The sequence below is a fragment of the Afipia massiliensis genome (assembly GCF_014203115.1).
Taxonomy (GTDB): Bacteria; Pseudomonadota; Alphaproteobacteria; order Rhizobiales; family Xanthobacteraceae; genus Afipia; species Afipia massiliensis.
Genome location: NZ_JACHIJ010000004.1, coordinates 565212 through 620045, shown reverse-complemented (window position 1 = coordinate 620045; position 54834 = coordinate 565212). Strand labels below are relative to the sequence as shown.

Genomic DNA, 54834 nt, shown 5'->3' with positions numbered 1-54834 from the left:
GATGTCATCTATGGCGGCGCTGGTCAGGATACGCTGACGGGAGGACCGGAAACGGTCAAGATGTATGGCGGTGACGGCAACGACCTGCTCCGTGGGGGCACCGGCAATGATTATCTGTTCGGCGAGAACAGCAACGACGTGATGACCGGCGGTGCGGGCAATGACTATCTGCACGGCGGCAACGGCAGCGACACGTTCGTGTTCGCAGCGAACTTCGGCAAAGACATCGTCGGCCAGTTCCACGACGGCTTCGGCACCGAGGACGTCATTCAGTTCGACAAATCGGTATTTGCCGATTTCGCAGCCGTGCAATCACATATGAGTCAGGTTGGCACCAGCGTTGTCATCACGCGCGATGAGCATAGCTCTGTTGAAATCCAGAAGGCGACGCTGACCAACTTTGGTCCGGACGATTTCTGGTTTGTCTAGGAGCGTTCGCCGCGCGCTCCCGCTGGCCGCGCGAGCGGATTCGTTATCCGCTTCGTTCGAGATCGGAGTCTCGATCAGGCCGCGAGGTCACGCGCCTTCCGGCGCCCCTGCGAAGCCTCCTCAAACGGCGCAACAGGCGCGAGCGGCGCTTCCGGCGTTTCGAAGATTCCCTCTGGAAAGGGATCAGCTTCGTCCGTCACCTCCGGGGACGGCTTTGTCGTGTCGGCCCAGTGCAGCGCCGTGTAATCGAAACCGCGGACGATGGTCGGCTTGACGATCTCGAAGTAGGGCGAGATGTCGAAGTCGCGCGGCATGTAGAGCGAAGAATCGCGGATGTGCAGGATTTCGCGGCGCGCCTGGCGGCTCGCGGCCTGCGTGATTTTTGGCAGGATTGGATAGCGCACCGCGCCGAAGGCCTGCGCGATCAGCGCCGAGCAGATGATCTTGGTCGGATCTCCCGACCCCAGCGAGATCATGCGCCGCCGCCAGCGCTGCGGGACCGGCAGCGGAATGAGGTAGCGCATCAGGTCGAGAATATTCTTGGTGTCGTAGCCGAAGCCGATGCGGTTGATCGCATAACGGCACACCGTGGTGCGGTCCTCATAGGACAGTCCGACCGGGCGGCACAAACGGGTGTGATAGGGATAGTATTTCGAGAGCGGCGCGGAGGTGACGCCTTCGCCGATATTGGCTTCGATCAGCACATGCGGTTCGCCGTCGGGCTCGGTCGCGCCGTCGATCGGGCCGACATAAAGCGCGGCATGAGACCACGTCGATTGCGTGAGATACTTGATGATGCCGGAGACGCGGTTGTTGCCTTCGACCAGCAGCACGTCGCCGGGCTCGACCAGTCCGCGCAGCCGCTCCGGATCGCTCGGCGTAAAGGGTTCATAGCCCGGAACCTCCTTCTGAAGGTATCCGGCGATGATCTTGCCGACGGTATCGAGCACGAAGCCCATGGTCCTCTCCCCAGGTCGCGGCACGTTCTGGCCGCTTTTGTCTTCCCTTATTGTTGTCGGAAGCGATTTCAATTTAGTTCATGCACAGAGCGGCGGAATAATCAAACATTCACCATGACCGTTGCCGCAAGGCCTCTGATGCGGCAAGTTCGCGTGAAGTTCCCATTTTTGGTCGAATTTCGGAAACCATGACATGACAATTACCCGGCGCGATGTTCTGGCCGGCTCGGCGGCATTGGCGCTGTTGCCGATCGTGTCGCGCGCATGGGCGGCTCCCGTTCCGCGCGATGCCGAGGTGGTGGTGATCGGCGCAGGCGCGGCCGGTATTGCCGCTGCGCGCCGCATTGCCGCCGCCGGCCGCAAGGTGGTGGTGATCGAGGCGGCTTCCGCGGTTGGCGGGCGCTGCGTGACCGACGCGACCGCGTTCGATGTGCCGTTCGACCGCGGTGCGCGCTGGCTCTACAACACCGAGACCAGTCCGATCGCGAAACTGGCGCGCGGTGTCGGTATGGACCTGCTTCCTGCGCCGCGTGGTCAGCGCATCCGGATCGGCCGCCGCAACGCGCGCGCAGGCGAAGCTGAGGATTTTCTCGCCACGCTGGTGCGCGCCAACCGCGCGATGGGCGATGCCGTGCGCGGCAAGGCCGATATGCCGGCCGCAGCAGGATTGCCGAAGGATCTGGGTGTGTGGGCGGGCACGACGGATTTCCTGCTTGGTGCGATGGCGACGGGAAAAGATCTGAAGGATCTCTCCGCGCTCGATCTCGTGACGATGGCGCAGCGCGACGGGCCGTCGGCCTGCCGTCAAGGTCTGGGCGCGCTGATCGCGAAGTTGGGCGAAGGACTCCCCGTTGTGCTGTCGACGCCGGTGACGCGCATCGTCTGGAGCGGGCGCGACGCGCAGGTCGAAACGACGGGCGGCACCATCACCGCGAAGGCCGTCATCATGACCGCGTCCACCAACGCGCTGCTGTCGGGCAAGATCAAGTTTGCACCGGACCTTCCGAAGCGTCAGCAGGATGCGGCGTCGAAGCTCACGCTCGGCAGCTACGATCACATCGCGCTGGAACTGCCGGGCAATCCGCTTGGTCTGTCGCGCGACGATATCGTGATCGAACAAAGCACCGACCGCAGCACCGGCTTCCTGCTCGCCAATCTCGGCGGCTCGTCGCTGTGCCAGGTCGATGTCGCCGGTTCGTTCGGCGCGGAATTGTCCGCGCGCGGCGAGGCCGCCATGGTGGCGTTCGCCACCGACTGGTTGACCAAACTGTTCGGCGCGGACGTGAGGAACATTGTGAAGCGCACCACTGCGACGCGCTGGAACGATATGCCTTATGTGTTCGGCGCGATGTCGGCGGCGTCGCCCGGTGGCCAACCGGCGCGCAAGGTTCTGATGGAGCCGCTGGGCAGTCTGTTTTTTGCAGGCGACGCCGCGCATGAAACCCAGTGGGGCACTGTCGGCGGTGCATGGGAATCCGGTGAGCGCGCTGCGGAGGCAGCCTTGCGCAAGATCGGCGCGCTGAAGGATGCGCCGGTCGCCGAGAAATCCGGCAAGAAGCCGAAGCGCACGCAGTCGCGCGCTGAACCGGCGTCTCCCGGCGGGCGCGGCCTGAACTGGCCGCGCAACTGAAACTTGCCCGCGCGACAGCGACGATCAGTGTATGACGGGCTGCCGTCTGGAAACGGTTTTGCCGCCGTGCCACATTCACCGCATGAAACGTCTTCGCATCGGCCGCGCTTCGCTCGACATGGTCGGGTCCGGCGACAGTGACAGGTATTTCGACGCGCTCGTCGACGACATCCATGATGATCTTGACCGGGTCTGCGCGGCGCTGCTGACGGATCCGGCGGGCGTTGTGCTTGACGTTGGCGCCAATATCGGCACCACGTCCGCCGTGTTCAGCCAGCATGTGCCGAACGGACAGGTCTATGCGTTTGAGCCCGGGCCGAGCGTGTTCGCGGCGCTCAAGGCCAATGTCGCGCTGAACGGACTTAACAATGTAAGCCCGCTCAATCTCGCGGTCGCGGCGAAGCCGGGCACGGTCAGATTTTTCGAAGACGCCGCCTACGGTCACATCACAACTGATGGCCGTGGTTGCGATGTCCCGGCGGCTTCGATCGATGACTTCGTGGCGTCGAGAGCACTCAAGCGCGTCGATCTCATCAAAATCGATGTCGAAGGGTTCGAGAGCGGTGTTCTGGAGGGAGCGGCTCAGACAATCGAAAGGTTTGCTCCGATCATCCACATGGAGTTCAACCTGTGGTGTCTCGTGGCGTATTCGAGAATCGATCCGATCGAATTCGCCGAGTCACTGGTCCGGAAATTCCGCTTCGTGTTCGCGATTGATCCCTTCTCGCCCGACCGGGCGCGAAGAATTAACGCCGGTCAGGCCGCGCGCTTTGTGCACGACCGCATGGTCGCTCGCGGCTGTATCGATGATCTCGTGATGACAAACAATGAGCGGGTCGCCGAGGTTCTCGAAGGTCTCGTCATTGTTCCGTCGGCGGACGAGATTGTTCCAGCTGAACATCATATCGGCTGGCGGCAGATCGCAACCTATGTCGGCCGGCGTCTCTCGCTTCACGCCCAGACCTTGCTTGGGAGCCGAAACGCGCCCTGATCGTCTGTTTGCGACCGGGTGTTCCGTGCGCAATTCAATCGTCATTGCGAGGAGCGTAAGCGGCGAAGCAATCCAATCTCTGGCTTTCTGGATTGCTTCGCGGTGTCTCATCGGGGCGGCGCTTTGCGCCGACCCGTTGGCTCGCAATGACGAACAGTCGATGCCAGCCTATCCCCGCAGCGCGCCGCCGGTCTTCTTGGTGACGTCCGCGACGATCTTCGAAGCCACCGCGTCGATCTCCTGATCGGTCAGGGTCTTTTCGCGCGGCTGCAGCGTGACTGCGATGGCGATGGACTTCTTGGCCTCGTCGATGCCCTTGCCTTCATAGACGTCGAACACGGTGACATTGGTGATCAGCTTTTTGTCGGCAGCTTGCGCGGTGCGGACGATGTCGCCGGCCTTGACGCTGCGATCGACGATGAAGGCGAAGTCACGCGACACCGGCTGGAACGGCGACAGCTCCAAGAGCGGCTTGGCGCGGGTCGGCTTGGCCTTGGCGTCGGGAATCCGCTCAAGGATGACTTCGAACGCCACCAGCGGGCCGTCGGCCTTCAGAGATTCCAACGCGCGCGGATGCAACTCGCCGAAATAACCCAGCACGTTCTGCGGTCCGATCTGGATCGCGCCGGAGCGGCCGGGATGCAGCCATGCCGGGAAGTTCTTCGATTCGCTGCTGGAGACGACCTGCAGCCCCTGCATCGGTGCGCCGGCTGCGGCCAGCACAGCGAGTGCATCGGCCTTGGCGTCGAGCGTATCGACAGTCGCCGAGCCGGACCAGTAACGGCCGGTGCCCTTTGCGGAGGCCAGCGCGCGGCGCACGCCGCTCGCCGCCATGAACTGGTCTTCGGGGCGGTCGCCCTTGAAGATCTGTCCGACCTCGAACAGCGCCACGTCAGCGAAACCACGATCCGCATTGGCCTGTGCCGCGGCCACGAGTCCCGCGATCAGGGAAGGCCGCATGTCGGAGAGATCCGATGCAATCGGATTGGCCAGCGTCAATTCGGGTTGGCCGCCGCCGAACAGGTCAGCCTGCGTTTTGGAAACGAACGACCATGTCACCGCCTCTAGCATGCCGCGCGCCGCTAGCGCACGCTTGGCGCGGCGGGTGCGCAACTGAAGCTGGGTCAGCACCGGCTTGCGCGGCGCGTCGCCGCGCTCGAACGGCGTCAGCGGCACGCTGTCGACACCGACAATGCGCACGATCTCTTCGACGATGTCGGCCTTGCCGTGCACGTCGCTGCGCCATGACGGCACCGCGACCTTCACGACCGGGCCTGCGCCCGCGACCATGAAGCCGAGATGGGCGAGAATCCGCTTGATCTCAGGCAGCGGCACATCGATGCCGGCCAGCCGCTTCACTTCCGTGATCGGAAACTCGATGATGCGGTCGTCGCCATGCGCCCGGCCGGCAACCACGATCTCCGACGGGGAACCGCCGCAGAGATCCATTACCAGCCTGGTCGCCATCTCAAGGCCCGGCACCATGAAGGCCGGATCGACGCCGCGCTCGAAGCGATAGCGCGCGTCGGAATTGATGCCGAGCTTGCGGCCCGTCTGGGCGATGTTGATCTCGTTCCACAGCGCCGATTCGATCAGCACGTCGGTGGTGTTCTCGTCGCAGCCCGAGGCTTCGCCGCCCATGATGCCCGCGATGGATTCCACGCCGCGCTCATCGGCGATCACGCAAATCGTGTCGTCGAGTGCGTAGGTCTTGCCGTCGAGCGCGACGACGGTCTCGTTGCGGGCGCGGCGCACGGTGAGGTTGCCCGTCACCTTTTTGGCGTCGAACACATGCAGCGGACGCGCGCGGTCGAAGGTCATGAAGTTGGTGATGTCCACCAGCGCATTGATCGGGCGCAGACCGATGGATGTCAGGCGCTGCTGCAGCCATTCCGGCGAGGGGCCGTTCTTGACGCCGCGCACAAGGCGCAGCGCGAAGCCTGGACAGAGCTTCTCGTCTTCGATGGTCACCTGTACAGGACAAGGGAATTCGCCCTTGATCTGCTTCGGCGCAGGGTCCTTGAACTTGCCCATGTCGGCGGCGGCGAGATCGCGCGCGATGCCATGCACGCCGGTGCAGTCCTGACGGTTCGGCGTCAGATTGATTTCGATCACCGCGTCGCCGAGGTTCGCCCACTGCGCATAAGGCGCACCGAGCGGCGCATCCGCCGGCAACTCCATGATGCCGTCGTGGTCCTCGGAGAGTTGCAACTCGGCCGCCGAGCACAGCATGCCGCGGCTTTCGACGCCGCGAATGGTGCCGATGCCGAGCGTGATGTCCTTGCCCGGAATGTAGGTGCCGGGCGGCGAGAATACGCTGACAAGACCAGCACGCGCATTCGGCGCGCCGCAGACCACCTGCACCGGCGCGCCGCCGTCGCCGGTATCTACCATGCACACCCGCAGACGATCCGCGTTGGGATGCTGCTCGGCGGAAATGACGCGCGCAATCGTGAAGGGCGCCAGCGCCTTCGCCTTGTCGTCGAGGTGTTCGACCTCGAGCCCGATCATGGTGAGCTTGTCGGCGATCTTCTCGAGCGGCTCGTCGGTGTCGAGATGCTCTTTCAGCCAGGAGAAAGTGAATTTCATGATGCGTCTCCGCCCTCAATTTCTTCTCCTCCCCCGCTTGCGGGGGAGGGTAGGGAGGGGGCTTTTGCCTGTAATGCGGAAATAATGGTTTCGAGCACGCCCGCTTTGTTGGTCAGGACATCATGATTGCTGAAGCGCAAAACGTCGTATCCTTCGGCCACCAAATAACGATCTCGCCGTGCGTCGCTCTCGACGCCTTCCGGCTCATAGTGCTGCCCGCCGTCGATCTCAATAATGAGCTTTGCAGCGTCACAGACAAAGTCGACGATGAAGGGCCCGATAGGCTTTTGCCGTCGAAAGCTTGCACCATTCAGCCGATGAGCGCGTAACTCATTCCACATCACACGCTCAGCGTCGGTCAGCGTACGACGCAGACGGCGAGCACTCTCACGCGCTGCGCTCGTTGTTTTCCAGACAGGCCGCTTCGGTTCATCAACCATTGCCCCCTCCCCAGCCCTCCCCCGCAAGCGGGAGAGGGGGTTGTCCGTGATCATTGCCAGCATCACGTGCTCAACCCTCCCGCCAGCGTCGGGACATCGAGCGGCTTGAAGCCGTAGTGATTGATCCAGCGTGTATCGCTCTCGAACATCTGGCGCAGATCGTTGATGCCGTACTTCAACATCGCGATGCGATCGATGCCCATGCCCCAGGCGAAGCCCTGATAGACGTCTGGATCAATGCCGCAGGCACGCAGCACGTTCGGATGCACCATGCCGCAGCCGAGAATCTCCAGCCAATCCTCGCCTTCGCCGAACCGGATCTCGCCCTTGTCGCGGCGGCACTGGATATCGACCTCCAGCGACGGCTCGGTGAACGGGAAGAACGACGGACGGAATTTCATGTTGACGTTATCGACCTCGAAGAACGCCTTGCAGAATTCCGCGAGAATCCATTTCAGGTGGCCGAGATGCGAACCCTTGTCGATCACGAGGCCTTCGACCTGATGGAATTGCGGCGTGTGGGTCGCGTCACTGTCGATGCGATAGGTGCGGCCCGGGCAGATCACGCGGATCGGCGGCTTCTGCGACAACATGGTGCGGACCTGCACCGGCGAGGTATGGGTGCGCAGCAGCGGGCGCGATCCGTCTTCCTTGGCGTTGAAGAAGAACGTGTCGTGCATTTCCCGCGCCGGATGGCCTTCGGGGAAGTTCAGCTTGGTGAAATTGTAGTCGTCAGTCTCGATGTCCGGACCTTCGGCGATGGAGAAGCCCATGTCGGCGAAGATCGCGGTGAGTTCGTCCATCACCTGGGTGAGCGGATGAATGCGGCCCTGCTCGGACGGCGTCTCGCGCGTCGGCAGCGTGACGTCGATGGTCTCGGAGGCGAGCCGCGCATCGAGCGCAGCGTTCTTGAGGATGTCACGGCGCGCGGTCAGCGCTTCGGTGACCGTGTCCTTGGCGAGATTGATCTTCGCGCCTTCGGTCTTGCGCTCGTCCGGGGACATCTTGCCGAGCGTTGCGAGCAGCGCGGAAATCGAGCCTTTCTTGCCGAGCGCGCCAACGCGCACGGTTTCCAGCGCAGCTTCATCGGAAGCCGCTTCTATCGCGCCCAGAATTTCGGTTTCGAGTTTGGCGAGGTCGGACATTGGAAAAAGCCCCATCGGAACGGTTTCATCAAAACCGTCCGGCGGGGATCAATCAGCCCAGCCGAACGGAGCGGGGCGCTTACGCCCCGGTCGCATCGGCCTCGTCCAAGAAGGGCAAGCTTAGGCCGCGAGCGCGGCTTTGGCCTTTTCAGCAATCGCCTGGAACGCCGCCGGTTCGTGGATCGCGAGATCCGACAGCACCTTGCGGTCCACAACGACGCCCGACTTGGCGAGGCCGTTGATAAACACGCTGTAAGTCATGCCGAACGGACGCACAGCGGCGTTGAGGCGCTGGATCCAGAGCGCGCGGAAGGTGCGCTTCTTCAGCTTGCGGGCGCGGAAGGCGTACTGGCCTGCCTTGTCCACGGCTGCCTTGGCGGCGCGGATGGTGTTCTTGCGGCGGCCGGAAAAACCCTTGGCGGCCTTGTAGACTTTCTTGTGCTTGGCGTGAGAGGTCACACCGCGTTTAACGCGAGACATGACGGAACTCCTTCAACTGAAAAAGTGAGAGACAGACGGCCGCGCGAACGCAGCCAGATGTGAGCTGGGCCGCGCGAACGCGGCCTGAGGATCAGGCGTTGGGCAGGAAGTACTGCTTGATGTTGTCGCCGTCCGTCTTGAACAGCACTCGCGTGCCGCGCAGCTGACGAATCTGCTTCTTTGTCCGCTTGATCATGCCGTGGCGTTTGCCTGCATGGGCGGACATCACCTTTCCGGTGCCGGTCACTTTGAAGCGCTTTTTAGCGCCCGACTTGGTCTTCAGCTTGGGCATTTGGCTCTCCTGTTGCCGCAAAACAAACGCGCCCCGAGAGGCGCTGTTGCGGCTGAAATGCTCGTTAGAGCGTTGATAATGCTCGATTTAATCCCGTATGGAGAAAATCAGCACTGGCGTCGCCACGGCAGCCCTTGATCAGCCGGGCGACGAAGGTTGCGCTTATGGCAGACGATCCACAGATTGGCAACGATTAACAGCGTTTTATGTGGTGTCGGCACCTGCCCGGAGGCCGGCATTTCCGCCCGTCCGGGCCCTAGATCCTTGGAGGCACTCCGCCATGAAGGCCAGAGGGTTTGCCGTCCTTGCCCTGATGTCGCTGCTTCCCGGATTTGCAGCGGTTGAGCCCGTCCGCGCCGCCTCCTTCGACGGCCCCTGGACGGTGGTGATCGTCACCCAGTCCGGCAATTGTGACGCCGCCTACAGCTTTCCGCTGCGGGTCAGCGGCGGGCGGGTCGTATCGACCGGCGGAGCCACCTTTAACGGGCGGATCAGCGGCGGAGGCGGCGTCAGTGTGGCGATTTCCAGCGGGGGTTCGTCCGGCCGGGCCAGCGGACGGCTGTCAGGGACGTCCGGCTCCGGGCGCTGGAGCGGCACCCTGAACGGCGCCCGGTGTAGCGGGCGCTGGGAAGCGCACCGGTAATATATTATTGGAATAACTAAAGATTTTCGAAAGATGCGGCTGTAATTGCTGCGTTGCGCTGGAACTCCGGCCACAATCTGACTATATCCCTCTCAGCCTCCACACCCAACGCGAGGGATACAGATGGCCGTGCGCGCCAAGACGATCGCTTTGTCCGTGAATCCAGCCGCCCGGCTGTTTGCCCTGGCTGCATTCGCCGCAGCCGCCCTGACGGCGGCTATCGTGCTGGCCGGTTCGGCCAAAGCCGGTTCCTCGTTCGATGGTGCCTGGAAGGTCACCATCATCACCCAGTCCGGCAATTGCGATCCGGCCTACAGCTATCCCGTGAAGGTCGTCGGCGGCCGCGTCAGCTATTCGGGTGACGGCAGCTTCGATATTTCCGGTCACGTCGGCGATGCCGGCGCGGTCAGCGTCGCCATTGCGCGCGGCGATCAGAAGGCCAGCGCCAGCGGCAAGCTCTCGGCCAATTCCGGCTCCGGCCAGTGGAGCGGCAAGTCGTCGAGCATGTCTTGCTCCGGGCGCTGGGAAGCGACGCGCGCGTAACTCTTCAGCGAAGTTCACCGCATGAAAAAGCGCCGCAGATCGCGGCGCTTTTTTTATTTGGGCTACTCAACTCGCAAGCGCTCCCCGCAATGACGATCCAGTTCTGATCACGCGCCTTTGTGCTTCGATTGCCGCGACAGGATCGCGGCCAGCATCAATCCGCCGATCACGCTGATATGCTCGACCACGAAAAAGAACTCGAGTTGCGCGATGTGGCCCTTCTGATTCCAGAAGTCGTGGGCGATCGGAATCGTCAGCAGCGTAAATACAGCGAGCGCGCCCGTGGCCACCCAGACGTGACGGTTGGCGATGATCAGCAGCGCGCCAGTGAGTTGGGTGACGAGCACCAGTGCATTGACGAACGCCGGCGGGCTAAGGCCGAAATGCGCCATCTCGGCAGCGCCGCCCGAAAAATCGATCAGCTTGGACAGGCCGCTGGCCCAGAACGGAAATGTCAGAACGATACGCGCGAACAGCGCGAAATAAGACCAGTCGAGAATGCGGGCGATCCATGAGGGCATCGAATTTTCCTGAAACCGGATGAAGACAAGCCGAGAAACAAGCCAATGAAAAACGGCCCGTCAGTTATCCTGACGGGCCGTCTGTTTCAATGAGATCACGATCAATCTGCAACAGTCTTCCTGACCGCGCAGCTCCCGTGTCGCGTCTTAACGCGGCGCCAGCACCATGACGACCTGACGGCCCTCAAAACGCGCGTCCTGTTCGACCTTCGCGACATCGGCGACCGCGGCCTTCACCTTGTCGAGCAGCTTGGTGCCGATTTCCTGATGCGCCATTTCACGGCCGCGATAGCGCAGCGTGATCTTGACCTTGTCGCCTTCCTCGAAGAACCGCAGCATCGCGCGCATCTTCACGTCGTAGTCATGATCGTCGATCATCGGGCGGAGCTTGATCTCCTTGATCTCGACGACCTTTTGCTTCTTGCGGGCTTCGGCGGCTTTCTTCTGCGCCGAATACTTGAACTTCCCGTAGTCCATGATCTTGCAGACGGGAGGATTGGTGTTCGGCGAAATCTCGACCAGATCCATGCCGGCCTCCATCGCCATCTTGACCGCGATCGCCGTCTCGACGGTGCCGTGGTTGAGGCCGGTTTGGTCGATCAACTGAATGGTGAGATTGCGGATTTCATCGTTGGTGCGCGGCCCATCTTTCGATGCAGTGGGCGGGGCTCTGTTGGGACGGCGAATGGGTAAATCTCCGGTGTTGTGAACGAAGCAATCATTTTGAAGGATTAAGAGCCGCCGGGCAAGCGCGAGCAGGCTTTCGCATGCATTTTCCGGCGCCGCCGCAGGACATCGGGATCGGCCATAAAACCGTAAAATGCCTGACAAGTGGCCCGGCCCCGGCGCGTTCCGCAGCCCGCTCCACATAGAGGTCCGGCGTCCGGTTCGCAAGCGTTACGAGCCACTTGAAGCGGCTGCGTTGACGGACGGCGCCATCGGCCGTCATAAACAGCAGGAACGGGGCAATTCTTCATGACGAATATATCGGACAGTTCCGCGGCGCTCAGCTTTATCGAGGTCGGCGATAACGGGGCCAAACGGCGCATTGCCGTGCGCAAACGCGGCGGTGACGCGCCCGGCGTGTTCTGGCTCGGCGGGTTCAATTCCGACATGAAGGGAACCAAGGCGCAGGCGCTCGATGAGTGGGCGGCCGCACAGCGCCGCGCCTGCGTGCGGTTCGACTATTCCGGGCACGGCGAATCCTCGGGCAGCTTCGCCGACGGAACCATCGGGCAGTGGCACGAAGAAAGCCTCAAGGTGTTCGATACGTTCTGCGAAGGGCCGCAGATCGTCGTCGGCTCGTCGATGGGCGGCTGGATGGCCCTGTTGCTGGCGCGCGCGCTGGCCAAGCGCCCGGCGTCACGCGCGACGCTCAAAGGCCTGGTGCTGATCGCGCCCGCGCCGGATTTTACCGAAGACCTGATGTGGAAAGGTTTTTCGCAGGAGATCCGCGACGAGATCATGACCAAGGGCGTCTGGCATCGGCCTTCCGACTACGGCGAGGCCTATCCGATCACCCGCAACCTGATCGAAGAGGGCCGCAACCATCTGCTGCTCGGCGGGACCATCGATGTCGGATGCCCGGTTCGTATTCTGCAGGGCGCGCAGGACCCCGACGTGCCGTGGCGTCACGCCTTCGCGCTGACGCACTGTCTGCCGAGCGACGACGTGGTGCTGACGCTGGTGCAGGACGGCGATCATCGTCTGTCGCGGCCGCAGGACATTGCGCGCATGCTGGGCGCGGTGAGCGAACTCGCGGCGGCGTGATCCCGAACCGGCTTTTCTGATCAGGTTACGCCATAAATATCCGGAGGAGGAACCAATGCAGACCGAAAAACTCCTCCATGATTTCTGCCGCGCCGTCGAACAGCGCAACGGCAAGGCCCTCTCGGCCCTGTTCACGGAAGACGGCATTTATCATGACGTGTTCTACGGCGCGTTCGAAGGGCGCGAGAAAATCGCGGAGCTGATCGACGACTGGTTCTATCGCACGGCGACGGATTTTCGCTGGGACATGCACGATCCGGTCAGCGACGGGCAAAAGCTCTATGCGCGCTATACGTTCAGCTATCGCTCGCTATTGCCGGAAGCGAAAGGTGCGCGCGCGATGTTCGAAGGCGTCGCGATCATGAAACTGCAGGACGGACTGATCGCCGAATACGGCGAAGTCGCGAATGTCGCGACCGGGTTTCTCGACATGAATTTCGCGCCGGAGCGCATCGCGAAGATTTTCGCCAGGCAGAATGCAGCGCTCAAGGCGCGGCCGGAGATGGCGCGGCATCTGGCAAACTAGATTGTCATGGCCGGGACAAGCCCGGCCATGACGGAAATGCGGAGAGTGCGGTGGCCCACTCCTCCTTCACGCCTTCGTCGCTGTCGTTCGACACACTTGCGAGTTCGGAAAATTCCGCATGCGGCAGCAGCCGTGACAGTGCCCACACCGCAGCGCCCCGCACCAGCGGATTTGCGTCATCGAGCAGGCGGCGCGCTTCAGGGATCAGTGCCGCATCGTTGCTGTTGCCGATGGCGGTGAGCACATTGCGCATGAAACGATCGCGGCCGATCCGCTTGACCGGCGATTTGGTGAACAGCGCGCGAAACGATGGATCGTCGAGCCGCGCCAACTCGGACAGCGACGGGCCGCGCAGTTCATCGCGTGCCGCGAGCCTCAGTTCGTGGCCCTCCTGCGCGAACTTGTTCCACGGACAAACGCTCAAACAATCGTCGCAGCCATAGATGCGGTTGCCGATGGCTTGGCGATGCTCGCGCGGAATCGCGCCCTTGTGCTCGATGGTCAGATACGAAATGCACTTGCGCGCATCGAGCCTGTAAGGCGCGGGGAAGGCATTGGTCGGGCAGATGTCGAGACAGGCCTGACATGATCCGCAGTGATCCACGTCGGCGTCGTCGCGCGGCAGCTCCAGCGTGGTGAAGATCGCCCCGAGAAACAGCCACGAGCCGTACTCGCGTGACACGAGGTTGGTGTGCTTGCCCTGCCAGCCGAGACCCGCCGCATGGGCCAGCGGTTTCTCCATCACAGCGGCGGTGTCGACAAACACCTTCACGTCGCCGCCAGCGGTGGCCAGCAGCCAGCGCGCCAGTGTCTTGAGGCGCTTCTTGATCAGGTCGTGATAGTCGTCGCCGCGCGCGTAGACCGAAATTGCGCCGCGTGTTTTCTGCTCGAGCAGCGCCAGCGGATTTTCATCCGGGCCGTAGTTCATCCCCAGCATCACGACCGAGCGCACCTCGCTCCACAGCACCTTGGGGCTGGCGCGACGCGCGGGCTCGTTGGCGAGCCATTCCATGTCGCCGTGTGAACCGGCATCGAGAAAATTCTGCAGCCGGTCGCGCGCGCTTTCAATGGCGCCGGGATCGGTGATGCCGATGGTGCCAAAGCCGATGGTGCGGGCCTGTTCGATCAGCGCGGCCTTAACCGCGACAGCGTCGGCAACACTCATGTCTGTTAGAAGTCGAGATCCACGTAGTGCGCCGACGCCGGGACGCCCGCCATCCACTCGCTCAGCAACGGGCGGAACGACGGGCGGGATTTGATCCGCACGTACCACGCCTTGGCTGCGTCGTCCTCGTTCCATGGCACATCGCCCAGATAGTCCAGCGCCGACAGATGGGCTGCGGCGGCCAGATCGGCATAGGTGAGCTGATCGCCGGCGAGAAAATTCCGCGTCCGCGCCAGCCAGCCGATATAGGCCAGATGATAGCGCACATTTGCCTTGGCGGCGCGCAGAACATCGGTCGACGGAGGTCCGCCGCCGTGCTCGGGTTTCATGAACCGCTTGTAGATGCGCTCAGAGACCAGCGGGTTGCTGGCCTCCTCGAAAAACTTGTCGTTGAACCACGACATCAGACGCCGCACCTCGATGCGGTCGTTCATCGCGCGCGGCAGCAACCGATGATCGCCCAATGGCGCGCCGTGAATCTCGTCGAGGAATTCGGCGGCGAGACCGGCGCCGGGCATCGCGGGTGTGCCCTCGGCAATCAGCACCGGCGTATCGCCGGCCGGGTTCAGCGCCAGAAAGGCTTCGCGGCGATCCCAGACCAGTTCTTCCACAAGCCGCGTGTCGAGTCCGTGTTCGCCGAGCGCGAGCCGCACGAAGCGCGACCGCGGGCAAAACGGATGATGAAAAAGTGTGAACATGTGGCCAGTGATAGTCCGGTTAGGTTTAACAAAGGGTCTCGAATGGCGGTTAACGCGCCGGATGGAAAAGCCTGATAAGCAGGCAAACCGCCATTTGCCAATACTCTATTTCACGGATTTGGCGTTGCAGCGACTTTCCGAATGGGCGACAACGACGCCGCTCGCGGGGCCCTCATCCACAGCGGATCGCTTTCATGTCATTCGATCTTTTCAAGGCTTTCATCCTCGGCATCGTCGAGGGTCTGACCGAGTTTCTGCCGGTGTCTTCGACCGGGCATCTCCTTCTGCTGGAGCGGTTTTTCGGTTTCGATGACGATGCGTTCGGCAAGACCTTCGTGGTGTTGATCCAGCTCGGCGCGATTCTCGCCATCCTCTCGGTCTATTTTGCGAAATTGTGGCGAATCGCCCTCGGCATGTTTTCCGATCCGGCGGCACAGCGCTTCGTCATCGGCGTGCTGATCGCGTTTTTGCCGGCGGCCATCATCGGTGCGATTGCGCACTCCTTCATCAAGGAGGTGTTGTTCAATCCGTGGGTGGTCTGTTTCACGCTAATCGCCGGCGGCGCCGTGCTGCTGTGGGTCGATCAGCAGGATTTGCGCCCGCGCTTTCATGACGCGACGTCGTTTCCGTTGCCGATGTATCTCGGCATCGGTCTGGCGCAGTGCCTGGCGATGATTCCCGGCGTCTCGCGCTCGGGCGCGACCATCGTGTCCGCGATGCTGTTCGGTTCGGACAAGCGGGCGGCGGCGGAGTTTTCGTTCTTTCTCGCGATCCCGACCATGACGGGCGCGTTCGCCTACGATCTCTACAAGAATCACGGGCAGATGACCGCGAACAACACGCTGCTGGTCGCGGTGGGATTCGTCACCTCGTTCGTGGCGGCGATCATCGTGGTGAAGACGCTGCTCGATTATGTGTCGCGCAGCGGCTTTGCGCTGTTCGCATGGTGGCGCGTGATCGTCGGCACGCTCGGACTGATCGGTCTGGCGCTGGGGAAGTAATGAGGGCGTGAACCTCTCGCGTCATGGCCGGGCTTGTCCCGGCCATCCACGCCTTAAACCGTCAACAAAAAAGAAAGACGTGGATGCCCGCGACAGGCGCGGGCATGACGAACCGTTGGGTCACGTATCCTTGTGCGCGAACTGTCCGGTCTTGCGGTAGCGCCACAAATAGGACGGCGCGACGGCTGCGAGCGAATCCGGCGTGATCCCCAAACCTTCCAGTGTTAGCCCGGCGGCCTTCGCCGCATCGGACACCACGTTGTCGCTGCGCAGCAGCTCGACCTGATCCGGGGTCAACTTGAGATCGCCCGGTGCGAACTGCAGAAAGTACGACTGGATTTTCGCGAGCGGGAACGGCAGCGACATCAGCATGCTGTTGCGCTGGGTGATCTTCACAATGAGTTCGATGATTTCCCGCATGGTCATGACCTCGGGTCCGCCGAGCTCATAGGTCGCGCCCGGCCGGGTCTTGCCATCGACCGCATCGGCGACGGCGGTGGCGACGTCGTCGACATAGACCGGCTGCATCCTGGTCAGCCCGCCGCCGATCAGCGGCAGCATCGGCGAAATGCGCGCCAGTCCCGCAAAGCGGTTGGTGAACTGATCCTCGGGGCCGAACACCACCGAGGGGCGGAAGATCGTGGCCGATGGCGACGCCGCCAGCACGGCAGCTTCGCCGGCCGCTTTGGCGCGCGCATAGCCAGATGCCGAATCCGCGTCGGCGCCGATCGCCGAGACATGCACCACGCGCGCGCCGATCTCGGCCGCCGCGCGCGCCACAGTCTCCGCGCCCTTGGCCTGAACCGCATCGAAGGTCTGAGCGCCGCTCTCGGCGAGAATCCCCACCAGATTGACGACGACGCTGGCGCCGCGCGCCGCGGCCTGCACCGACGCCGGGTAGCGCAGGTTGGCCTGTACGGCGTGAATCTGGCCGACCCGGCCCAGCGGCTGCAGGTGCCCGGCCAATTCCGGACGGCGAACGCCGACCCTGATGCGATATTCGCGCTTGGCCAGCTCCCGGATCACGTGCCGGCCGAGAAAACCCGATCCTCCGAAGACCGTGACAAGCGTATCGATAGGGGCTGACATGCGTGGTTCCTGCGCAAAATAAACGAAGCGGGAGGGCGGTCCCGCCGATTTCCGCGATACGCCATCATCCGCGCGCTGTACAGGTCATTTCCGGTGACGCACGAGCAATTTGACAAGCGCGCGCCCTGTCCTTAGTAACCGCGTCAATGCCCAGGTGGCGGAATTGGTAGACGCGCTGGCTTCAGGTGCCAGTGGCTTAACGGCCGTGAAGGTTCGAGTCCTTTCCTGGGCACCACAAATTTGGAAGTGGCCTCCTCCCCGGAGGTCAGGTTTTCCGAAACGGTGCACCCCTCATCAACATTCCTAGTGGTGCTTTCGTGAAAAATTCAATCGTTGTTCTGATCGCCATGCTGTTGCCAGCTACGTCCGTGTCGGCCATGGACGCCCGGTTCGCAGCGAGCCTGAAGAAGCTCGACCCGCAAACCCGGCTCGAGCAGGTCTGCGACCTTGAAGCGATGAACCGGATCGGCCGGGACGCCAAGACCTATCGCCCCGACCGCGCCAAGACCGATGTGGTGTCGCATCCGGTCCACACCGGCCATACCGTCACCGGCAAGGGCGGCGCGTTTCGCAGCAAGGGGCGATGGTATTCGTTTTCCTTCACCTGCAAGGGCACGCCCGACCACATGACGGTGCTGTCGTTCAGTTACAAGATCGGCGAGCCGATCCCTGAATCGAAGTGGGCGGCGCTGGGCCTGTGGCGCTGACGGGTCATTCCCCCTCGTCGGCAGGGGATTTGGGCGATAGTTTAAGGCCCATCGATTCGAACAATCTGCGCACCGAGGGTTTTGACAGACCATGACCATCCGCCTGCACCGCGGCGACTTGCCGGATCTTTCGCGCTACACGCAGTCGGTGGCGATCGACACCGAGACGCTGGGCCTCAACCCGCATCGCGACCGGTTGTGCGTGATCCAGTTGTCGAACGGCGACGGCACGGCGGACGTGGTGCAGATTCCGGCCGGTCACTCCGACGCGCCCAATCTGAAAAAGCTGCTCGGCGATCCGAAGATCACCAAGATTTTTCATTTCGCGCGGTTCGATCTCGCCGTGCTGTTTCACGCCTTCGGCGTGATGCCGGAGCCGGTCTACTGCACCAAGATCGTGTCGCGGCTGGTGCGCACCTACACCGATCGCCACGGCCTGAAGGATCTGGTGCGCGAGGTTCTCGGCGTCGATTTGTCGAAGCAGCAGCAATCGAGCGACTGGGGCGCGGCAACCCTGACCGACGCGCAACTGGCCTATGCGGCGTCCGACGTGCTGCATCTTCACGCGCTGCGCGAGAAGCTCGACGCCATGCTGGCGCGCGAGAACCGGGAGGCGCTTGCCGCCGCCTGTTTCCAGTTTTTGCCCACCCGCGCGAAACTCGACCTGCAGGGTTGGGAAAACGACGATATTTTCGCGCATTCATAATTCCGCCATTTGCGGCCCAATCTCGCCTTTTGCAGCGAGGTTCGCCCGGTTTCGGTCACTTTTTTGCTCTTTGCCAAGTGCTTGTTATCAAGTGCTTGGTAAGGCGTGACAAATGCCAGGCTGCAAAAAGCCGTGTCATTGGCGTAGAATGACCGGGCCACCCCGGCGCTTCGGAGCATATTTTGGTCTCGGTTCAGAGCCAGAGCTATCAGGCTGGTGCGGATGCGCGCTACGCGAAAGCGAAGCGTCACAGCCGCCGCGTGCGCCAGATGCGTCTGGCCGTTCCGGTGATGGTGGCCGCCGCGATGCTGACGATCATCGGCATCTCGCTGTTCAATCCGTTCCGGATTCTCTCAAAGCTGCCGATCGACATCGGCAAGCTCGGCGTGTCCGGCACCAAGATCACGATGGACTCGCCGCACCTGGCAGGCTTCACGCCGGATCAGCGGCCCTATGAACTGTGGGCCAAATCGGCGGTGCAGGACGTGACCAATCCGAACAATGTCGAACTGCACGAACTGCGCGCCAAGGTTCAGATGGAAGACAGGACAGGCATCACCATGGACGCGCGCAACGGCCTGTTCAATACCAAGACCCAGTTGCTGGATTTGAAAGACAACATCTTACTGCAATCCACCACGGGCTACGAGGCGCGGCTGACGCAGGCTAACGTCGATCTCGGCGGCGGGACGGTGTCCTCGGATCAGCCTGTGGCGGTGAAACTGCTGAACGGCACGCTGGATGCGAATCGTCTGAGAATCACGGAAAACGGCGCGCTGGTGCGCTTTGAAGGCGGTGTCTCGATGATCCTGATTCCGGACCAGCCAGCCACGGATGCAGCGACAGGTAATCAGGCGCCCGCACGGGACGCCGCGGCGAAATGATTTTTCGGATGATGAAGATTCACAACGGTTTCAACGCCAACACCATCGCGCGTGTCTTGTCCGCGGCGGTGGTCGCCGCTGCTTTGTGTGCGGCGGGCGATGCGCATGCGCAGAGTTCGGCGACGGGCGTGCCCAACGCGATGCAGGGTTTCTCGCAGAACCGCGACAAGCCGATTCAGATCGATGCTGCCTCACTCGAGATGCGCGACAAGGACAAGGCGGCAACGTTCAGCGGCAATGTAAAGGTCGTGCAGGGCGACACCACCATGCTCTGCAAGACGCTTGTGGTGTTCTACGACAACGATCAGTCCAGCAGCCCCAAGAAGACTGCGATGAAAACATCGACGCCCGGACCCGCCGGCAGTTCGTCCATCAAACGGCTTGAGGCGCAAGGCGGCGTCGTCGTCACCCAGAAGGATCAGACCGTGACCGGTGATCGCGGCGTATTCGACATGCGCGCCAACACCGTCACGATGCACGGCAATGTGCTGCTGACCAAGGACAAGAACGTGCTGCGCGGCGACCGCCTCGTTGTCGATCTGACCACGGGCATTTCCCGGGTCGAATCGAACAGTGGACGCGTGCAGGGTGTGTTTCAGGCCGCGCCGAACGGGTCGCAGTCGGGCGGCGCCCCAGCCGGTGCGCAGCCGACGCCTGTGCCTGGCGGGCCCGGAAAACCGCTCAAACTCAATGACTTGTCGCCTCCGCGGAAGCCCAACAGTTGAACCGGATGCTGGGAGCCTGTATCACCCAGCCCCTGAACATTTGGGGATGGGCAACGCGCCTTCGCTCCATCATGCTCAGGCAACACTCCAAGGGCTGATTTGAAGCGGGCATGGTAGATCTCCTGCGCATCTTTCGTCGTCGAGGCCCGGGGCGTGGACGGCAGGGGTTTGCGCGTTCGCGCCAGGATGATCTGCGTCAGGACATTACCGCGCTCGCGGCGCGGATGGGCGACATCTTCAAACCGGCCGCCGGCGAAAAGCCGATAGCTGCGCGTGAGGCGTCGCGCGAGACCGCGCCGCTCAGGCGCGAAGCCGTTGCCGCGGCAACTCCCCGCGAACCGTCGCTCGCGCCGCAGGACTCGTCGGCATTCACGCACGATGCGCCGCCGATTCCGCGCAACCTGGCGCGGGATACTGCAAAGGAAAAGCCGCGCGAGAACCCGCAGCGCAGCCGCGCCGCAGCCAACGGTACAGCGCCACGTGCGCAGCACTCGGGTTATCTCGCCGTTCACGGCGTCGAGAAGAGTTTCGGGACGCGCAAGATCGTGCACGGCGTCAGCATTTATGTCCGGCGCGGCGAGGCTGTCGGTATTCTCGGGCCGAATGGCGCCGGCAAGACCACCTGCTTTTACATGATCACCGGTCTCATCAAGCCGGATCGCGGCCGTGTCGAACTCGACGGCCACGACGTGACGCAGCTGCCGATGTATCAGCGCGCACGGCTCGGGATCGGTTACCTGCCGCAGGAAGCATCGATCTTTCGCGGGCTGTCGGTCGAGGACAACATTCGCGCGGTGCTGGAAGTGGTCGAGCCCGACAAGCGCAAGCGCGAGCGCGAGCTGGATTCGCTGCTCGACGAATTCAACATCACGCGCTTGCGGAAATCGCCGTCGATCGCGCTCTCGGGCGGCGAGCGGCGGCGCGTGGAAATCGCGCGCGCACTGGCGTCGCGTCCCAACTACATGCTGCTCGACGAACCATTCGCCGGCATCGATCCGATTGCGGTCGGCGATATTCAGCAACTGGTGCGCCATCTCACCGCGCGCGGCATCGGCGTTCTGATCACCGACCACAATGTCCGCGAGACGCTTGGCCTGACCGACCGCACCTATATTGTCTACGCGGGGGAGGTACTGACTGAGGGCACCCCTGACGAGATCGTCAACGATCCGGACGTGCGACGGCTCTACTTGGGTGAAGAGTTCCGGCTCTGATTCACCCTGATCTGCGATCGGTGAGCGGGCGGCGCAGTATCCCGATTTTTCGAAACGTCAAGCCGTGTACAAGCTTTCAGTAAAAGTATAAGCAAGAAACGGACCAATTTTTGGACCGGATCTGGTTTTTATGGCGCTGACGCAGAGATTAGAGTTCCGCCAGTCGCAGTCGCTGGTGATGACGCCGCAGCTGATGCAGGCGATCAAGCTGCTGCAGTTGTCGAATCTCGACCTCGTGGCGTTCGTCGAGGATGAGCTTGAGCGCAACCCGTTGCTCGAGCGCGCCAATCAGGACGGCGCTCCCGATCATGGCGAGCCCGCCGCCGCCCATGCGGAAGGCGACGGCGCGGATTTTTCCGACGGTGCGGAATTCTCATCGGGTGCCGACGGCGAACGCTCCGGCGATGGCTTCGAGCCCGGCGCCGAGGAATGGATGGCGCCCGATCTCGGGACCCGCACAGAGATCGAGCAGACCCTCGATACCGGCATGGAGAACGTGTTTCCGGAGGAGCCTGCGGACGCCGCCGCGCGCAACGCGCAGGATGCCGCGCCAACCGCCTATACCGAGTGGGGCGGCGGCGCGTCGAACGACGACGATTACAATCTCGAAGCCTTTGTCGCGGCAGAGACGACGCTCAGCGGGCACCTCGCCGAGCAGTTGGCGGTTGCATTTCCGGATCCGATGCGCCGCATGATCGGACAGTATCTGATCGATCTCGTCGACGACGCCGGCTACGTGCCTGCCGATCTCGGGGACGCGGACGAGAAGCTGGGTACGTCGCGCGAAGAGGTCGAAGCGGTGCTTGCGGTTCTGCAGAAGTTCGATCCGCCCGGTGTCTGTGCGCGCAACCTGAGCGAATGCCTTGCGATCCAGTTGCGCGAGCGCGACCGTTACGATCCCGCGATGCAGGCGCTGATCGAGAATCTCGATCTGCTTGCGAAACGCGACATCGCTTCTTTAAGAAAAATCTGCGGTGTTGATGACGAAGACATCGCCGACATGATCGGTGAAATCCGCCATCTCAATCCGAAGCCCGGCCTGAAATTCGGATCGGCCAAGACCCAGAGCGTTGTGCCAGACGTCTACGTTCGCCCAGGTCCGGACGGCGGCTGGCATGTCGAGCTCAACAGCGACACTTTGCCGAAAGTTTTGGTCAATCAGGTTTACTATTCGCAACTGTCCAAAACCATCCGCAAGGATGGTGACAAATCCTATTTCACCGATTGCCTGCAGAATGCGACGTGGCTGGTGCGCGCGCTCGACCAGCGCGCGCGGACGATCCTGAAGGTCGCGACAGAAATCGTTCGCCAGCAGGACGGATTTTTCACGCAGGGCGTGGCGCACCTGCGTCCGCTCAATCTGAAAGCCGTCGCCGACGCCATCCAGATGCACGAATCGACTGTTTCGCGGGTGACCGCGAACAAATACATGGCGACCAACCGGGGCACGTTCGAACTCAAGTACTTCTTTACCGCGTCGATCGCCTCGGCGGACGGCGGGGATGCGCATTCCGCCGAAGCTGTGCGGCACCGCATCAAACTGCTGATCGATGCGGAAAGCCCTACGGCCATCCTGTCGGACGATACCATCGTGGAACGATTGCATGCCGACGGCATTGATATAGCCCGGCGCACGGTAGCGAAGTATCGTGAAGCCATGCGTATTCCCTCGTCCGTGCAACGCCGCCGCGACAAGCAGAGCATGCTCGGTACAGCATTGACGTCGGCCGCTCCGGCCGTGGACAGGTCCCGCGACACAGCTACCGCTTGACTGCGAGGTCAAGAAGCGGAACGCTCCCTCATCCGAACTGCAAGTCCGAAGAAGCAAGTGAGGAACGTCATGACACTCCGGGTCTCTGGTAAAAGCATCAGCGTCGGTGAAGCCCTTCGTGATCGCGTGAGCGAACGCACGGACGAAGTGCTGCGAAAATATTTCGACGGCAACTACTCGGGCCACATCACGCTCAGCAAGGATGGCTTCGGCTTTCGTACCGATTGCTCGCTTCATCTGGATTCGGGAATCACGCTTGAAGCGGATTCGATAGCCGCCGATGCTTATGTCAGTGCGGACCAGGCGCTGCTGCTGATCGAGAAACGTTTGCGCCGCTACAAGAGCCGTCTGAAGGATCGCTCGGCGCGCAAGTCACATGCGGCATCCGCTGCGTTGTCCGATCTCAACGGTGCGGCGCTGGACGCGCCGAGTTATGTGATCGAAGCCCCGTCGCACGAAGACGAGGATGCCAACGAATTCAATCCCGTCATCATCGCCGAGGCGACGACGTCGCTGAAGCGGTACTCGGTGAGCGAGGCGGTCATGGAACTCGATTTGACCGGTGCGCCGGTCATGGTGTTCCAGCACGGCAGCAGCGGACGGGTGAACATCATCTACCGGCGGCCGGACGGGAACGTCGGTTGGGTCGATCCTCCTATGATCGGCGAGCCGGCTCGCCATTGACGCCCCGAATAAGCCTAACTATGGTCCGCCGCCTTTCAGGGACGCGGGCCATAGTGGGCTCACAGGGCCCTTGACGTCGCCCGGTCAAAGACCGATTTAATAAGTATACCAACGGCTTAACTTATCCTCGGAACGCTCCATGACGATTACCGATCTGGTCGCACCGGAGGCGATTCTTCCTGCTTTGAAAGTCAACAGCAAGAAGCAGGCGCTTCAGGAGCTTGCGGCGCGCGCCGCTGTTCTGACCGGACAAAATGAACGGTCGATTTTCGAGGTGCTTCTCCAGCGCGAAAAACTGGGAACCACCGCCGTCGGCTATGGCGTGGCGATCCCGCACGGCAAGCTGCCGAAACTCGACAAGCTGTCGGGTCTGTTCGCGCGGCTGGATCGTCCGATCGATTTTGAGGCGATGGACGGCCAGCCGGTCGATCTGGTGTTCCTGCTGCTGGCTCCCGAAGGTGCCGGCGCAGATCACCTGAAGGCGCTGGCGCGGATTGCGCGGCTGCTGCGCGATCAGGACATCGCCAAGAAGCTGCGCGCATCGAAGGACGCGCAAGCGCTGTATTCGGTGCTGGCGCTGCCGCCCGCGACGGCGGCTTAAATCCAGCATCGCACGCCATTTCGACGACCGAAGAAATCCTGCAAGCGTAGCCCGGTGCAAAGTGTAATCCGGATGAGCACCGGACGCCGCCCCGGATTCTGCCGCGCTTATCCGGGCTGCGACTTCATCCGCGATATGGCTAAGACGGGATGTCGCGGAGCATTCGATGTCGTCCCGGCGAGAAGCGTGGCTACTTTTCTCGTCATTCCGGGATGCGCCGCTTGGCGCAGGCCCGGAATCCATGCTGCCGGAATCTGATTCGAGCGGCCGTGGATTCGGGTTCGCGCAAACGCGCGCCCGGAATGACGGCGGATAATGGCGAGCGCGCGCAACTCGCATTTCGCTCGCGCCATCCGCGGCACGGCTGTCCGACCTGCAACATTTCGTGATGGGGATAGCAATCCCCGCGCTCTGGACCGCTCATATGTTCGAGACGTCCTGTTCGTGAGGGGCGCTTCTCGAGGGCGCTTTGAAGCGGAGCAGGATGCGGCGCCTGCGCGCGTGGTTCGCAACCACGCGTCCGGGAGGCTGGGGTCACCGTCCGGGCCAACTATGTGGCTCTGCCGTTCGCGGCTGGACGCGGCGGGGATGAAGGCGGCGAAAGCCGGCCGGATCAGGGGCGAGTTTCTCCCCCATCCTCACCCGGAAGTACGGTCCCCTCGCCCAAAATCCCGCAATGGAGCGCCGCAAGGCGATGCGCTTCCGGAAACACATCGCCTCGCAAGCGGTGCCGGAAGCGAAACAAGACAAGGCGCGCCTCGCGGCGCTCCATGCCCCTCGTTTTCAGGGGCAAGACTAAAAGCTCACCTCGCGCAATGCGCGAGAACGTAGACGCGTACGTGAATGATAAGGGCTGTTTGAAAATCGAATCTGGAAATGCCGATGCTGGGATGCCTCAAGCGTCAGCAGCATCGGCGCGAACGCAATCCATCGGCTACGCCAGCGACGCTGGCAACAACGGGAAACACCGAGTGGCAAAGGTGAACCCAAAAATAAAGCGGCAGCGCTCGCCGCGCTGCCGCTTCGTTTAGATCGTCACACGTCACCTGCGCAGCCTGCGCGGGCTCAGTGGACGCTGACGGTCTCTAACTCGTTGCTCCATGCATTCGCGATCGCCGCTTCGCGGCTGTCGGTGAGCATGATCGGCGTGCCGTCGGCAGCATGAAGCGCGAACAGCTTCAGGCCGGGCGCGATCTGCGGCGCCTGCGGGAAAAGTCCCGGCACGTCTTCCGAGCGAATCTGTTTGACGTAGGCGATGTGGCCTTCGCCCAGAGTTGCCAGCGCCTCAAGCGAGACGGCGGGTTCGAAGATGACATTACCAGTCATGGTCTCGACTCCTTACAGTTGTTAAGCGGTCGAGTCCGCTTCCGTTCCATTATTCGTGCTCATTGATGGCTATCGTCTTAACGACCCGTTCAGGCTCGGGACGAGCCAGATCGATCGACAGCAGGCCATTCTTCAGGTCAGCGCCGATGACATACATCCCGTCAGCCAGCACGAATGTGCGCTGGAAATGACGCGCGGCGATGCCGCGGTGGATGTACTGCCGGGTCTTGTCGTCCTGCTGGCGGCCCCGGATCACGAGCTGGTTTTCCTCAGTGGTTACATCGAGTTGGTCGCGGGTAAATCCGGCGACCGCCAGCGTGATCCGCAGGCGTTCGGGCTGGCCTTCGTCACGGCCACACCGCTCGATGTTGTAAGGAGGATAACCGTCTGCACCTTTCACGACGCGATCGAGCGCACGCTCAATCTCGTCGAATCCCAAAAGGAACGGACTCGATAGTGAAGGAACACGAGACATTCACAAAGTCCTCTCGAAGCGACTTTGGGTTGGAGCCCTTGCGGCACTCCTTCCTGGGTTCCCGGCAGCCTTGCGGCCTGCCGGTTGAAACAAATATGGCGATGTCTTTTGCGTTGTTCAAGAACCCCTAACCGCCCGTAAACAGGGGATGAATCCGGCTAGTCGCCGATCCGGCTGCGGCCGTCGGGGCTGAACAGGTGCAGCTTGTCCCGCAGCGCGGAAACCTTGATCCGCTCGCCGATGGCGGGAGCCGCCTCGCCGGGTAGCCGGACGATGATCTCGCCAGGCGGCAATTCGCCGGGCCTGGCGCTGACGGTTGGACCGCCGTTGGCGCGCGGTCTGGTGCCGTAAACGTAGGTCTCAGCGCCGACCCGCTCGATGGCATCGACCATGAGTTCAAGCATGAGGCCCTGGGGTGCCGCTGCGCCGGCCAGTGCGAAGTCCTCCGGCCGGATTCCGAGCGTGGCGTCGCCGGGCGCCTTGATCTGCAACGCATCGAGCGTCCCGCCGAGATCGTTTGCCGCCACTGACAGCAAATTCATCGGCGGCGCGCCGATGAACGAGGCGACGAAGGTGGTGGCCGGCTTTTTGTAGATGTCGAGCGGTTTGCCGATCTGCTCGACCTGCCCGCCGTTCATCACCACCAGAATATCGGCGAGGGTCATCGCCTCCATCTGGTCGTGGGTGACATAGATCGACGTGGTCTTGAGGCGGCGCTGCAGCTTGCGGATTTCGACACGCATGGCGACCCGCAGCTTGGCGTCGAGATTCGACAGCGGCTCGTCGAACAGAAACACTTTCGGTTGGCGCACGATGGCGCGCCCCATGGCGACGCGCTGGCGCTGGCCACCGGAAAGCTGCCGCGGCTTGCGATCCAGCATCGGCGTGATTTCCAGAATCTGCGCGGCTTCCCGCACCCGCACATCGATCTCCGGCTTCGGCATGCCGCGATTGCGCAGGCCATAGGCCATGTTGTTGTAGACGCTCATGTGCGGATAAAGCGCGTAGTTCTGGAACACCATGGCAATGTCGCGATCGGCCGGTTCGATCTGGTTGACGACGCGGCCGCCGATATCGATCTCACCGCTGGTGATGGTCTCGAGACCTGCCACCATCCGCAGCAAGGTGGACTTGCCGCAACCGCTTGGTCCGACCAGCACGCAGAACTGCCCGTCGCCGACCTCGAAGTCGATGCCCTTGATGGCATCGACCCCGCCGGGATAGGTCTTCTTCACATCGCGCAGGACGACATTCGACATGCTCGTTCCCTAAACTTCCAGAATCTACTTTTCAGTTTCGACGAGGCCGCGCACGAACAGGCGCTGCATGAAGACGACGACTGCAACTGGCGGCAGCATCGCAAGAATCGCGGTGGCCATCGCCAACTGCCATTCCGCCAGTTCGTCGGTGGTGGTCAGCATTTTCTTGATGCCGGTCACGATGGTCTGCATCGAGTCCTGCGTGGTGATCAGCAGCGGCCATAGATACTGATTCCAGCCGTAGATGAACTGGATCACGAACAGCGCGGCGATGGTGGTGACGGACAGTGGCAGCAGCGTATCCTTGAAAAATCGGAACGGGCCCGCGCCATCGATCTTCGAAGCTTCCAGCAGCTCTTCGGGGATCGTCATGAAGAACTGCCGGAACAGCAGCGTGCCTGTCGCCGACGCGATCAGAGGCAGGATCAGCCCGGCATAGGTGTCGAGCATGCGCAGGTCGGCGACCACCTTGTAGGTGGGATAGATGCGGACCTCGACCGGCAGCATCAGCGTGATGAAGATGATCCAGAACGCGGTTTTCCGGAACGGAAAACGGAAATACACCACCGCAAACGCCGACAGGATGGAGATGAAGATCTTGCCGACCGCTATGCCGATGGCGGAAACGAACGAATTGATCAGCATGTGCCCGACCGGCTCGCGGCTGGTGCGCGATCCGCCGACGAAGATCGCCCGGTAATAGTTTTCGAGGGTGTGGTTGCCGGGTGAGAGCGGCATGTTGCCGTTGACCACCGTCGCCGCGTCGTGCGTTGAGGCGATCAGCGCGAGATAGACAGGAAACGCGACAATGAAGATGCCGAAGGTGAGAATGGCATAGGCGACGAAATCGCGCAGGGGACGATGCTCGACCATCAGTACTGCACCTTGCGTTCGACGTAGCGGAACTGAACGGCGGTCAGCGCGATGACGATGACCATCAGCACCACGGATTGCGCCGCCGAGCCGCCGAGGTCGCCGCCGAGCCGTCCGTCCGCGTAAACCTTATAGACCATGGTGGTCGTCGCACCCGCCGGGCCGCCGCCGGTGACGGCGTCGATGATGCCGAACGTGTCGAAGAAAACGTAGACCACGTTGACGACCAGCAGGAAGAACGTGGTCGGCGACAGCAACGGAAACACGATGGTCCAGAACCGGCGCAGCGGGCCCGCGCCATCGATCGCGCTGGCCTCAAGCACGCTCCTGGGGATCGACTGCAGACCGGCAAGGAAAAACAGGAAATTGTAGGAGATCTGCTTCCAGACTGCGGCCATTACCACCAGCGTCATGGCATGATTGCCGTTGAGCAGCGGGTTCCAGTCGAAGCCAAGAACGCGCAGCGGCCGCGCCAGCGTGCCGAGCGAGGGATGAAACATGAAAATCCACAGCACGCCGGCGATCGCGGGTGCCACGGCGTAAGGCCAGATCAGGAATGTCTTGAAGGCCGGCGCCGCCTTCAGGTTCTTGTCGGCCTGGGTCGCAAACATCAGCGCGATACTGAGCGACAGCAATGCGACCAGGGTCGAGAACACCACTGTTACCCATATCGCCTTGTAGTATTCAGGCTGCGCGAACAGGGTCTGATAATTCTCCAGGCCGACGAATTCCGATGTGAGGCCGAAGGCGTCTTCGCGCTTAAACGACTGCAAGACCGCCTGACTGGCAGGCCAGTAGAAAAATACGAAAGTGATGACGAGCTGCGGCGCGAGCAGCAGATACGGAAGCAGCCTGTTGTTAAAGGTGGCCGACTTTTCCATTCAGGGCGTCACTCGTGAACTGTCGGCGGCTCGCTGGACTCCTGTCCGAACCAGAGCCAGTAGCCATCGGGATCGCGCAACTCGAATTCCTTCATGCCGTACGCCGTGACGCGCAAATCTGTAACAGCCAGGTCGTCATCTTTCCATGCCGCGTGGAGGGCTGCCACGTCGTCGGGGTAGAAGTAGTAGACCTGAAAGTTCTTGGCATGCAGTGGCAGCGTGTCCATTTCCTCGCGCGGAGGCTCGTTGAGCATGAGCTTGATGTTATCGCGGCCGATCATGCACCATTTCGGCTCGGGTTCACCGAATACGTTGATGACATGAAAACCGAGCCGATCCCGATAGAACGCGATGCTCCGCTTCAGGTCGGATACGCTCAACATCGGAATCAGCGCGGTCAGTTTCATGGCGGCCGCGCTCCGGAAATCTCACTTCGCGGTTTTTTCGAACGTGCGAAGCATAGCGTTGCCGCGGCTCACGGCTGAGTCGAGCGCGTCTTTGGCGGTCTTTTGGCCGGCAAGCGCGGCCTCCATCTCTTCCGCCCAGATGTCGCGCATCTGCACCATGTTGCCGAAGCGCAGGCCGCGTGAGTTTTCTGTCGGCTCCTTGTTGGTGAGCTCCTTCAGCGGGGTCTGCAGCGTCGGGTTCTTGTCGTAGAAGCCGTCAGTTTTGGTCTTTTCATACGCTGCCTTGGTGATCGGCAGATAACCGGACTCCTGATGCAGCTTTGCCTGGCGATTGGTGTCGGACAGGAAGGCAAAGAACTTGGCAACGCCCTTGTATTCTTCGGGTTTCTTGCCGCCCATCACCCACAGCGATGCACCGCCGATGATCGAATTCTGCGGTGCGCCGGCGACGTCCGGATAGTACGGCATCGGCGCGGAGGTGAATTCAAACTTGGCGGTGCCCTTGGCGGTTGCGTAGTAGCCCGACGAGGTCAGGAAAAGCGGGCATTCGCCGGAACTGAAGCGGCTCTCGCTCGCGTTGGCGCGGCCGGAATAATCGTAGGTCTTGTCCTTCTGCAGATCCATCAGGTTCTGCAGATGCTTGATGTGCAGCGGCGAGTTGAATTTCAGCACGGTGTCGAACCCGTCGAGGCCGTTCGCCTTGGTGCCGATCGCAACATTATGCCAGGCGGAGAACTGTTCGATGTGGGCCCATGACGCCCACGCATTGGAAAAACCGCAGGTGGTATACCCAGCCGCCTTCAGTTGCTTCGCGGCATCGAAAACCTGTGGCCATGTTTTCGGGATTTCCGCGATGCTGGCCTTCTTCAGCGCGTCGAGATTGACCCACATCACCATCGATGACGAGTTGAAGGGGAACGACAACATGTCGCCCTTCGCGGTTGAATAGTAACCGGTGATCGCCGGCAGATAGGCCTTCGGATCGAACGGCTCGTTCGCATCCTTCATGAGCTGGTAGACCGGCTTGATCGCGCCGGTGGCACTCATCATCGTCGCCGTGCCAACCTCGAACACCTGGATGATATGCGGCGCGTTGCCCGCACGGAACGCGGCTATGCCTGCGTTCATGGTGTCGGGATAGCTGCCCTTGAAGGAGGGGACGACCTTGTAGTCGCTTTGCGAGGCGTTGAAATCCGCCGCCAGCTTGTTGACGATGTCGTTGTTGCCGCCGGTCATGGCGTGCCACCACTGAATCTCGGTGACGGCCTGCGCGGGCGTTGCAAAAGCAAGAAGAGTCGAAGCAGCCAGGCCCAAGACAGCCTGAAAGCCCATCTGGCGAATTGTCATCGATAGTTTCTCCCTGAAGCCGTCATCATCGTTGCGCGGTAACAGCGCCGGATGACGTGCTGGTGACGCCGGATGGTAAGCGGGGAGGGTCGCCTGTGGGAAGCCTTAAATGGCTTCGACCTTGGGGGCAGAGCGTTGGCCGTTGGTGCCGGAACGATCTCGTGCGCGGTCAGGAGAGGGGCGACGGAGTTGCCGTCGCCCCAAAGCTTGCGTTGCAGCCGAAGGCCGCGGCCTAGCGCTTCCGCTCTGGCCCGGCGACGACGCCCGAGGCGCGCAGATCGGCGATTTCTTTCGCCGAGTAGCCGAACTCCGCCAGCACGGTATCTGTATGTTCGCTGAACTTCGGCGGCACGTGACGCAGGCTGGCCTTGGTGCGATCGAAGCGGATCGGGGAGGCGACGCCCTTGTACCAATCCTTTTCGATGATATCGCCGCGATGCTTGACGTGTTCGCTCGCCAGCGCCTTGTCGATCGACTGGACCGGACCCGCGGGCAGGCCTGCCGCCAGCAGACGCCGGCACAGCGGCTCGCTGTCATGGTCCTTCAGGATATCAACGATCACGGCGCGCAGCTCGTCGCGATGGGCGATACGGTCACGGTTGCGCGCGAAGCGCGGATCGGTGCCGAGTTCCGGCTTGCCGAGCTCCTTCATCAGCTTGCGGAAGGTGCCATCATTGCCGACCCCCATGAAGACGTCGCCGTCGCGTGCCGGAAATACTGCATACGGCACGAGGTTCGGATGCTCGTTGCCTGTCAGCGCCGGCGGCTTGCCGTGGAGGAAATAGTTGGCGGTGTGTGGATGCATGATCGCGAGGCCGGTTTCGTAGAGCGTGGTCTCGAGGAATTGGCCCTTGCCGGACCTTGCGCGTTCGGCCAACGCCATCAGAATGCCGACCGCGGCATAAAGTCCCGTCGTCATGTCGACGAGCGCGACGCCGATTCGGGTCGGGCCGCTCTGCGGCGATCCGGTCGAGGCCATCAGGCCGACCATGGACTGAATGATCGCGTCGTAGCCGGGATGCCCGCCGTGAGGTCCGTCCGCGCCGAATCCGGAAATGCGGCAGTGGATCAACCGGGGGAATTTTTCGCGCAGAAAATCATTGCCGATGCCCCATTTGTCGAGCGTTCCCGGCTTGAAGTTCTCGGTGAGAACGTCGGCGGTCTCAAGCATCTTCATCAGCACCGCGCGTCCGCCTTCCGACGCGAGGTCCAAGGCGATCGCGCGCTTGTTGCGGTTGGTGCCGATGAAATACGCCGCGTCATCGTCGTGGAACGGAGGGCCCCAGTCGCGAGTCTCGTCACCGGCCGGCGGTTCGACCTTCACAACATCCGCGCCGTGATCGGCGAGAATCTGCGTGCAGTAAGGCCCGCCGAGCACGCGCGTCAGATCGACGACGCGCAGTCCGGCCATTGCACCGGTCGCGGTTTGAGATGTCATGGGGTCAACCTTCAACCAGCAAAAAAATTTGAAGACGATACTGCAACATTGCAGCCTGCTGTCACATTGAAAGAATTCGGACAGTGTCGTCAATACGCGCGCCGGTTGGCATCCATGCACGCGCGCATGCTGCGCAGCCGCACGGTTCATTGGGCGAACGCGGTTCGCAGAAAACGCGAATGATTGTTTCGCCGAGAGAAGGTTGGTGGAGCCAGGCGGGATCGAACCGCCGACCTCTTGCATGCCATGCAAGCGCTCTCCCAGCTGAGCTATGGCCCCGAACACCTTGCCGCGCGGTGGGACTGCGCGGGTTATCTGAATCGGCGCGCGTTGCGCGCCGGACCGAAAAATCACACTTGAGGATTTATCTCAAGTCTCTTCATCGCCCGACACATCACCGATGATGTCAGTAACGTCTTCGTCGTCTTCCTCGTCCTCGGCGATGAAGGTCGAATCATCGTCGTCGTCGTCGGTGAGGGTCTCATCGACTTCGATATCGTCCTCGGATTCCGGCAGCACGGCCTTGACCTTGCCGCTGTTCTCCTCGGCATCGGCTTCTTCCAGCGAGACCAATTCTTCCGCCTCGGCGGGCTCCGGCACAATGCTGGCGGCATTGGCGGCGGCAGCGCGTGCGGCAGCGTCGGCGCGCGTGCGTGGCGGCGGAACCGGCGCGATCGGCACGATCTCGCCAGTATACGGCGAAATCACCGGATTCTTATTGAGGTCATAGAACTTTTTGCCCGTGGTCGGGCAAATACGCTTGGTTCCGAGATCGGCTTTGGCCACGGTTTATAGTCCTGAGGATGTCTTGAAAAAGCGGTGCTTCACTTGGCTAGTTGCGCCGCCGCTGTCAATAGCGGTTTGGGGGATAAATGAACGGCCCGTGACGTCCTGCAAGCCCCGTGGTAGGAGCCCGCCTTAAACCAAGGAATGCCAGCTTGACCCACTCCGACCACCCAACCCCGCTGGAATCGCGCGCCGCGGGCGCTCTCAGCGGCCGTGTCCGCGTTCCGGGCGATAAATCCATTTCGCACCGGGCCCTGATTCTGGGCGCGTTGGCTGTGGGTGAAACCCGGATTTCTGGGCTTTTGGAAGGCGAGGACGTTCTCAACACCGCCAAGGCGATGGCCGCGCTCGGGGCGCGGGTCGAACGCACCGGCGAAGGGGCCTGGTTGGTTCGTGGCGTGGGGGTCGGCGGATTCAAGGCGCCGGACGCACCGCTCGATTTCGGCAACAGCGGCACCGGATGCCGGTTGGCCATGGGCGCGGTGGCAGGGTGCCCGATTGCGGCGACGTTCGATGGCGATGCGTCGCTTCGCAGCCGGCCGATGCGCCGGATTCTTGATCCATTGGAATTGATGGGCACGCGCGTGACGTCGAGCGCGGACGGCGGACGGTTGCCGATGACGCTGCAAGGCGCGCGCGATCCACTGCCGGTCATCTATCGCACTCCGGTGGCATCGGCGCAGATCAAGTCGGCGGTGCTGCTGGCGGGGTTGTCCGCGCCGGGCGTCACGACCGTGATCGAACAGGAAGCCAGCCGCGACCATACCGAACTGATGCTGACGCATTTCGGCGCCCACGTGGTGACGACGAAAGAGGGCGCGCATGGCCGCAAGATCGCGCTCACCGGTCAGCCCGAACTGCGCGGCGCCAACGTGGTCGTGCCGGCCGATCCGTCCTCTGCGGCGTTTCCGATTGTCGCCGCGCTGATCGTGCCGGAGTCGGACGTCACGCTGACCGACATCATGACAAACCCCTTGCGGACAGGGCTTTTCACGACACTGCGCGAAATGGGCGCGTCCATCGAGGAGAGCCATCAGCGCAACGATGCCGGCGAGCCGATGGCGCAATTCCGTGTGCGCGCGTCGCAATTGCGCGGCGTGACGGTGCCGCCGGAACGCGCGCCGTCGATGATCGACGAGTATCTCGTGCTTGCGGTTGCCGCCGCCTATGCGGAAGGCGTCACCACCATGCGCGGCCTGCAGGAATTGCGCGTCAAGGAATCCGACCGGCTTGAAGCCACCGCCGACATGCTGCGCGTCAACGGTGTTGAGGTGGAGATTTTCGGTGATGACATGATCGTGGTCGGCAAGGGTCACGTGCCCGGCGGTGGCCTCGTCGCCACCCACATGGATCATCGCATCGCGATGTCGGCGCTGGTGATGGGCACGGCGTCGGATACGCCGGTCAAGATCGACGACACCGGTTTCATCGCCACAAGCTTCCCGGACTTCATTCCGATGATGCGCGGGCTGGGAGCGGATTTCTCATGATCATCGCCATCGACGGACCCGCGGCATCCGGAAAAGGCACGCTCGGCAAGCGCCTGGCCCATCATTACGGGTACCGCCATCTCGATACCGGCGTGATCTACCGTGCGGTCGCCCAGGCGATGCTGGAAGCCGGGGCCGACCTGACCAATGAGTCGCTTGCAGTCGCCATGGCGATGGAACTCGACCCGGAAAAGTTCGGCAATCCGGTCCTGAAAACCCAGAAGGTTGGCGATGCGGCCTCGGTTGTCTCGGCAATTCCCAAGGTCAGGGAAGTACTTATCAATTTTCAGCGGCAGTTTGCTGCGGACCCGCCGGGGGCTGTGCTCGATGGCCGCGACATTGGAACCGTGATCTGCCCGGATGCCGACGTGAAGATCTTCGTTGTGGCGGACCCCCATGTTCGGGCCCGTCGCAGGACCCTGGAGGCCCGTGCCCGGGGCGAGGCCGCGGACGAGGCCGCCGTGCTGGCGGATATCCTCAAGCGCGACGAACGCGACCAGAACAGGGCGGTAGCGCCTTTAAAAGCGGCTCCGGATGCATACTTGCTGGATAACTCTCAGTTGGATATAGAGAGCGGCGTCCGGGCTGCGATCGACATTGTCGAGGCCGTCCGAGCGGGCCGGCCGAGGGCATAGTCCCCGCCGTCATTGGAGGAAAGCCCGCTCCCGGTTTTTGAGGTCGATCTTCGTCTCGGCTCCGGACAGCAGACCACGCGCTTCCCGCGCGGCAATCCAATTTTGCACCGTATCGTTCGTGCAGGCACACGCCGGCCCGCTGTCGCAATTCCTCCTTGCGAAGCGGTCGTCAAAGGTTGCGGACCTTTGGCACTGGATGCGCGATACGCCCTTAACCCTGCTGCCGGCATTCCGCATTTGGAGAACAAATGGCTTCGACTGCTACTTCATATAATCCTTCCCGCGACGATTTCGCGGCGATGCTCGACGAGTCCTTTGCAGGCGGCAACCTGCAGGAAAGCTCCGTCATCAAGGGCACGGTTGTTGCAATTGAGAAGGACATGGCCGTCATCGACGTCGGCCTGAAGACCGAGGGCCGCGTGGCTCTCCGCGAATTCAACGGCCCCGGCCGTGAAAGCGACCTCAAGGTCGGTGACGAAGTCGAGGTGTTCCTCGACCGGATCGAGAACGCACTCGGCGAAGCCGTGCTGTCGCGCGACAAGGCGCGCCGCGAAGAAAGCTGGGGCAAGCTCGAGAAGGCCTTCAACAACAACGAGAAGGTTCACGGCGTTATCTTCAATCAGGTCAAGGGTGGCTTCACCGTCGATCTCGACGGCGCTGTCGCCTTCCTGCCGCGCTCGCAGGTCGACATTCGCCCGATCCGCGACGTCGCGCCGCTGATGAACAACTCGCAGCCGTTCCAGATTCTCAAGATGGATCGCCGCCGCGGCAACATCGTGGTGTCTCGCCGCACGGTTCTCGAAGAGACCCGCGCCGAACAGCGTCAGGAACTGGTCCAGAACCTCGAAGAAGGTCAGGTCATCGACGGCGTCGTCAAGAACATCACCGATTACGGTGCGTTCGTTGACCTCGGCGGCATCGACGGCCTGCTGCACGTCACCGACATCGCGTGGCGCCGCGTCAATCACCCGACCGAAGTGCTGGCGATCGGCCAGACGGTCAAGGTGAAGATCATCAAGATCAACCACGAAACTCACCGCATTTCGCTCGGCATGAAGCAGTTGCTGGACGATCCATGGCAGGGCATCGAGGCGAAGTATCCGCTGAATTCGCGCTTCACCGGACGCGTCACCAACATCACCGACTACGGCGCATTCGTCGAACTGGAGCCGGGCATCGAAGGCCTGATCCACGTCTCGGAAATGTCGTGGACCAAGAAGAACATGCACCCCGGCAAGATCGTTTCGACCTCGCAGGAAGTCGAAGTGCAGGTGCTCGAAGTGGATTCGGCCAAGCGCCGCATCTCGCTCGGTCTCAAGCAGACCATGCGCAATCCGTGGGAAGTCTTCGTCGAGAAGTATCCGGTGGGTGCGGTCGTCGAAGGCGAAGTCAAGAACAAGACCGAATTCGGATTGTTCTTGGGCCTCGACGGCGAAGTGGACGGCATGGTCCATCTGTCCGACCTCGACTGGAAACAGCCGGGCGAGCAGGTCATCGACAACTTCAAGAAGGGCGACATGGTCAAGGCCGTGGTGCTCGACGTGGATGTCGAGAAGGAGCGCATCTCGCTCGGCGTGAAGCAGCTTGAGGGCGATCCGTTCGCAGAACCGGGCGACGTCAAGAAGGGCGCCGTCGTGACCTGCGATATCATCGAGGTGAAGGAAGCCGGCATCGAAGTTCAGATCACCGGCACCGACTTCACCACCTTCATCAAGCGCTCTGAACTCGCCCGCGATCGCGGCGACCAGCGCGCCGAGCGCTTCGCGGTTGGCGAAAAGGTTGATGCCCGTGTCATTCAGTTCGACAAGAAGGCGCGCAAGGTGCAGGTCTCGATCAAGGCGCTTGAAGTCGCTGAAGAGAAGGAAGCCATCGCACAGTACGGCTCGTCCGATTCGGGCGCGACGCTGGGCGACATTCTCGGCAACGCTCTCAAGAAGCGCGACAAGTAAGCGCCTCATCGCTTAAACCAATCAGGGCTCCGGAGTTTTCCGGAGCCCTTTTTCGTTTGCACGTGTGATGTAACAAACAAGACGTCATCACCGGGACGATGCAGGTGATGACGATTGCGGGTACTGAAGCATCGCGGGCAATCTTTCTCCGCGTCATCCTGCATAGTCTCTCACTGGTCGTCCCGGCGAAGGCCGGGACCCATACTCCCTGAGCCATCGATTTTTGGTCGATGCGGCTCTGCCCTCCGTCATTACTGCGCCTGGTGTTTATGGGTCCCGGCCTTCGCCGGGACGACGCTGAATGAGCAGCGAGTCCCTTGCGTCATTTCTGATCCATAGATTCAAATAGCCACGCGCATTTGTTCTCGCGCATCGCGCGAGGTGAGCTTTAGTTCTGCCCCAAGAGCGAGGGGCATGGAGCGCCGCGAGGCGCACCTTGTGTTCGTTTCGCTTCCGGCATCGCTTGCGACACGATGAAATCCGGAAGCGCATCGCCTTGCGGCGCTCCATCAACGGCGATTTTGGGCAAGGGGAGCGTTCTTCCGGGACAGGACGGACGCTTTCACGCCCCGATCCGGCGGCTTTCGCCGCTTTCATCCTGTCCGCGTCCAGCCACTCAAGGCAGAGCCACGTAGTTGGCCCGGACGCTGACCCCAGCCTCCCGGACGACGTGTGTGCGAGACACGTGCGCAGGCGCCGCATCCTGCTCCGCTTCAAAGCGCCCTCGAGAAGCGCCCCTCACGAACAGGACGACGGAGAATATATTCCTAGATCGAGAAATGTCAAGGAGAGATCGGAAATCTCAACGCGTCGTCTCGGCGAAGGCCGGGACCCATACTCCCTGAGTTATCGATATGATGGAGATGCCGCAGCGATCGTCTCGCTGTCACCATGACGTTTGGTGGTATGGGTCCCCGCTTTCGCGGGGACGACATCGTGTGTGTTGAAGTACTAGACATTTCCTACCCGTCATTCCGGGCCTGCGCCAAGGGGCGCATCCCGGAATGACGGAGTGAGAGTTCGCTGCACTCCGCGATGACGGAAGTGGATAGGCCAGCTTTTGCCTATTCGTCCGCAGCAACAGGTTCGGCGGCCGTGGCCGCTTCCTCGCCGTTCCATCCGCAGGCCTGGAGCCGTTCGTGCAGATGCGCCGGTGCAGGCGCGACAACGCGCACCGGCGGCTTGTTCTTCGACAGCGGGATGACGATTTCGCGGGCGTGAAGATGCAACGTCGGTTCGCCGAATCGGGGCCCGTTGCCGTAGATGTTGTCGCCGACGATCGGCCAGCCGCTCGCCGCGCAATGCACGCGCAACTGATGGGTGCGGCCGGTGATCGGCTCCATGGCCAGCCAGGTCAGGCCGTCACCGCGTCCCATCACGTTCCATTTTGTCTGCGACGGGAACCCGTTCGGATCCGGCTTCTGCCACCAGCCGCGCTCGGCATCGAGCCGTCCCAGCGGAATATCGATCTCGCCTTCGTTTTCAGTTGGACCACCTTCGACCACGGCCCAGTAGGTCTTGGAAATCTTGCCGTGCTTGAACAGCAGGCCGAGCGAAGCGGTTGCTTTCCGGTGGCGTCCCAGCACGAGACAGCCCGAGGTGTCGCGGTCGAGCCGGTGGGCCAGCACCGGCGGACGCGGCAGGCCGTAGCGCAGCGCGTCGAACGAGGCTTCGAGATTGGGCCCGCCCTTGGGGCCGCGATGCACCGCGATCCCGGCCGGCTTGTCGATCACCAGCATCAGCCCGTCGCGGTGAAGCACGCGGGCCTGAATTTCTTCCGGTGTCGGTTGCGGCGTATCCATGGGCAATGTTGACTTTCGTTTCAGCGGCGAAACCGCTAACACACCCCCCGCATGAACGACAGTCCACAGGATCAACCGAAACAAAGCTGGTGGCGCAGGCTTTCCGCCGGCCTCAAACGCACGTCGAGTTCGCTCGGGACGGCGGTGGCCGATCTCGTCACCAAGCGCAAACTCGACCGCGCCATGCTCGACGATATCGAGGATGTGCTGCTTCGCGCCGATCTCGGAACCGAGGTTGCGGCGCGTATCGCGGAGGCTGTCGGCAAGGGTCGCTACGACAAGTCGGTCTCGGCCGAGGATGTGACAACGATTGTCGCGACCGAAGTCGAGAAGGTGCTGTCGCCGGTCGCGAAGCCGCTGGAAATCGACGCAACGCAAAAGCCGTTCGTCATTCTCGTGGTCGGCGTCAACGGCTCCGGCAAGACCACCACCATCGGCAAGCTCGCCGCGAAACTCTCTGCCGAGGGCCGCAAGGTGATGCTGGCCGCAGGCGACACGTTCCGCGCTGCCGCCATCGAGCAGTTGAAGGTCTGGGGCGAGCGCAACAAGGTGCCGGTGGTGGCCCGCGCGCAGGGCTCGGATTCGGCAAGCCTCGCCTTCGAGGCGGTCGAAGCCGCAAAGGCGCAGGCCATGGACGTGCTGCTGATCGACACGGCCGGGCGTCTGCAGAACAAGACCGAATTGATGGTCGAGCTTGAGAAGGTGCGGCGCGTGATCGGCAAGGTCGATGCGTCCGCGCCGCATGCGGTGCTGCTGGTGCTCGATGCGACGGTCGGCCAGAACGCGTTGTCGCAGGTCGATGCGTTTCACAAGACGGCGGGCGTCACGGGGCTGGTGATGACCAAGCTCGACGGCACGGCGCGCGGCGGCATCCTCGTGGCGTTGTCGGAGAAGTACAAGCTGCCGGTGCATTTCATCGGCGTCGGCGAAGGGATCGACGATCTCGCGCCGTTCACCGCGCGGGATTTTGCCCGCGCGATTGCAGGACAGGACAATTGAGCATGACCGCTTCGGAAAAGCCCGCGCCGCATCCGCTGTTCAAGCTCGCGACCGAACTCGGTCCGCTGGTGATCTTTTTCGGGGCCAACGCGAAGTTCGGGCTGTTCGTCGCCACCGGCGCATTCATGGTGGCGATCGTCGCTGCGATTATTGCGTCCTATGTGGTGTCGCGCCATGTGCCGCTGATGGCCATCGTCACGGCGGTGATCGTGCTGGTGTTCGGCGGGCTGACGCTGTTCTTTCACGACGAGACGTTCATCAAGCTCAAGCCGACCATCATCTACGCGCTGTTTGCAGCCGCGCTCGGCATCGGACTGCTGCTCGGGCGTTCGTTCATCGCCATCATGTTCGACCAGATGTTCAATTTGACCCCGGTGGGCTGGCGGCTGTTGACCATCCGCTGGATGGTCTTCTTCGCAGGCATGGCGGTGCTGAATGAAATCATCTGGCGCACGCAGAGCACCGATTTCTGGGTGTCGTTCAAGGCGTTCGGCGTGATCCCGATCACGGCGGTCTTCGCGATGGCGCAGACCTCGCTGATCAAGCGCTATAGCATCGCGCCAGCGACCGATGAGGCGAGCGACCTCGAGCGCGGCGATATCACGAAGGGATAAAATACTTTCGTCATGCCCGGGCTTGTGCCGGGCATCCACGTCTTGAGGGCGTTGCGACAAGAAAGACGTAGATGGCCGGGACAAGCCCGGCCATGACGCAGTGTTAGGTGTACTTCGCGATCAGAACTTACTTCTGCTTCGCGATGATCTTGTCCTTGATCTCGGCGTAGGTCTTCTCGGGCACGATCTTCTTGTTCACGAGATCGTCCTTGCCCTTGTAGGGGCGGCCCTTGATGATCGCAGCGGAGTACGCGTCGCCGATCCCCTTGAGCGCCTTGAGCTGATCGGCGGTCGCCGAGTTGATGTCGAGCAGTTCGGTCTTGGTGTCGGCCTTGGCCGCGGGCGCCATCTTCGAGTCGGCCTTCGGCGCCGTTGCTGCGGCAGGCGGAGGCGCCATCTTGCCACCGGTTGCCGGCTGGGTCGCCTGAGAGAACGACGGCGACGATGCGAGCAGGCCGAGAGCGAGGGTCGCGGCAGTCAATGAAAGAAGTTTCGAATAACGCATGGGTGTCCCTCCAGGACAGTGATTGCAACACGCATAGCGTATGTTCGAATTCGTGGCCGCGCCATGGCTGCAAAATGAACGGCAGATAAAAGCGCAAAATTATTTTGAGCCGCTTGGTGCAGCGCGGCTGCGCCAAATAGGACGGTTAGTTCTTGGCCGCAGGCAATTTCTCAAACGGATCGAAGGCGACAAACGCCTCGGGCAACTTGATGTCGATGCCGGAGGTTCGGCCCCGGTCGTTGAGGAATTTCATCGACGCGGCAAAGTCATCCAGCAGGTTCGGCAGGGGGACCAGCGGCTGGTCCAGCGGGCGGGTGAAGTCATCCCAGTGAATCGGGATGACGCGCCGCGCGCCCGGCTTGTCCACGACCTCCCGCCAGTAATCTTCCATGTAGCTGGCGGGGCGCTTGCCGAGTTGCCCGGTGCCCAGAAACACAACGTCCGCCTTGCGCCCGTTCATGGCGTCGGGAACGAAGCCGGCGCTGGCGTTGATCAGCATGCGCCGGTCACCGTGCTCGACGAGGACCATGAAACTGCCGCCCTCGAGATAGGCGTTGGCGCGAACCGGCGGCTTCAACGGCTCGGCGATATCGCCTCCGGTGAAGGGCGACGGCACATGGCGGCCGGGAAGCAGCGTGATGCGAAAACGTCCGAAGGTCATCACGTCGCCGGCGCGGCGCACCGCGATCTGGCTGTCCGGCAAGCCCCAGCCACGCCCGACATTCGCGGTCGATTCCGATCCGACGAGAACTGCGCCGGTGCGTGCGGCGACTTCCGGCGAATCCATCACATGGTCGTAATGGGAGTGATTGACGATGACCGCGGCCAGCCGCGTGATACTGGCGCGCCGCAGGGTTGTCTCGATAATGGCTTTGTCGGGCGCGATCTTCTCCAGAAGCAATTGCCGCGAGTTCGGCCGCGTGAAGAAGCCGTCGGTCAGGACCGCGGTCTCGCCATCGTCGAGCAGCAATGTGGAAACGCCAAGGAACGTGACGCGCAGCCCCGGATCGCGATTGGCCTTGGAAAAAGTCTTGAATGCGTTGAAGGCGTCGATATCCGGCCGGTTGCTCAGGCCGTGATAGATGTAGACGGCAGCGGCAACGATCAGCAGCAGCAGGACGGCGGCAATCCGGATCACATACTTCATCGGACCTCCCGCATCATGCCGGGCATCTCAGGGTTTGCCGCGCAGCGCCTTCTCGATCTCGGCCTTCAGAACGACGTCGAAATTCTGAGGCGTGATCGGGCCGATCAGCTTGTAGGCGATCGCCCCGTCGCGGCCGATCACGAATGTTTCCGGCACGCCGTAAACGCCCCATTCGATCGAGGCCCGGCCGTTGGCATCGGCGCCGACTTCGACGAACGGATTGCCGTAACGGCCAAGGAAGCGCCGGGCATTGTCCGGGCTGTCCTTGTAGTTGATGCCGATCATGCGAATCCGCTTGTCCTGCGCGAGTTGCACCAGCAGCGGCGCTTCGTCGTGGCACGGCACGCACCACGACGCCCAGACGTTAACGACGCTGACCTGGCCCTTGAACGCTGCCGGGTCGAGCCCTGGCACCTGCGTGCCGCCGGCGACGAGTCCTTCAAGTGGGGGCAGTTTCGTCTGCGGCGCGGGACGGCCGATCAGTGCCGAGGGGATGCGTGCGGGGTCGCCCGCGCCGAGCCGGAGCCAGAACAACCCGGCGAGCAGGGCGAAGGCGATCAGCGGTAATGCCACCAGCCAAGAGCGGCCTTGTGAGCGGCGCTGCGGACGCGTTGCCCCGTTATCGCTCATGATGTTTTACCGGGAGGTTGTGCCGAGCGCCGGGTCACGCCGCTGGCTTCGAGATCCCGCAAAATCTGCTTCTGGCGGCGAAAGTCGAGCCCGACCCACACGATGAGCGCTGCGACCACGAGGCCTACAAGCAGGTACGACGTGATGATGAAGGATGCGTAGGGACCGAGCGATGTGAGAAACGGCATGGCGATCACGCTGCCTGCCGGCTGGCTTGCATCATCTGCAAGGTGCGCACCCGCCGCCGCAGGACCTCGTTGCGCATCGCTGCGAGATGCAGCGTCAGGAACAGCAACGAGAAAGCCACTGCCATGATGAGCAAGGGAATCAGAAACGCGCGGTCCATGCTCGGGCCGCCGGCGCGAATGACCGACGCGCCCTGATGCAGCGTATTCCACCAGTCGACCGAGAACTTGATGATCGGAATGTTGATCGCGCCGACCAGCGTCAGGATCGCGGCTGCGCGCGCCGCGCGGGATGGATCTTCCACCGCGCGCCACAGCGCCATGATGCCGAGATACATCAGAAACAGGATCAGCACGGACGTCAGCCGTGCATCCCATTCCCAATAGGTGCCCCACATCGGCCGGCCCCACAGCGATCCGGTCACCAGCGCGAGAAACGTAAACGCTGCGCCGAGCGGTGCGGCTGCTTTTGCCGCGACGTCCGCCAGTGGATGCCGCCACACCAGCGTGCCGAGCGCCGCGACGCTCATCACGCCCCAGACGAACATCGACAGCCATGCGTTGGGAACGTGGATGAACATGATCTTCACGGTCGCGCCCTGCTGGTAATCGTCGGGCGCCATCGCCGCCTGATAAAGGCCGATCGCGAGCAGAACCGTTGTGATAGCGGCGAGCCACGGCAGCACGCGCGTGGTCAACGCGAGGAACCGGGTTGGATTGGCGAGGTCGATAAGGCTCATGATGGTCCTGATAATCGCCGCATGCGGTGGAGGCAATGCGCGGGGACTTTACGATGCCGCGTTTTTTGCAAAAGTTGATCGGGCGCAATGTCGCATCAGTCGAGCCCATGCCGCAGACTGGCGGCCGCCGCGAACGGGCCGACCACCAGGCTGACCAGTGACAGCGCGCACAGGATCGAAAACGGCGTGCCGAACGGCATCGTCCCTTCGACGGCGGCGTTCGAGGCGGCGACACCGAAAATCAGCACGGGGATCGACAGCGGCAGCACCACCACCGCGAGCAGCAATCCGCCTCGCCGCAGCGTGACCGCAAGGGCGGCGCCGATCATGCCGGTGAATGTGAGAGCCGGTGTGCCGACCAGCAGCGTCAGCGCAACCGCGAATGTGGCTGTCGCATCGAGGTTGAGCAGGATGCCGATCAGTGGCGTCGCCACGATCAGCGGCACACCCGCCGCCAGCCAATGGGCCAGCGCCTTCGCCGCGCAGCTCAGTTCCAGCGGCGTGCGGCTCATCACGATCAGGTCGAGCGACCCGTCCTCCTGGTCGGCGGTGAACAGACGATCGAGGGTCAGCAGGCTCGCCAGCATGGCGCCCAGCCACAGGATCGCCGGGCCGATCCGTTTCAGCAAAGCGAGATCAGGGCCGATTGCGAACGGCATCACCACCACGACCGAGACGAAAAACAGCACGCCGATCATCGCGCCGCCGCCGGCGCGCAGCGCGACGCCGATGTCGCGGCGGACAAGTGCGGCAAGTGCGGCAAGTGCGGTCACGCATCACCGCCGATCCGCAGTTCCTGCGCCGGAACCCCAAGCGGCCCGTGGGTCGCGGCGAGAATGATTCCGCCGCTGCGCAAGTGCGCGCCCATCAATGCGGCCACCATGGCCTGCCCGGAGGTGTCGAGCGCCGAGGTCGGCTCGTCCAGCAGCCAGACCGGGCGATTGACGGCAATCAGCCGCGCAATCGACAGGCGCCGACGCTGGCCGGCCGAGAGGAACGCGGCAGGCAGGTGAACCGCATGGCCAAGTCCCACGGTCTTCAGGCTCGCAGGTCCATCGATTGCTTCGCCGCCGAGATATTCGCGCCAGAAATCGAGGTTTTCCAGCACGGTCAGGGAAGGTTTTAGCGCGTCGCGGTGGCCGAGGTAGTGCGTTTGCTCGGCAAGTGTGAGTTCGGCTTCGCCGCCCTCAAGGGTGATCGCGCCACCGGCGGCCGGAAGCAGCCCTGCCATCAGCCGGAGCAGCGATGATTTCCCGGCCCCGTTGATGCCGGTCACAGCCAGCGCCTGGCCTGCGGGGACCGCAAAATCGAGACCAGAAAAGATCTCTCGCCCGCCCCTGACGCATTTCAGACCCTGAGCCGTAAGCCTCATGATGGATTGACCGATGGCCTGTGGCGGGGCGCTATAGTTCCAGCCGTGACGTGCATGACAGGGAGACAATCCATAGCGGGTGTGGTGGACAGACTGGAAAGATTCTATAAAACCGGAACTTGGTGCAGCACACAATTAGCCACCGGAAACAGCACGGTTCAGCCCTGATTCCTTCGCTCTTGACGGTGTTCCGATACCTTTTGCCGGGTATCTCCAACTTCTGAACTGGGATCGTTCACATGCCCTCGCTCGACAGCTTTAAATGCCAGAAAACCCTCAAGGTCGGCGCCAAGACTTACGTGTATTACAGCCTGCCTGCCGCTGAAAAGAACGGCCTCAAGGGCATTTCGAAGCTGCCTTACTCGATGAAGGTGCTGCTCGAGAATATGCTGCGCAACGAAGACGATCGCACGGTCAAGAAGGCCGACATCGTTGCATTCGCGCAGTGGGCGAAGAAGAAAACGCTCGAACACGAAATCGCATTCCGCCCCGCGCGCGTGTTGATGCAGGATTTCACCGGCGTACCTGCGGTGGTCGATCTCGCCGCCATGCGCAACGCGATGAAGGCGCTCGGCGGCGACGCCGAAAAGATCAACCCGCTGGTGCCGGTCGATCTGGTCATCGATCACTCGGTGATCGTGAACTTCTTCGGCGACAACAAGGCTTTCGGCAAGAACGTCGCCGAAGAGTACAAGCAGAACCAGGAACGCTACGAATTCCTGAAGTGGGGCCAGAAGGCGTTCACGAATTTCTCGGTGGTGCCGCCCGGCACCGGCATCTGCCATCAGGTCAATCTCGAATACCTCGCACAGACCGTCTGGACCAAGAAAGAGAAGCTCACCGTCGGCAAGAAGAAGGGCACCTTCGAAGTTGCCTATCCGGATTCGCTGGTTGGCACCGACTCGCACACCACCATGGTCAATGGTCTGGCCGTGCTCGGCTGGGGCGTCGGCGGCATCGAGGCTGAAGCCGCGATGCTCGGTCAGCCGCTGTCGATGCTGCTGCCGGACGTGGTCGGCTTCAAGCTCAAGGGCCAGCTCAAGGAAGGCGTCACCGCCACCGATCTCGTGCTGACCGTCACCCAGATGCTGCGCAAGCAGGGCGTGGTCGGCAAGTTCGTCGAATTCTTCGGCGCGGGTCTCGATTCGATGTCGGTCGCCGACAAGGCCACCATTGCCAACATGGCGCCGGAGTATGGCGCGACCTGCGGCTTCTTCCCCGTCGACAAGTCCGCGCTCGACTATCTGAAGACCTCGGGCCGCAAGTCCGCCCGCGTCGCTCTAGTGGAAAAATACGCCAAGGCGCAGGGCCTGTTCCGTACCGCGGCTTCGCCCGATCCGGTGTTCACCGAATTGCTGACCCTCGATCTCGGCGACGTGGTCCCCTCGCTGGCAGGTCCGAAGCGCCCTGAGGGCCGCGTGGCGCTGCCGGCGGTCGCGGACGGTTTCGCTGCCGCGATGGAGTCGGATTACAAGAAGGCACTGGACGGTCACCGCTACACGGTCGAAGGCCGCAATTTCGATCTCGGCCACGGCGACGTGGTGATCGCGGCGATCACATCCTGCACGAACACCTCAAACCCGAACGTGCTGATCGGTGCGGGCCTGCTGGCGCGCAACGCTGCCGCCAAGGGCCTGACTGCGAAGCCGTGGGTGAAGACCTCGCTCGCGCCGGGCAGCCAGGTGGTCGCAGAGTATCTGGCCAATTCCGGATTGCAGAAGGATCTCGACAAGGTCGGCTTCAACCTCGTCGGCTTCGGTTGCACCACCTGCATCGGCAATTCCGGCCCGCTGCCGGAAGAGATTTCGAAGGCGATCAACGACAACGGCATCATCGGCGCGGCGGTGCTGTCGGGCAACCGCAACTTCGAAGGCCGCGTTTCGCCGGACGTGCAGGCGAACTATCTCGCGTCGCCGCCGCTGGTGGTTGCCTATGCGCTGGCTGGCAACGTCAACATCAACCTCGCCACGGAGCCGCTCGGCACCGGACGCGACGGCAAGCCGGTTTATCTCAAGGACATCTGGCCGAGCTCGAAAGAGATCAACGCCACGATCAAGAAGTACGTCACCTCGACAATCTTCAAGAAGAAGTATGCCGACGTGTTCAAGGGCGACACCAACTGGCGCAAGATCAAGACCGTGACCAGCGACACCTATGCCTGGAACATGAGCTCGACCTACGTGCAGAACCCGCCGTATTTCGAAGGCATGAAGATGGAGCCGGAGCCGATCGTCGATGTGCTCGACGCGCGCATTCTTGCGGTGTTCGGTGACAAGATCACCACCGACCATATTTCACCCGCCGGCGCGATCAAGCTGACCTCGCCTGCCGGAAAGTATCTGTCGGAGCATCAGGTGCGGCCCGCCGACTTCAACCAGTACGGCACGCGGCGTGGCAACCACGAAGTCATGATGCGCGGCACCTTCGCCAACATCCGCATCAAGAACCACATGCTGAAGGGCGCCGACGGCAACATTCCGGAAGGCGGCCTGACCAAGCACTGGCCGGACGGCGAGCAGATGTCGATCTACGATGCCGCGATGAAGTATCAGGCGGAACAGGTGCCGCTCGTGGTGTTCGCCGGCGCCGAATACGGCAACGGCTCGTCGCGCGACTGGGCTGCCAAGGGCACGCGCCTGCTTGGCGTGCGCGCGGTAATTACGCAGAGCTTCGAGCGCATCCACCGCTCCAACCTCGTCGGCATGGGCGTGCTGCCGCTGACATTCGAAGACGGCGAGTCCTGGCAGTCGATTGGCCTCAAGGGCGATGAGAAGGTCACGATTCGCGGGCTGCAGGGCGATCTGAAGCCGCGCCAAAAGTTAACGGCGGAGATCGTGTCGTCGGACGGTTCGTTGAAGAGTGTCTCGTTGCTCTGCCGCATCGATACGCTCGATGAGCTCGAATACTACCGAAACGGCGGTATTCTCCACTACGTGCTGCGCAATCTGGCTGCGTAGCTCGGCTGGAAACGTATCCGTGAACGGGCTCACCGCGAAGTGAGTAGCGAAGCACCCGGGGGGCGGCCTATCAAGGGGCCGCCTTCTTGCTGATAGGGACAGACGGATGTCTGATTTGCCAGAATCGAAAACGACAACAACCGGCGCGTTCGCGTCGCGCCTGTCGCGTACGCTCGGCATCTGCGCGATATTCACCGTGATCACGCCGGCATGTGCCGATGATCCGCGCGCGGTGGTCGAGCTGTTCACGTCGCAGGGGTGTTCATCGTGCCCGCCGGCGGACAAGGTTCTCGGCGAACTCGCGCAGGACAAGTCTGTCATCGCACTCAGCCTGCCGATCGATTACTGGGATTATCTCGGCTGGAAGGACACGCTGGCGGATTCGCGGTTCAGCGCGCGACAGAAGGCCTATTCGCATATGCGCGGCAACCGCGGCGTCTACACGCCGCAAGCCGTCGTCAACGGCACGACCGATGTTCTCGGCAGCGACCGCATCGCGATCGAGAACGCTGCGAAGGGCACCCAGAAGAACGACGGTGTGATGTCGGTGCCGATTAAGATGACGACATCAGGCAGCCAGATCAATGTGTCGGTGGCGGAAGCCGGCGGCATGAGCGGTGAGATCTGGATCTGCGCGGTGTCGAAGCAGGTTCCGATCACCATCTCGCGCGGCGAGAATCGCGGGCAGCAGATCACGTATCACAACGTGGTGCGCAACGTGCTGAAGGTCGGCGACTGGAATGGCAGGGCCGGCAGTTGGACCGTGCCGCTTGAAAACATCACGCGCGACGGCGTCGATGCGGCGGCGGTCTTTATTCAGGACGGCAATCGCGACAAGCCCGGTCCGATGCTGGGCGCAGCCTTTACCTCGCTGAACTGAAATCCCGTAATTTTTTGAATCAGATCACGCCGCTGCAAGGTGGCGATACGCGATTGCGCGTCTGGTGCCAGCGCGGGCCTTCGTCATTCGAAGCAACAAATCCAACCCAAACAAAAAAAGACCAGCTCGCGCTGGCCCGAAGGATGGGGATCCTAATTTCTGCGAAGAATTAGACCCGATCCTGACGACCCCGGGGGGCTGGGGGCTGAGGAATCCGGTGCCGAAAGGACCGGGTCAACGCAGTTTCATCTTGATCGCAGTCCAGCACGGCGGTGGATTGACCGAAATCGGGCGGCATTATGATTTTGCCTGACGTCCACGTGATGCTCTGTCTCCTGTGTCCAGGCGGCATAAGCGCTTGAAATCATGCTTGCAGGCGTCGCCGGACGGGGTGATCATGTCGGGTATGTGACAGGAGGCGCCGATGAATTCAGTATCGGGCGATATCGATCCAAGCGAGAGCCGGGGGCTGGAGCGCAGCACGACGCCACTTCCGCCCCAGAGCGTTACGTTCAACCGCATTGAACTCAATCGCATTCTCAATCTGTATGGGCGCATGGTCTCCGACGGCGAGTGGCGCGACTACGCCATCGACTTTCTGAAAGATCGCGCAGTGTTTTCGATCTTCCGCCGCGCCTCGGAAGTCCCGATCTACCGGATCGAGAAAGATCCGCGCCTCACCCGCAAGCAGGGCGCCTACAGCGTGATCGCCGCCAACGGACAGATCCTACGCCGCGGCCACGACCTTGAGCGCGTGTTGCTGGTGATCGACCGCAAGCTGGCGCTGGTCTAGAGCGCGATTCGGGTCGCGCTACACGGCCAGCTCGTTCAGCCTTTGGGAAGCGTCGCGCCGCCCTCGTCGAGGGCGCGCTGCATCAGCACCGTGTCGAGCCAGCGTCCGAATTTGAATCCGACATTTTTTAGCGTGCCGGTCATCTCGAAACCCGCGCGGGCGTGAACGCCCACCGAGGCGGCATTGGCGGAATCGCCGATCACCGCGATCATCTGGCGGTAGCCGCGCGCCTCGCACTGCGCGATCAATTCGGTCAGCAGCGCCAGCCCGATGCCGCGCCGATGGCTGGCCGGAGCGAGGTACACGGAGTTCTCCACGGTGAAGCGATAGGCCGGGCGCGCGCGGTAGAGCCCCGCATAGGCGTAGCCGGCGATGTTGTCGTCGATGGTTGCCACGAGGTAGGGAAAGCCGCCGCGGGCCAGTTCGTCGAACCGTCGTGTCATCTCGGCGACGTCGGGCGGGGTCAGTTCGAAGGTCGCGGTGCCGTGGTTGACGGCCTCGGCGTAGATATCGGTGATGGCGGGAATATCCGCGGGCGTCGCGGAGCGGATCATGAGGTCTGGCATGAGGGCGCAGCTTAATGGGCGGCCCGCAAAACAAAAGCCCCGGCTTTTGGCCGGGGCTTTCGAGAGTTCACCGATCAGCCACGATCAGTTCTAGTCTCTCTGTCCGAGCAGCTGCAGCAGCAGCGTGAACAGGTTGATGAAGTTCAGGTAGAGTGAGAGCGCGCCGGTGATGGCTGCCTTCTCTGCCACGTCTCCACCCTGAGCCGCATAGCCGTAGATGTAATCGTTCTTCAGCCGCTGGGTATCCCAGGCGGTGAGGCCGGCGAACACGAGCACGCCGATCACCGAGACGATGAACTGAAGCATCGAGCTCGCGAGGAACAGGTTCACCACGCTCGCGAGGATGATGCCGAACAGGCCCATCATCAGGAACGATCCCATCCCGGTCAGGTCACGCTTGGTGGTGTAGCCGTAAAGGCTCAGCGCACCGAACGAGGCAGCCGTGATGAAGAACACCCGCACGATCGAGGTGTGCGTGTACACCAGGAAGATCGACGACAGCGAAATGCCCATCAGCGCTGCGAACACCCAGAACAGCAGCTGGGCGGTCGCCGGCTTCAGGCGATTGATGCCGAACGAGATGGCGAACACCATCACCAGCGGCGCGAGGATGAAGACCCACTTCAGCGGGCTCACGAACATCGCGACGCCGAACGACGTCAGGTACTGCTTGCCGATCCGGCCGGCTGCGGCGGAGGCATCAGGCGTTACGGCGCCCATGTACACGCCGAGGGCGGCCAGACCAGTGATGGCCAGGCCGATCGCCATGTAGTTGTAGACCTTGAGCATGTACGAGCGCAGACCGGCATCGACGGTCGCGGCGTCAACGCGCCCGGCGGCCCGGCCGAAAGGTGACGTATAGTTGCGGTCCAAGTCCGACATCGTCGAAACCCCGTGGTTGACTGGCGAAAGCGAAGGGTCTGCGCCGCCAGCTATAAGCTTTTCCCAGACCCGACTGTGGGCCATCCGCTGGATGGCAACAAGCCGGAATCTGAACCCGCTCGGTATGTGGGAAACTAACACACTCGACGCAAGCATGGACGCGCGGCTGTTTGTCGCAAAACCCGCCATCTGCTGCTACAAATTGTCATAAGTTACGGAGCACGGTCGCTGGTTTTTGGTTAAGCGCGAGTAATGTTCCGGCCAGCCCCAATCCGACCGTAACCGCGAGCGCGGCCAGCACCACGAGGGCGGCGCTGCCGGCCTGCCAGACGAAGCCCAGCGTCATCAGCCGGGTCACGATCTGCCAGGCAGCGATCGATCCGGCCGCCACCCCGAACACGGCCGTCGCTAAACCGATCAGCAGATATTCCAGCGCATAGGCGCCGAGCAGCCGCGCCCGGGTCGCGCCGAGGGTTTTGAGAATCACCGCGTCATAGACCCGGTGCCGATGCCCCGCAGCCAGCGCGCCGCCCAGCACCAGGATCGCCGAGATCAGGGTCACCGAACTGGCGCCCCGGATCGCCAGCACGAGGTTGGTCACGACCTTTCCGATCGAATCCAGGGCCTCACGCACCCGCACGCTGGTCACCATCGGGAAGGCGGCGGCGACGTCCTTGATGAGTTTGGCGTCGCTCGCAGCACTCGAAGAGCCGGCTTCGGTGAGTGTCGCAATGTCAGTGTGGGGGGCGCCGGCGAAGGCTTTCGGCGAGTATACCAAAACGAAATTGATGCCGAGGCTCTGCCAGTCCACGGTCCGCAGATTGCCGATCTTCGCGGTGATGTCGCGGCCCAGCACGTTCACCGTAATGTCGTCGCCGACCTTCACGCCGAGACCGTCGGCGATTTTCTTCTCCAGCGACACCAGCGGCGGACCGTTATAATCGGCATCCCACCATCTGCCCTCGACGACCGTTGAGCCGCGCGGGACTTCGCCGGTGTAGGTCAGGCCGCGGTCGCTCTGCAGCACCCAGGCGGAATCCGTCGAAGGCTTGAGGTCTTCGGCCCTGATGCCTTTTGCGGCGACGATGCGCCCGCGCAGCATCGGCACGGTTTCCACGTTTGCTGCCGGAGCGGCCTGTTTCAGGAACTCGCTGAATCGCGGGGCCTCGGCCGCCGGGATATCGATGAAGTAGAACGACGGCGCATGCTCGGGCAGGGCGGCCATGAATTGCCGCCGCAGGTTGCCGTCGATCTGCGTGATGGTCACCAGCACGGCGAGGCCGAGGCCGAGCGACATCACGACCGACGGCGTCAGCGCGCCGGGGCGGTGGATGTTGGCGATAGCCAGCCGCAGCATGGTGAAACGCGCGCGCGGCAAGCTTCTTGCCAGAGCCATCAGCATCGAGGCGACTGCGCGCAGCACGGCGAACACGCCGATCGATGAAGCGACGAACACAGCGGCCACGCGCTTGTCATAGGCGAGCCCGATTGCGACCGCGATCAACAGCGCGATCACCGAGGCCATCAGGACGAGATAACGCCGGCGCGGCCAGTGAAATTCCGGCGTTACGCCTTCACGGAACAGGGCCGCTACCGGCACATCGTGGACGCGGCCAAGCGGCCATAGTCCGAACGCCAGCGCTGTCAGCAGGCCGTAGACGAACGACAGCGCCAGTTCGCCGGCGTGAAATGTCGCTTCCACCGGAAGCGGCAGGATTTTGCCGAACAGGCCAACGATGATGAAGGGTAATGCCGCGCCGATCGCAGCGCCGATCAGCGATCCGAGGGTCGCCAGCACCATCACCTGCGTGAGGTAGATCGTGAACACCTCACGGCCGGTTGCGCCGAGCGCCTTGAAGGTTGCGATCACGTCGCGCCGCTCATCGAGATGGCTCTTGATCGCATTGGCGACACCGACTCCGCCGACCAGCAGAGCCGCAAGTCCGACCAGCGTGAGGAACTGCGTGAAGCGCGTGATGTTGCGCTCGAGTTGCGGCGACGCGTTGCCGCGGGTGCGGACCTCCCATCCTGCTTCCGGGAGCGCCTTTTGCGCGGCATCGACAACGGACTGCGTGGCGCGCTCATCGCCCGAAGCATCCGGCAGCTGCAGGCGATAGATCCAGCGCACCAGCGTGCCCGGCTGCAGCAAGCCAGTCGCGCGCAGCGCATCTTCGCTGATCAGGAATCGCGGTCCGAGACCGACGCCGCCCGCAAGCTTGTCGGGCTCGGCCTGGACGGTGGCGCGAATTTCGAATGTCGCATTGCCGACGGTCACGCGGTCTCCGGCCTTGAGGCCGAGACGAGCCAGCAACACCGCGTCGGCACCTGCGCCGAACGCGCCATCGCGCTGCGCCAGCAAATCCGCAACCGGCATCTTTGGCTCAAGCGACAGGGTGCCGAGCATCGGATAATTGCCATCGACGGCTTTCAGATCGACCAGCGCGAACTCGCCGCTTTGCGAGCGCGCCATGCCGCGCATGATCGCCGTGGCCGAGACCTTGCCGTGAGCATCGAGAAAGCCGCGCTCCTCTTTTGAGGCTTCCCGCTGGATCAGTGCGAAGGATGCATCGCCGCCAAGCAGTGTGCGGCCCTGATGATCAAGTCCTGCGCTGAGACTTCCGGCCACCGAGCCGACGCCCGCGATCGCCATGACGCCGAGCGCGATACAGGCGATGAAGACATAGAAGCCACGCAGACCGCTGCGCAACTCGCGCAAGGCGAAGCGGACTGCCAGCGACAGTGTGCCGCCGCGCGGTGCGGTGTCGGCGATCATGCTCATCGGGATGCCGTCTCAACCCAGTGCCGGTCGGTCGCCGGTCCGTCGATCCGGCCCGAGCGCAACCGCACCACCCGATCGCAGCGCTGTGCGAGTGCAGTGTCGTGTGTCACCAGCACGAGGGTCATGCCGCGCTCGAGGTGCTTGGCGAACAAGAGATCGACAATCTGCTTGCCGGTGGCCTCGTCGAGATTTCCGGTCGGCTCATCGGCCACGAGAATGGCGGGATCGGGCGCCATCGCGCGCGCCAGCGCGACGCGTTGCTGTTCGCCGCCCGAGAGTTGCGAGGGATAGTGATGCAGTCTTTCTCCGAGACCCACGCCGGCAAGCTCTTGCGCGGCGCGCTCATTCGCATCCGCGCGGCCTGCGAGCTCGAGCGGCACCGCGACGTTCTCGAGCGCCGTCATGGTCGGGATCAGATGAAACGACTGGAACACGATACCGACATGGCGGCCACGGAACCGTGCGAGAGCGTCCTCGTCGAGGGCATTGAACGCGGCGCCGTTGACCACCACCTCTCCGCTGTCAGGACGTTCAAGCCCCGCCATCACCATCAACAGCGTGGACTTGCCTGAACCTGAGGGGCCAATCAGGCCGACGGCTTCACTGGGCGCGACGCGCAGGCTGACATCCTTGAGGATGTGAACGCGCGCGGCGCCGCTGCCCAGCGAGAGATTGACGTTTGAAATGGAAATGGTGTCCGGTTCGAGACCGGCGCGCGGCGAGGGTTCAATGAGACTGTCCATGGATCTTTCATATGGGGGTTTCGGCCGCGCGGTCGAGGGGCTGGTGTCCCGAATCCGAAGTTCGCTCCATTTTGCCGCGCCTTCTGTGGCGAACTTCGGATTCGAAAGGACACCAGCAAACTATAATTCTCGTGTGGCTTCGGTTCGCAGGTCCGCAAACGGAGGCTGTCG

57 protein-coding genes and 2 tRNA genes (1 of these 59 cut by a window edge) are annotated in these 54834 nt (G+C 62.4%); 26 read left to right on the top strand and 33 right to left on the bottom strand.

Going from position 1 to position 54834, the window contains the following annotated elements:
* Positions 1-429: the end of a glycoside hydrolase family 113 gene (locus tag HNQ36_RS16760; RefSeq protein WP_184086989.1), read on the top strand. 1671 nt of this gene lie to the left of the window's left edge; 429 of the gene's 2100 nt are visible here — the last part of the coding sequence; the start codon falls outside the window, past its left edge; it ends in the stop codon at positions 427-429.
* A 74-nt stretch (positions 430-503) separates the two neighbouring features.
* Here the strand turns inward: HNQ36_RS16760 and HNQ36_RS16755 are convergent, their stop codons facing one another.
* Positions 504-1388, bottom strand: a complete 885-nt coding sequence (locus HNQ36_RS16755) for a YiiX/YebB-like N1pC/P60 family cysteine hydrolase (RefSeq protein WP_046828101.1) — start codon at positions 1386-1388, stop codon at positions 504-506.
* Positions 1389-1581: 193 nt separating this feature from the next.
* On the opposite strand from HNQ36_RS16755, the gene HNQ36_RS16750 reads away from it, so the two are divergent.
* Entirely contained in the window at positions 1582-3018 is a 1437-nt protein-coding gene (locus HNQ36_RS16750) for a flavin monoamine oxidase family protein (protein WP_184086987.1), read from the top strand.
* A gap of 82 nt (positions 3019-3100) precedes the next feature.
* Complete coding sequence (locus tag HNQ36_RS16745; protein WP_184086985.1) at positions 3101-4009, top strand: FkbM family methyltransferase; 909 nt, start codon at positions 3101-3103, stop codon at positions 4007-4009.
* 168 nt (positions 4010-4177) lie between these two features.
* Here the strand turns inward: HNQ36_RS16745 and pheT are convergent, their stop codons facing one another.
* From pheT to rpmI, 5 genes are all read right to left on the bottom strand, one after another.
* Positions 4178-6598, bottom strand: a complete 2421-nt coding sequence (pheT, locus tag HNQ36_RS16740) for a phenylalanine--tRNA ligase subunit beta (RefSeq protein ID WP_184086983.1) — start codon at positions 6596-6598, stop codon at positions 4178-4180.
* Positions 6595-7038, bottom strand: coding sequence for an endonuclease domain-containing protein (locus HNQ36_RS16735; protein WP_246395401.1), 444 nt, complete (start codon positions 7036-7038; stop codon positions 6595-6597). Before HNQ36_RS16735 ends, pheT begins: the two co-directional genes overlap by 4 nt.
* A gap of 62 nt (positions 7039-7100) precedes the next feature.
* Positions 7101-8183 (bottom strand): phenylalanine--tRNA ligase subunit alpha, encoded by a 1083-nt coding sequence (gene pheS, locus HNQ36_RS16730; RefSeq protein WP_184086979.1) that lies wholly within the window; start codon positions 8181-8183, stop codon positions 7101-7103.
* A 120-nt stretch (positions 8184-8303) separates the two neighbouring features.
* Complete coding sequence (gene rplT, locus HNQ36_RS16725) at positions 8304-8663, bottom strand: 50S ribosomal protein L20 (RefSeq protein WP_024576740.1); 360 nt, start codon at positions 8661-8663, stop codon at positions 8304-8306.
* Between the two features lie 91 nt (positions 8664-8754).
* Entirely contained in the window at positions 8755-8955 is a 201-nt protein-coding gene (gene rpmI, locus HNQ36_RS16720; protein ID WP_011661951.1) for a 50S ribosomal protein L35, read from the bottom strand.
* Positions 8956-9235: 280 nt separating this feature from the next.
* Here rpmI and HNQ36_RS16715 point away from each other — a divergent pair, with 280 nt between their 5' ends.
* Both HNQ36_RS16715 and HNQ36_RS16710 read left to right on the top strand, forming a co-directional pair.
* On the top strand, positions 9236-9598 hold the full coding sequence (locus HNQ36_RS16715; protein WP_184086977.1) for a hypothetical protein: 363 nt from the start codon (positions 9236-9238) through the stop codon (positions 9596-9598).
* Between the two features lie 123 nt (positions 9599-9721).
* Positions 9722-10141 carry a hypothetical protein gene (locus HNQ36_RS16710; protein WP_046828096.1) on the top strand — a complete coding sequence of 140 codons (420 nt, stop codon included), beginning with the start codon at positions 9722-9724 and terminating at the stop codon, positions 10139-10141.
* 107 nt (positions 10142-10248) lie between these two features.
* Here the strand turns inward: HNQ36_RS16710 and HNQ36_RS16705 are convergent, their stop codons facing one another.
* Positions 10249-10662: a DoxX family protein gene (locus HNQ36_RS16705; RefSeq protein WP_046828095.1), complete on the bottom strand. Its 414-nt coding sequence runs from the start codon at positions 10660-10662 to the stop codon at positions 10249-10251.
* Between the two features lie 147 nt (positions 10663-10809).
* Complete coding sequence (gene infC, locus HNQ36_RS16700; protein WP_184087107.1) at positions 10810-11349, bottom strand: translation initiation factor IF-3; 540 nt, start codon at positions 11347-11349, stop codon at positions 10810-10812.
* A 288-nt stretch (positions 11350-11637) separates the two neighbouring features.
* Here infC and HNQ36_RS16695 point away from each other — a divergent pair, with 288 nt between their 5' ends.
* Together HNQ36_RS16695 and HNQ36_RS16690 are read left to right on the top strand one after the other, a co-directional pair.
* Positions 11638-12432 (top strand): alpha/beta hydrolase, encoded by a 795-nt coding sequence (locus HNQ36_RS16695; protein ID WP_184086975.1) that lies wholly within the window; start codon positions 11638-11640, stop codon positions 12430-12432.
* Between the two features lie 55 nt (positions 12433-12487).
* Positions 12488-12958: a nuclear transport factor 2 family protein gene (locus tag HNQ36_RS16690; RefSeq protein ID WP_184086973.1), complete on the top strand. Its 471-nt coding sequence runs from the start codon at positions 12488-12490 to the stop codon at positions 12956-12958.
* A gap of 4 nt (positions 12959-12962) precedes the next feature.
* Here HNQ36_RS16690 and queG read toward each other — a convergent pair whose 3' ends face one another.
* Together queG and HNQ36_RS16680 are read right to left on the bottom strand one after the other, a co-directional pair.
* Positions 12963-14180 carry a tRNA epoxyqueuosine(34) reductase QueG gene (queG, locus tag HNQ36_RS16685; protein ID WP_184086971.1) on the bottom strand — a complete coding sequence of 406 codons (1218 nt, stop codon included), beginning with the start codon at positions 14178-14180 and terminating at the stop codon, positions 12963-12965.
* A complete protein-coding gene (locus HNQ36_RS16680; protein ID WP_184086969.1) occupies positions 14129-14821 on the bottom strand; it encodes a glutathione S-transferase family protein in 693 nt (230 codons plus the stop codon). Before HNQ36_RS16680 ends, queG begins: the two co-directional genes overlap by 52 nt.
* A 194-nt stretch (positions 14822-15015) precedes the next feature.
* Between HNQ36_RS16680 and HNQ36_RS16675 the strand changes: the two genes are divergently transcribed.
* Positions 15016-15822 (top strand): undecaprenyl-diphosphate phosphatase, encoded by an 807-nt coding sequence (locus HNQ36_RS16675; protein WP_184086967.1) that lies wholly within the window; start codon positions 15016-15018, stop codon positions 15820-15822.
* Positions 15823-15942: 120 nt separating this feature from the next.
* On the opposite strand, the gene HNQ36_RS16670 is transcribed toward HNQ36_RS16675, so the two are convergent.
* Positions 15943-16911, bottom strand: a complete 969-nt coding sequence (locus HNQ36_RS16670; RefSeq protein ID WP_184086966.1) for a complex I NDUFA9 subunit family protein — start codon at positions 16909-16911, stop codon at positions 15943-15945.
* 148 nt (positions 16912-17059) lie between these two features.
* On the opposite strand from HNQ36_RS16670, the gene HNQ36_RS16665 reads away from it, so the two are divergent.
* The 10 genes from HNQ36_RS16665 to HNQ36_RS26460 all read left to right on the top strand — a co-directional run bounded on the left by HNQ36_RS16665 (position 17060) and on the right by HNQ36_RS26460 (position 25002).
* Positions 17060-17146: transfer RNA gene (locus HNQ36_RS16665), tRNA-Leu, on the top strand.
* A 112-nt stretch (positions 17147-17258) separates the two neighbouring features.
* Positions 17259-17618, top strand: a complete 360-nt coding sequence (locus HNQ36_RS16660) for a DUF930 domain-containing protein (RefSeq protein ID WP_210312092.1) — start codon at positions 17259-17261, stop codon at positions 17616-17618.
* Positions 17619-17709: 91 nt separating this feature from the next.
* A complete protein-coding gene (locus HNQ36_RS16655) occupies positions 17710-18324 on the top strand; it encodes a ribonuclease D (RefSeq protein WP_184086962.1) in 615 nt (204 codons plus the stop codon).
* 182 nt (positions 18325-18506) lie between these two features.
* Entirely contained in the window at positions 18507-19208 is a 702-nt protein-coding gene (gene lptC / locus HNQ36_RS16650; protein ID WP_184086960.1) for an LPS export ABC transporter periplasmic protein LptC, read from the top strand.
* Positions 19205-19933 carry an LptA/OstA family protein gene (locus HNQ36_RS16645; RefSeq protein WP_184086958.1) on the top strand — a complete coding sequence of 243 codons (729 nt, stop codon included), beginning with the start codon at positions 19205-19207 and terminating at the stop codon, positions 19931-19933. Before lptC ends, HNQ36_RS16645 begins: the two co-directional genes overlap by 4 nt.
* 110 nt (positions 19934-20043) lie before the next feature.
* On the top strand, positions 20044-21147 hold the full coding sequence (gene lptB, locus HNQ36_RS16640; protein ID WP_184086956.1) for an LPS export ABC transporter ATP-binding protein: 1104 nt from the start codon (positions 20044-20046) through the stop codon (positions 21145-21147).
* A gap of 130 nt (positions 21148-21277) precedes the next feature.
* Entirely contained in the window at positions 21278-22918 is a 1641-nt protein-coding gene (gene rpoN, locus HNQ36_RS16635) for an RNA polymerase factor sigma-54 (protein ID WP_184086954.1), read from the top strand.
* A 69-nt stretch (positions 22919-22987) separates the two neighbouring features.
* Entirely contained in the window at positions 22988-23602 is a 615-nt protein-coding gene (gene hpf, locus HNQ36_RS16630) for a ribosome hibernation-promoting factor, HPF/YfiA family (protein WP_184086952.1), read from the top strand.
* 139 nt (positions 23603-23741) lie between these two features.
* Positions 23742-24203, top strand: coding sequence for a PTS IIA-like nitrogen regulatory protein PtsN (gene ptsN / locus HNQ36_RS16625; protein ID WP_006023259.1), 462 nt, complete (start codon positions 23742-23744; stop codon positions 24201-24203).
* 676 nt (positions 24204-24879) lie between these two features.
* Complete coding sequence (locus tag HNQ36_RS26460; RefSeq protein WP_283814035.1) at positions 24880-25002, top strand: hypothetical protein; 123 nt, start codon at positions 24880-24882, stop codon at positions 25000-25002.
* A gap of 266 nt (positions 25003-25268) precedes the next feature.
* Here HNQ36_RS26460 and HNQ36_RS16620 read toward each other — a convergent pair whose 3' ends face one another.
* From HNQ36_RS16620 to HNQ36_RS16575, 10 genes are all read right to left on the bottom strand, one after another.
* Positions 25269-25529: a BQ00720 family protein gene (locus HNQ36_RS16620; protein ID WP_019199340.1), complete on the bottom strand. Its 261-nt coding sequence runs from the start codon at positions 25527-25529 to the stop codon at positions 25269-25271.
* A 49-nt stretch (positions 25530-25578) separates the two neighbouring features.
* On the bottom strand, positions 25579-26004 hold the full coding sequence (locus HNQ36_RS16615) for an Hsp20 family protein (protein WP_046828082.1): 426 nt from the start codon (positions 26002-26004) through the stop codon (positions 25579-25581).
* A 158-nt stretch (positions 26005-26162) separates the two neighbouring features.
* A complete protein-coding gene (locus HNQ36_RS16610) occupies positions 26163-27263 on the bottom strand; it encodes a sn-glycerol-3-phosphate import ATP-binding protein UgpC (RefSeq protein ID WP_184086950.1) in 1101 nt (366 codons plus the stop codon).
* 24 nt (positions 27264-27287) lie between these two features.
* Positions 27288-28136 (bottom strand): sn-glycerol-3-phosphate ABC transporter permease UgpE, encoded by an 849-nt coding sequence (gene ugpE, locus HNQ36_RS16605; protein WP_184086948.1) that lies wholly within the window; start codon positions 28134-28136, stop codon positions 27288-27290.
* Positions 28136-29017, bottom strand: coding sequence for a sn-glycerol-3-phosphate ABC transporter permease UgpA (ugpA, locus tag HNQ36_RS16600; protein ID WP_184086946.1), 882 nt, complete (start codon positions 29015-29017; stop codon positions 28136-28138). Before ugpA ends, ugpE begins: the two co-directional genes overlap by 1 nt.
* Positions 29018-29025: 8 nt before the next feature.
* Positions 29026-29424, bottom strand: a complete 399-nt coding sequence (locus HNQ36_RS16595; RefSeq protein WP_184086944.1) for a bleomycin resistance protein — start codon at positions 29422-29424, stop codon at positions 29026-29028.
* Between the two features lie 21 nt (positions 29425-29445).
* Positions 29446-30771: a sn-glycerol-3-phosphate ABC transporter substrate-binding protein UgpB gene (gene ugpB, locus HNQ36_RS16590; protein WP_184086942.1), complete on the bottom strand. Its 1326-nt coding sequence runs from the start codon at positions 30769-30771 to the stop codon at positions 29446-29448.
* A 232-nt stretch (positions 30772-31003) separates the two neighbouring features.
* On the bottom strand, positions 31004-32209 hold the full coding sequence (locus HNQ36_RS16585; protein WP_046828076.1) for a CaiB/BaiF CoA transferase family protein: 1206 nt from the start codon (positions 32207-32209) through the stop codon (positions 31004-31006).
* A 203-nt stretch (positions 32210-32412) separates the two neighbouring features.
* A tRNA-Ala gene (locus tag HNQ36_RS16580) sits at positions 32413-32488 on the bottom strand.
* Positions 32489-32578: 90 nt separating this feature from the next.
* The gene (locus tag HNQ36_RS16575) at positions 32579-32995 is read right to left on the bottom strand and encodes a TIGR02300 family protein (RefSeq protein ID WP_019199348.1); all 417 of its coding nucleotides are present in this window, start codon (positions 32993-32995) and stop codon (positions 32579-32581) included.
* Positions 32996-33147: 152 nt separating this feature from the next.
* Between HNQ36_RS16575 and aroA the strand changes: the two genes are divergently transcribed.
* The 3 genes from aroA to rpsA all read left to right on the top strand — a co-directional run bounded on the left by aroA (position 33148) and on the right by rpsA (position 37069).
* Positions 33148-34485: a 3-phosphoshikimate 1-carboxyvinyltransferase gene (gene aroA, locus HNQ36_RS16570; protein WP_184086940.1), complete on the top strand. Its 1338-nt coding sequence runs from the start codon at positions 33148-33150 to the stop codon at positions 34483-34485.
* Positions 34482-35120 carry a (d)CMP kinase gene (gene cmk / locus HNQ36_RS16565; RefSeq protein WP_184086938.1) on the top strand — a complete coding sequence of 213 codons (639 nt, stop codon included), beginning with the start codon at positions 34482-34484 and terminating at the stop codon, positions 35118-35120. Before aroA ends, cmk begins: the two co-directional genes overlap by 4 nt.
* Positions 35121-35368: 248 nt before the next feature.
* Positions 35369-37069, top strand: coding sequence for a 30S ribosomal protein S1 (rpsA, locus tag HNQ36_RS16560; protein WP_184086936.1), 1701 nt, complete (start codon positions 35369-35371; stop codon positions 37067-37069).
* 1064 nt (positions 37070-38133) lie between these two features.
* Here the strand turns inward: rpsA and HNQ36_RS16555 are convergent.
* Positions 38134-38871, bottom strand: a complete 738-nt coding sequence (locus tag HNQ36_RS16555) for an RluA family pseudouridine synthase (RefSeq protein ID WP_184086934.1) — start codon at positions 38869-38871, stop codon at positions 38134-38136.
* Positions 38872-38922: 51 nt separating this feature from the next.
* Here HNQ36_RS16555 and ftsY point away from each other — a divergent pair, with 51 nt between their 5' ends.
* Both ftsY and HNQ36_RS16545 read left to right on the top strand, forming a co-directional pair.
* Complete coding sequence (gene ftsY, locus HNQ36_RS16550) at positions 38923-39870, top strand: signal recognition particle-docking protein FtsY (RefSeq protein ID WP_184086932.1); 948 nt, start codon at positions 38923-38925, stop codon at positions 39868-39870.
* Positions 39871-39872: 2 nt separating this feature from the next.
* A complete protein-coding gene (locus HNQ36_RS16545) occupies positions 39873-40484 on the top strand; it encodes a septation protein A (RefSeq protein WP_184086930.1) in 612 nt (203 codons plus the stop codon).
* A gap of 127 nt (positions 40485-40611) precedes the next feature.
* Here the strand turns inward: HNQ36_RS16545 and HNQ36_RS16540 are convergent, their stop codons facing one another.
* From HNQ36_RS16540 to ccmA, 7 genes are all read right to left on the bottom strand, one after another.
* A complete protein-coding gene (locus HNQ36_RS16540) occupies positions 40612-40989 on the bottom strand; it encodes a ComEA family DNA-binding protein (RefSeq protein WP_046828069.1) in 378 nt (125 codons plus the stop codon).
* A 145-nt stretch (positions 40990-41134) separates the two neighbouring features.
* Positions 41135-42136 (bottom strand): MBL fold metallo-hydrolase, encoded by a 1002-nt coding sequence (locus tag HNQ36_RS16535; protein WP_184086928.1) that lies wholly within the window; start codon positions 42134-42136, stop codon positions 41135-41137.
* Between the two features lie 27 nt (positions 42137-42163).
* Positions 42164-42766, bottom strand: a complete 603-nt coding sequence (locus HNQ36_RS16530; protein ID WP_184086925.1) for a DsbE family thiol:disulfide interchange protein — start codon at positions 42764-42766, stop codon at positions 42164-42166.
* Positions 42763-42954 (bottom strand): heme exporter protein CcmD, encoded by a 192-nt coding sequence (ccmD, locus tag HNQ36_RS16525; RefSeq protein WP_184086923.1) that lies wholly within the window; start codon positions 42952-42954, stop codon positions 42763-42765. The genes HNQ36_RS16530 and ccmD overlap by 4 nt, the downstream gene beginning before the upstream one ends.
* A gap of 5 nt (positions 42955-42959) precedes the next feature.
* Positions 42960-43691 (bottom strand): heme ABC transporter permease, encoded by a 732-nt coding sequence (locus HNQ36_RS16520; RefSeq protein ID WP_184086921.1) that lies wholly within the window; start codon positions 43689-43691, stop codon positions 42960-42962.
* Between the two features lie 95 nt (positions 43692-43786).
* Positions 43787-44464 (bottom strand): heme exporter protein CcmB, encoded by a 678-nt coding sequence (ccmB, locus tag HNQ36_RS16515; protein ID WP_184086919.1) that lies wholly within the window; start codon positions 44462-44464, stop codon positions 43787-43789.
* Positions 44461-45063, bottom strand: coding sequence for a heme ABC exporter ATP-binding protein CcmA (ccmA, locus tag HNQ36_RS16510; RefSeq protein ID WP_184086917.1), 603 nt, complete (start codon positions 45061-45063; stop codon positions 44461-44463). The genes ccmB and ccmA overlap by 4 nt, the downstream gene beginning before the upstream one ends.
* A gap of 239 nt (positions 45064-45302) precedes the next feature.
* Here ccmA and acnA point away from each other — a divergent pair, with 239 nt between their 5' ends.
* The 3 genes from acnA (at position 45303) to HNQ36_RS16495 (ending at position 49693) form a co-directional block, all read left to right on the top strand.
* Entirely contained in the window at positions 45303-48020 is a 2718-nt protein-coding gene (acnA, locus tag HNQ36_RS16505) for an aconitate hydratase AcnA (protein ID WP_184086915.1), read from the top strand.
* Between the two features lie 106 nt (positions 48021-48126).
* Positions 48127-48900, top strand: coding sequence for a DUF1223 domain-containing protein (locus HNQ36_RS16500; protein ID WP_184086913.1), 774 nt, complete (start codon positions 48127-48129; stop codon positions 48898-48900).
* Between the two features lie 424 nt (positions 48901-49324).
* Entirely contained in the window at positions 49325-49693 is a 369-nt protein-coding gene (locus HNQ36_RS16495) for a DUF2794 domain-containing protein (protein WP_184086911.1), read from the top strand.
* A gap of 35 nt (positions 49694-49728) precedes the next feature.
* Here HNQ36_RS16495 and HNQ36_RS16490 read toward each other — a convergent pair whose 3' ends face one another.
* The 4 genes from HNQ36_RS16490 to HNQ36_RS16475 form a co-directional block, all read right to left on the bottom strand.
* Positions 49729-50259 (bottom strand): GNAT family N-acetyltransferase, encoded by a 531-nt coding sequence (locus HNQ36_RS16490; RefSeq protein ID WP_184086909.1) that lies wholly within the window; start codon positions 50257-50259, stop codon positions 49729-49731.
* 90 nt (positions 50260-50349) lie between these two features.
* Complete coding sequence (locus tag HNQ36_RS16485) at positions 50350-51141, bottom strand: Bax inhibitor-1/YccA family protein (RefSeq protein WP_046828060.1); 792 nt, start codon at positions 51139-51141, stop codon at positions 50350-50352.
* A 205-nt stretch (positions 51142-51346) separates the two neighbouring features.
* Positions 51347-53920 (bottom strand): ABC transporter permease, encoded by a 2574-nt coding sequence (locus tag HNQ36_RS16480; protein WP_184086907.1) that lies wholly within the window; start codon positions 53918-53920, stop codon positions 51347-51349.
* The gene (locus HNQ36_RS16475; protein WP_046828058.1) at positions 53917-54663 is read right to left on the bottom strand and encodes an ABC transporter ATP-binding protein; all 747 of its coding nucleotides are present in this window, start codon (positions 54661-54663) and stop codon (positions 53917-53919) included. Before HNQ36_RS16475 ends, HNQ36_RS16480 begins: the two co-directional genes overlap by 4 nt.
* Positions 54664-54834: the final 171 nt, after the last annotated feature.

What these genes read in the sequence shown, in the direction of transcription:
- HNQ36_RS16755 (WP_046828101.1), bottom strand. Translation starts at nt 1,388, where the DNA reads ATGGGCTTCGTGCTCGATACCGTCGGCAAGATCATCGCCGGATACCTT.
- HNQ36_RS16750 (WP_184086987.1), top strand. Translation starts at nt 1,582, where the DNA reads ATGACAATTACCCGGCGCGATGTTCTGGCCGGCTCGGCGGCATTGGCG.
- HNQ36_RS16745 (WP_184086985.1), top strand. Translation starts at nt 3,101, where the DNA reads ATGAAACGTCTTCGCATCGGCCGCGCTTCGCTCGACATGGTCGGGTCC.
- pheT (WP_184086983.1), bottom strand. Translation starts at nt 6,598, where the DNA reads ATGAAATTCACTTTCTCCTGGCTGAAAGAGCATCTCGACACCGACGAG.
- HNQ36_RS16735 (WP_246395401.1), bottom strand. Translation starts at nt 7,038, where the DNA reads ATGGTTGATGAACCGAAGCGGCCTGTCTGGAAAACAACGAGCGCAGCG.
- pheS (WP_184086979.1), bottom strand. Translation starts at nt 8,183, where the DNA reads ATGTCCGACCTCGCCAAACTCGAAACCGAAATTCTGGGCGCGATAGAA.
- rplT (WP_024576740.1), bottom strand. Translation starts at nt 8,663, where the DNA reads ATGTCTCGCGTTAAACGCGGTGTGACCTCTCACGCCAAGCACAAGAAA.
- rpmI (WP_011661951.1), bottom strand. Translation starts at nt 8,955, where the DNA reads ATGCCCAAGCTGAAGACCAAGTCGGGCGCTAAAAAGCGCTTCAAAGTG.
- HNQ36_RS16715 (WP_184086977.1), top strand. Translation starts at nt 9,236, where the DNA reads ATGAAGGCCAGAGGGTTTGCCGTCCTTGCCCTGATGTCGCTGCTTCCC.
- HNQ36_RS16710 (WP_046828096.1), top strand. Translation starts at nt 9,722, where the DNA reads ATGGCCGTGCGCGCCAAGACGATCGCTTTGTCCGTGAATCCAGCCGCC.
- HNQ36_RS16705 (WP_046828095.1), bottom strand. Translation starts at nt 10,662, where the DNA reads ATGCCCTCATGGATCGCCCGCATTCTCGACTGGTCTTATTTCGCGCTG.
- HNQ36_RS16695 (WP_184086975.1), top strand. Translation starts at nt 11,638, where the DNA reads ATGACGAATATATCGGACAGTTCCGCGGCGCTCAGCTTTATCGAGGTC.
- HNQ36_RS16690 (WP_184086973.1), top strand. Translation starts at nt 12,488, where the DNA reads ATGCAGACCGAAAAACTCCTCCATGATTTCTGCCGCGCCGTCGAACAG.
- HNQ36_RS16680 (WP_184086969.1), bottom strand. Translation starts at nt 14,821, where the DNA reads ATGTTCACACTTTTTCATCATCCGTTTTGCCCGCGGTCGCGCTTCGTG.
- HNQ36_RS16675 (WP_184086967.1), top strand. Translation starts at nt 15,016, where the DNA reads ATGTCATTCGATCTTTTCAAGGCTTTCATCCTCGGCATCGTCGAGGGT.
- HNQ36_RS16670 (WP_184086966.1), bottom strand. Translation starts at nt 16,911, where the DNA reads ATGTCAGCCCCTATCGATACGCTTGTCACGGTCTTCGGAGGATCGGGT.
- HNQ36_RS16660 (WP_210312092.1), top strand. Translation starts at nt 17,259, where the DNA reads ATGCTGTTGCCAGCTACGTCCGTGTCGGCCATGGACGCCCGGTTCGCA.
- HNQ36_RS16655 (WP_184086962.1), top strand. Translation starts at nt 17,710, where the DNA reads ATGACCATCCGCCTGCACCGCGGCGACTTGCCGGATCTTTCGCGCTAC.
- HNQ36_RS16645 (WP_184086958.1), top strand. Translation starts at nt 19,205, where the DNA reads ATGATTTTTCGGATGATGAAGATTCACAACGGTTTCAACGCCAACACC.
- lptB (WP_184086956.1), top strand. Translation starts at nt 20,044, where the DNA reads ATGGTAGATCTCCTGCGCATCTTTCGTCGTCGAGGCCCGGGGCGTGGA.
- rpoN (WP_184086954.1), top strand. Translation starts at nt 21,278, where the DNA reads ATGGCGCTGACGCAGAGATTAGAGTTCCGCCAGTCGCAGTCGCTGGTG.
- hpf (WP_184086952.1), top strand. Translation starts at nt 22,988, where the DNA reads ATGACACTCCGGGTCTCTGGTAAAAGCATCAGCGTCGGTGAAGCCCTT.
- ptsN (WP_006023259.1), top strand. Translation starts at nt 23,742, where the DNA reads ATGACGATTACCGATCTGGTCGCACCGGAGGCGATTCTTCCTGCTTTG.
- HNQ36_RS26460 (WP_283814035.1), top strand. Translation starts at nt 24,880, where the DNA reads ATGGAGCGCCGCAAGGCGATGCGCTTCCGGAAACACATCGCCTCGCAA.
- HNQ36_RS16620 (WP_019199340.1), bottom strand. Translation starts at nt 25,529, where the DNA reads ATGACTGGTAATGTCATCTTCGAACCCGCCGTCTCGCTTGAGGCGCTG.
- HNQ36_RS16615 (WP_046828082.1), bottom strand. Translation starts at nt 26,004, where the DNA reads ATGTCTCGTGTTCCTTCACTATCGAGTCCGTTCCTTTTGGGATTCGAC.
- HNQ36_RS16610 (WP_184086950.1), bottom strand. Translation starts at nt 27,263, where the DNA reads ATGTCGAATGTCGTCCTGCGCGATGTGAAGAAGACCTATCCCGGCGGG.
- ugpE (WP_184086948.1), bottom strand. Translation starts at nt 28,136, where the DNA reads ATGGTCGAGCATCGTCCCCTGCGCGATTTCGTCGCCTATGCCATTCTC.
- ugpA (WP_184086946.1), bottom strand. Translation starts at nt 29,017, where the DNA reads ATGGAAAAGTCGGCCACCTTTAACAACAGGCTGCTTCCGTATCTGCTG.
- HNQ36_RS16595 (WP_184086944.1), bottom strand. Translation starts at nt 29,424, where the DNA reads ATGAAACTGACCGCGCTGATTCCGATGTTGAGCGTATCCGACCTGAAG.
- ugpB (WP_184086942.1), bottom strand. Translation starts at nt 30,771, where the DNA reads ATGACAATTCGCCAGATGGGCTTTCAGGCTGTCTTGGGCCTGGCTGCT.
- HNQ36_RS16585 (WP_046828076.1), bottom strand. Translation starts at nt 32,209, where the DNA reads ATGACATCTCAAACCGCGACCGGTGCAATGGCCGGACTGCGCGTCGTC.
- cmk (WP_184086938.1), top strand. Translation starts at nt 34,482, where the DNA reads ATGATCATCGCCATCGACGGACCCGCGGCATCCGGAAAAGGCACGCTC.
- rpsA (WP_184086936.1), top strand. Translation starts at nt 35,369, where the DNA reads ATGGCTTCGACTGCTACTTCATATAATCCTTCCCGCGACGATTTCGCG.
- HNQ36_RS16555 (WP_184086934.1), bottom strand. Translation starts at nt 38,871, where the DNA reads ATGGATACGCCGCAACCGACACCGGAAGAAATTCAGGCCCGCGTGCTT.
- ftsY (WP_184086932.1), top strand. Translation starts at nt 38,923, where the DNA reads ATGAACGACAGTCCACAGGATCAACCGAAACAAAGCTGGTGGCGCAGG.
- HNQ36_RS16545 (WP_184086930.1), top strand. Translation starts at nt 39,873, where the DNA reads ATGACCGCTTCGGAAAAGCCCGCGCCGCATCCGCTGTTCAAGCTCGCG.
- HNQ36_RS16540 (WP_046828069.1), bottom strand. Translation starts at nt 40,989, where the DNA reads ATGCGTTATTCGAAACTTCTTTCATTGACTGCCGCGACCCTCGCTCTC.
- HNQ36_RS16535 (WP_184086928.1), bottom strand. Translation starts at nt 42,136, where the DNA reads ATGAAGTATGTGATCCGGATTGCCGCCGTCCTGCTGCTGCTGATCGTT.
- HNQ36_RS16530 (WP_184086925.1), bottom strand. Translation starts at nt 42,766, where the DNA reads ATGAGCGATAACGGGGCAACGCGTCCGCAGCGCCGCTCACAAGGCCGC.
- ccmD (WP_184086923.1), bottom strand. Translation starts at nt 42,954, where the DNA reads ATGCCGTTTCTCACATCGCTCGGTCCCTACGCATCCTTCATCATCACG.
- HNQ36_RS16520 (WP_184086921.1), bottom strand. Translation starts at nt 43,691, where the DNA reads ATGAGCCTTATCGACCTCGCCAATCCAACCCGGTTCCTCGCGTTGACC.
- ccmA (WP_184086917.1), bottom strand. Translation starts at nt 45,063, where the DNA reads ATGAGGCTTACGGCTCAGGGTCTGAAATGCGTCAGGGGCGGGCGAGAG.
- acnA (WP_184086915.1), top strand. Translation starts at nt 45,303, where the DNA reads ATGCCCTCGCTCGACAGCTTTAAATGCCAGAAAACCCTCAAGGTCGGC.
- HNQ36_RS16500 (WP_184086913.1), top strand. Translation starts at nt 48,127, where the DNA reads ATGTCTGATTTGCCAGAATCGAAAACGACAACAACCGGCGCGTTCGCG.
- HNQ36_RS16495 (WP_184086911.1), top strand. Translation starts at nt 49,325, where the DNA reads ATGAATTCAGTATCGGGCGATATCGATCCAAGCGAGAGCCGGGGGCTG.
- HNQ36_RS16490 (WP_184086909.1), bottom strand. Translation starts at nt 50,259, where the DNA reads ATGCCAGACCTCATGATCCGCTCCGCGACGCCCGCGGATATTCCCGCC.
- HNQ36_RS16485 (WP_046828060.1), bottom strand. Translation starts at nt 51,141, where the DNA reads ATGTCGGACTTGGACCGCAACTATACGTCACCTTTCGGCCGGGCCGCC.
- HNQ36_RS16480 (WP_184086907.1), bottom strand. Translation starts at nt 53,920, where the DNA reads ATGAGCATGATCGCCGACACCGCACCGCGCGGCGGCACACTGTCGCTG.
- HNQ36_RS16475 (WP_046828058.1), bottom strand. Translation starts at nt 54,663, where the DNA reads ATGGACAGTCTCATTGAACCCTCGCCGCGCGCCGGTCTCGAACCGGAC.